This window comes from Ruegeria sp. HKCCD6157 (assembly GCF_013110685.1).
GTDB lineage: Bacteria > Pseudomonadota > Alphaproteobacteria > Rhodobacterales > Rhodobacteraceae > Ruegeria.
In genome coordinates this window covers 1-55441 of the sequence record NZ_WVRB01000007.1, presented here as the reverse complement: position 1 = coordinate 55441, position 55441 = coordinate 1, and the positions used below count along the sequence as shown (strand labels likewise).

Annotated in this window: 61 protein-coding genes (1 of these 61 cut by a window edge); 23 read left to right on the top strand and 38 right to left on the bottom strand. The window is 58.8% G+C overall.

The genetic code is table 11. The annotated features are described in order from the left end of the window. The 3 genes in view from GS612_RS17735 to lpxK are tightly spaced (each overlapping or abutting the next) and all read left to right on the top strand, a layout consistent with a single transcriptional unit that may run on beyond the window. Positions 1–386, top strand: partial view of a 3'(2'),5'-bisphosphate nucleotidase CysQ gene (locus GS612_RS17735; protein WP_152459276.1) — the end only. It extends 415 nt beyond the left edge of the window; the window shows 386 of its 801 coding nt (coding positions 416–801); its start codon lies off the left edge, out of view; the stop codon is at positions 384–386. Further along, entirely contained in the window at positions 383–1621 is a 1239-nt protein-coding gene (locus GS612_RS17730; protein WP_171642131.1) for a 3-deoxy-D-manno-octulosonic acid transferase, read from the top strand. The genes GS612_RS17735 and GS612_RS17730 overlap by 4 nt, the downstream gene beginning before the upstream one ends. After that, entirely contained in the window at positions 1608–2612 is a 1005-nt protein-coding gene (lpxK, locus tag GS612_RS17725) for a tetraacyldisaccharide 4'-kinase (RefSeq protein WP_171642129.1), read from the top strand. Before GS612_RS17730 ends, lpxK begins: the two co-directional genes overlap by 14 nt. A gap of 39 nt (positions 2613–2651) precedes the next feature. Here lpxK and GS612_RS17720 read toward each other — a convergent pair whose 3' ends face one another. Together GS612_RS17720 and GS612_RS17715 are read right to left on the bottom strand one after the other, a co-directional pair. Continuing rightward, the gene (locus tag GS612_RS17720) at positions 2652–3314 is read right to left on the bottom strand and encodes a DsbA family protein (protein ID WP_171119927.1); all 663 of its coding nucleotides are present in this window, start codon (positions 3312–3314) and stop codon (positions 2652–2654) included. 13 nt (positions 3315–3327) lie between these two features. Next, positions 3328–3834 carry a DUF721 domain-containing protein gene (locus GS612_RS17715; protein ID WP_171230586.1) on the bottom strand — a complete coding sequence of 169 codons (507 nt, stop codon included), beginning with the start codon at positions 3832–3834 and terminating at the stop codon, positions 3328–3330. An 81-nt stretch (positions 3835–3915) separates the two neighbouring features. On the opposite strand from GS612_RS17715, the gene mutY reads away from it, so the two are divergent. Together mutY and GS612_RS17705 are read left to right on the top strand one after the other, a co-directional pair. Next, positions 3916–4971, top strand: a complete 1056-nt coding sequence (gene mutY / locus GS612_RS17710) for an A/G-specific adenine glycosylase (protein ID WP_171642127.1) — start codon at positions 3916–3918, stop codon at positions 4969–4971. A 61-nt stretch (positions 4972–5032) separates the two neighbouring features. Continuing rightward, entirely contained in the window at positions 5033–6169 is a 1137-nt protein-coding gene (locus GS612_RS17705; protein WP_171642125.1) for an alkane 1-monooxygenase, read from the top strand. A 79-nt stretch (positions 6170–6248) separates the two neighbouring features. On the opposite strand, the gene GS612_RS17700 is transcribed toward GS612_RS17705, so the two are convergent. The 4 genes from GS612_RS17700 to GS612_RS17685 form a co-directional block, all read right to left on the bottom strand. Continuing rightward, a complete protein-coding gene (locus GS612_RS17700) occupies positions 6249–7631 on the bottom strand; it encodes an adenylate/guanylate cyclase domain-containing protein (RefSeq protein ID WP_171642123.1) in 1383 nt (460 codons plus the stop codon). A 140-nt stretch (positions 7632–7771) separates the two neighbouring features. Then, a complete protein-coding gene (locus GS612_RS17695) occupies positions 7772–8872 on the bottom strand; it encodes a site-specific DNA-methyltransferase (protein WP_152459284.1) in 1101 nt (366 codons plus the stop codon). A 107-nt stretch (positions 8873–8979) separates the two neighbouring features. Further along, complete coding sequence (locus GS612_RS17690) at positions 8980–9597, bottom strand: ribonuclease HII (protein ID WP_171642121.1); 618 nt, start codon at positions 9595–9597, stop codon at positions 8980–8982. Positions 9598–9707: 110 nt separating this feature from the next. After that, positions 9708–10166, bottom strand: a complete 459-nt coding sequence (locus GS612_RS17685) for a hypothetical protein (RefSeq protein ID WP_171642119.1) — start codon at positions 10164–10166, stop codon at positions 9708–9710. Positions 10167–10342: 176 nt separating this feature from the next. Here GS612_RS17685 and GS612_RS17680 point away from each other — a divergent pair, with 176 nt between their 5' ends. The 3 genes from GS612_RS17680 to GS612_RS17670 all read left to right on the top strand — a co-directional run bounded on the left by GS612_RS17680 (position 10343) and on the right by GS612_RS17670 (position 12984). Next, positions 10343–10630: a hypothetical protein gene (locus tag GS612_RS17680; RefSeq protein ID WP_152459287.1), complete on the top strand. Its 288-nt coding sequence runs from the start codon at positions 10343–10345 to the stop codon at positions 10628–10630. Further along, entirely contained in the window at positions 10602–11303 is a 702-nt protein-coding gene (locus tag GS612_RS17675) for a helix-turn-helix domain-containing protein (protein ID WP_152459288.1), read from the top strand. Before GS612_RS17680 ends, GS612_RS17675 begins: the two co-directional genes overlap by 29 nt. A gap of 106 nt (positions 11304–11409) precedes the next feature. Further along, complete coding sequence (locus GS612_RS17670; protein WP_171642117.1) at positions 11410–12984, top strand: DUF427 domain-containing protein; 1575 nt, start codon at positions 11410–11412, stop codon at positions 12982–12984. Between the two features lie 100 nt (positions 12985–13084). Here the strand turns inward: GS612_RS17670 and GS612_RS17665 are convergent, their stop codons facing one another. The 6 genes from GS612_RS17665 to GS612_RS17640 form a co-directional block, all read right to left on the bottom strand. Further along, positions 13085–13879, bottom strand: a complete 795-nt coding sequence (locus GS612_RS17665; protein WP_171642116.1) for a DUF1217 domain-containing protein — start codon at positions 13877–13879, stop codon at positions 13085–13087. Next, positions 13876–14277 (bottom strand): flagellar biosynthesis repressor FlbT, encoded by a 402-nt coding sequence (flbT, locus tag GS612_RS17660; protein WP_152459291.1) that lies wholly within the window; start codon positions 14275–14277, stop codon positions 13876–13878. The genes GS612_RS17665 and flbT overlap by 4 nt, the downstream gene beginning before the upstream one ends. Continuing rightward, positions 14277–14651, bottom strand: coding sequence for a flagellar biosynthesis regulator FlaF (flaF, locus tag GS612_RS17655; RefSeq protein ID WP_170345565.1), 375 nt, complete (start codon positions 14649–14651; stop codon positions 14277–14279). The genes flbT and flaF overlap by 1 nt, the downstream gene beginning before the upstream one ends. A 77-nt stretch (positions 14652–14728) precedes the next feature. After that, positions 14729–15940 carry a flagellin gene (locus tag GS612_RS17650; protein ID WP_171119936.1) on the bottom strand — a complete coding sequence of 404 codons (1212 nt, stop codon included), beginning with the start codon at positions 15938–15940 and terminating at the stop codon, positions 14729–14731. 209 nt (positions 15941–16149) lie between these two features. Then, complete coding sequence (locus GS612_RS17645; RefSeq protein ID WP_171642115.1) at positions 16150–16509, bottom strand: flagellar biosynthesis protein FlgN; 360 nt, start codon at positions 16507–16509, stop codon at positions 16150–16152. After that, positions 16499–16774 carry a rod-binding protein gene (locus GS612_RS17640; protein WP_171642114.1) on the bottom strand — a complete coding sequence of 92 codons (276 nt, stop codon included), beginning with the start codon at positions 16772–16774 and terminating at the stop codon, positions 16499–16501. Before GS612_RS17640 ends, GS612_RS17645 begins: the two co-directional genes overlap by 11 nt. 110 nt (positions 16775–16884) lie before the next feature. Here GS612_RS17640 and GS612_RS17635 point away from each other — a divergent pair, with 110 nt between their 5' ends. From GS612_RS17635 to GS612_RS17625, 3 genes are read left to right on the top strand one after another with little or no spacing between them, the layout of a single operon-like run. Continuing rightward, positions 16885–18108: a flagellar hook-length control protein FliK gene (locus GS612_RS17635; protein ID WP_171642113.1), complete on the top strand. Its 1224-nt coding sequence runs from the start codon at positions 16885–16887 to the stop codon at positions 18106–18108. Between the two features lie 3 nt (positions 18109–18111). Beyond that, the gene (locus GS612_RS17630) at positions 18112–18774 is read left to right on the top strand and encodes a flagellar hook capping FlgD N-terminal domain-containing protein (protein WP_171642112.1); all 663 of its coding nucleotides are present in this window, start codon (positions 18112–18114) and stop codon (positions 18772–18774) included. Positions 18775–18827: 53 nt separating this feature from the next. Next, positions 18828–19694: an aminoglycoside phosphotransferase family protein gene (locus tag GS612_RS17625; protein WP_171642111.1), complete on the top strand. Its 867-nt coding sequence runs from the start codon at positions 18828–18830 to the stop codon at positions 19692–19694. A 9-nt stretch (positions 19695–19703) separates the two neighbouring features. Here GS612_RS17625 and GS612_RS17620 read toward each other — a convergent pair whose 3' ends face one another. The 5 genes from GS612_RS17620 to GS612_RS17600 form a co-directional block, all read right to left on the bottom strand. Beyond that, complete coding sequence (locus GS612_RS17620) at positions 19704–21005, bottom strand: FAD-binding oxidoreductase (protein WP_171642110.1); 1302 nt, start codon at positions 21003–21005, stop codon at positions 19704–19706. Further along, positions 21002–21820: an ABC transporter permease gene (locus GS612_RS17615; RefSeq protein WP_152459300.1), complete on the bottom strand. Its 819-nt coding sequence runs from the start codon at positions 21818–21820 to the stop codon at positions 21002–21004. Before GS612_RS17615 ends, GS612_RS17620 begins: the two co-directional genes overlap by 4 nt. Beyond that, positions 21817–22707 carry an ABC transporter permease subunit gene (locus GS612_RS17610; protein ID WP_152459301.1) on the bottom strand — a complete coding sequence of 297 codons (891 nt, stop codon included), beginning with the start codon at positions 22705–22707 and terminating at the stop codon, positions 21817–21819. The genes GS612_RS17615 and GS612_RS17610 overlap by 4 nt, the downstream gene beginning before the upstream one ends. Then, on the bottom strand, positions 22707–23834 hold the full coding sequence (locus GS612_RS17605) for an ABC transporter ATP-binding protein (protein WP_171642109.1): 1128 nt from the start codon (positions 23832–23834) through the stop codon (positions 22707–22709). The genes GS612_RS17610 and GS612_RS17605 overlap by 1 nt, the downstream gene beginning before the upstream one ends. A 75-nt stretch (positions 23835–23909) precedes the next feature. Continuing rightward, entirely contained in the window at positions 23910–24995 is a 1086-nt protein-coding gene (locus GS612_RS17600) for a polyamine ABC transporter substrate-binding protein (protein WP_171642107.1), read from the bottom strand. A gap of 140 nt (positions 24996–25135) precedes the next feature. Here GS612_RS17600 and GS612_RS17595 point away from each other — a divergent pair, with 140 nt between their 5' ends. Together GS612_RS17595 and GS612_RS17590 are read left to right on the top strand one after the other, a co-directional pair. Continuing rightward, positions 25136–25819: a GntR family transcriptional regulator gene (locus GS612_RS17595; RefSeq protein ID WP_171642105.1), complete on the top strand. Its 684-nt coding sequence runs from the start codon at positions 25136–25138 to the stop codon at positions 25817–25819. 77 nt (positions 25820–25896) lie between these two features. Next, positions 25897–27294, top strand: coding sequence for an aspartate aminotransferase family protein (locus GS612_RS17590; protein WP_171642103.1), 1398 nt, complete (start codon positions 25897–25899; stop codon positions 27292–27294). 54 nt (positions 27295–27348) lie between these two features. Here GS612_RS17590 and GS612_RS17585 read toward each other — a convergent pair whose 3' ends face one another. Together GS612_RS17585 and GS612_RS17580 are read right to left on the bottom strand one after the other, a co-directional pair. Next, the gene (locus tag GS612_RS17585; protein ID WP_171642101.1) at positions 27349–28665 is read right to left on the bottom strand and encodes a lytic murein transglycosylase; all 1317 of its coding nucleotides are present in this window, start codon (positions 28663–28665) and stop codon (positions 27349–27351) included. A gap of 62 nt (positions 28666–28727) precedes the next feature. Then, positions 28728–29441 carry a YafY family protein gene (locus tag GS612_RS17580; RefSeq protein WP_171642099.1) on the bottom strand — a complete coding sequence of 238 codons (714 nt, stop codon included), beginning with the start codon at positions 29439–29441 and terminating at the stop codon, positions 28728–28730. An 85-nt stretch (positions 29442–29526) separates the two neighbouring features. Here GS612_RS17580 and GS612_RS17575 point away from each other — a divergent pair, with 85 nt between their 5' ends. Both GS612_RS17575 and GS612_RS17570 read left to right on the top strand, forming a co-directional pair. Then, the gene (locus GS612_RS17575) at positions 29527–30225 is read left to right on the top strand and encodes a glutathione S-transferase family protein (protein WP_171642097.1); all 699 of its coding nucleotides are present in this window, start codon (positions 29527–29529) and stop codon (positions 30223–30225) included. Then, on the top strand, positions 30222–30608 hold the full coding sequence (locus tag GS612_RS17570; protein ID WP_171642095.1) for a DUF1801 domain-containing protein: 387 nt from the start codon (positions 30222–30224) through the stop codon (positions 30606–30608). Before GS612_RS17575 ends, GS612_RS17570 begins: the two co-directional genes overlap by 4 nt. Here GS612_RS17570 and rnr read toward each other — a convergent pair. From rnr to dapE, 3 genes are read right to left on the bottom strand one after another with little or no spacing between them, the layout of a single operon-like run. Next, positions 30599–32857, bottom strand: a complete 2259-nt coding sequence (gene rnr, locus GS612_RS17565; RefSeq protein WP_171642094.1) for a ribonuclease R — start codon at positions 32855–32857, stop codon at positions 30599–30601. The genes GS612_RS17570 and rnr overlap by 10 nt on opposite strands. 47 nt (positions 32858–32904) lie before the next feature. Beyond that, positions 32905–33480, bottom strand: coding sequence for a TIGR04282 family arsenosugar biosynthesis glycosyltransferase (locus tag GS612_RS17560; protein WP_171642092.1), 576 nt, complete (start codon positions 33478–33480; stop codon positions 32905–32907). A 3-nt stretch (positions 33481–33483) separates the two neighbouring features. Next, on the bottom strand, positions 33484–34623 hold the full coding sequence (gene dapE / locus GS612_RS17555; protein ID WP_171642090.1) for a succinyl-diaminopimelate desuccinylase: 1140 nt from the start codon (positions 34621–34623) through the stop codon (positions 33484–33486). Positions 34624–34833: 210 nt separating this feature from the next. Here dapE and GS612_RS17550 point away from each other — a divergent pair, with 210 nt between their 5' ends. Further along, the gene (locus tag GS612_RS17550; protein ID WP_171230558.1) at positions 34834–35892 is read left to right on the top strand and encodes a transporter substrate-binding domain-containing protein; all 1059 of its coding nucleotides are present in this window, start codon (positions 34834–34836) and stop codon (positions 35890–35892) included. Here the strand turns inward: GS612_RS17550 and GS612_RS17545 are convergent. Beyond that, positions 35889–36233, bottom strand: coding sequence for a hypothetical protein (locus GS612_RS17545; protein WP_171119954.1), 345 nt, complete (start codon positions 36231–36233; stop codon positions 35889–35891). The genes GS612_RS17550 and GS612_RS17545 overlap by 4 nt on opposite strands. Before the next feature lie 337 nt (positions 36234–36570). Here GS612_RS17545 and GS612_RS17540 point away from each other — a divergent pair, with 337 nt between their 5' ends. Beyond that, a complete protein-coding gene (locus GS612_RS17540) occupies positions 36571–37056 on the top strand; it encodes a hypothetical protein (RefSeq protein ID WP_171642088.1) in 486 nt (161 codons plus the stop codon). A gap of 139 nt (positions 37057–37195) precedes the next feature. Here GS612_RS17540 and dapD read toward each other — a convergent pair whose 3' ends face one another. The 3 genes from dapD to GS612_RS17525 all read right to left on the bottom strand — a co-directional run bounded on the left by dapD (position 37196) and on the right by GS612_RS17525 (position 39687). Further along, complete coding sequence (dapD, locus tag GS612_RS17535) at positions 37196–38023, bottom strand: 2,3,4,5-tetrahydropyridine-2,6-dicarboxylate N-succinyltransferase (RefSeq protein ID WP_171642086.1); 828 nt, start codon at positions 38021–38023, stop codon at positions 37196–37198. 108 nt (positions 38024–38131) lie between these two features. Further along, positions 38132–38731 (bottom strand): GntR family transcriptional regulator, encoded by a 600-nt coding sequence (locus GS612_RS17530; protein ID WP_171119956.1) that lies wholly within the window; start codon positions 38729–38731, stop codon positions 38132–38134. Between the two features lie 44 nt (positions 38732–38775). Next, the gene (locus GS612_RS17525; protein WP_171642084.1) at positions 38776–39687 is read right to left on the bottom strand and encodes a threonine/serine dehydratase; all 912 of its coding nucleotides are present in this window, start codon (positions 39685–39687) and stop codon (positions 38776–38778) included. 79 nt (positions 39688–39766) lie between these two features. Here GS612_RS17525 and GS612_RS17520 point away from each other — a divergent pair, with 79 nt between their 5' ends. Continuing rightward, positions 39767–40609, top strand: a complete 843-nt coding sequence (locus tag GS612_RS17520; protein WP_152459318.1) for a TIGR00730 family Rossman fold protein — start codon at positions 39767–39769, stop codon at positions 40607–40609. Between the two features lie 3 nt (positions 40610–40612). Next, on the top strand, positions 40613–41710 hold the full coding sequence (locus GS612_RS17515) for a cystathionine gamma-lyase (protein ID WP_171642081.1): 1098 nt from the start codon (positions 40613–40615) through the stop codon (positions 41708–41710). Here the strand turns inward: GS612_RS17515 and GS612_RS17510 are convergent, their stop codons facing one another. Continuing rightward, positions 41711–42094 carry a hypothetical protein gene (locus GS612_RS17510; protein ID WP_171642079.1) on the bottom strand — a complete coding sequence of 128 codons (384 nt, stop codon included), beginning with the start codon at positions 42092–42094 and terminating at the stop codon, positions 41711–41713. It abuts the gene before it with no gap. A gap of 160 nt (positions 42095–42254) precedes the next feature. On the opposite strand from GS612_RS17510, the gene GS612_RS17505 reads away from it, so the two are divergent. From GS612_RS17505 to GS612_RS17495, 3 genes are all read left to right on the top strand, one after another. Continuing rightward, complete coding sequence (locus tag GS612_RS17505) at positions 42255–43175, top strand: DnaJ C-terminal domain-containing protein (protein WP_171642077.1); 921 nt, start codon at positions 42255–42257, stop codon at positions 43173–43175. Then, the gene (locus GS612_RS17500; protein ID WP_171642075.1) at positions 43172–43510 is read left to right on the top strand and encodes a hypothetical protein; all 339 of its coding nucleotides are present in this window, start codon (positions 43172–43174) and stop codon (positions 43508–43510) included. The genes GS612_RS17505 and GS612_RS17500 overlap by 4 nt, the downstream gene beginning before the upstream one ends. Positions 43511–43573: 63 nt before the next feature. Beyond that, on the top strand, positions 43574–45235 hold the full coding sequence (locus tag GS612_RS17495; protein ID WP_171642073.1) for a U32 family peptidase: 1662 nt from the start codon (positions 43574–43576) through the stop codon (positions 45233–45235). Between the two features lie 6 nt (positions 45236–45241). On the opposite strand, the gene GS612_RS17490 is transcribed toward GS612_RS17495, so the two are convergent. The 4 genes from GS612_RS17490 to GS612_RS17475 all read right to left on the bottom strand — a co-directional run bounded on the left by GS612_RS17490 (position 45242) and on the right by GS612_RS17475 (position 48299). Continuing rightward, positions 45242–45859 (bottom strand): cytochrome P460 family protein, encoded by a 618-nt coding sequence (locus GS612_RS17490; RefSeq protein WP_171642070.1) that lies wholly within the window; start codon positions 45857–45859, stop codon positions 45242–45244. Positions 45860–46144: 285 nt separating this feature from the next. Beyond that, a complete protein-coding gene (gene rlmN / locus GS612_RS17485) occupies positions 46145–47332 on the bottom strand; it encodes a 23S rRNA (adenine(2503)-C(2))-methyltransferase RlmN (protein WP_171642068.1) in 1188 nt (395 codons plus the stop codon). Between the two features lie 117 nt (positions 47333–47449). Continuing rightward, a complete protein-coding gene (locus GS612_RS17480) occupies positions 47450–47620 on the bottom strand; it encodes a hypothetical protein (protein WP_171119963.1) in 171 nt (56 codons plus the stop codon). Between the two features lie 142 nt (positions 47621–47762). Then, positions 47763–48299 (bottom strand): invasion associated locus B family protein, encoded by a 537-nt coding sequence (locus GS612_RS17475; protein WP_171119964.1) that lies wholly within the window; start codon positions 48297–48299, stop codon positions 47763–47765. 179 nt (positions 48300–48478) lie between these two features. Here GS612_RS17475 and GS612_RS17470 point away from each other — a divergent pair, with 179 nt between their 5' ends. Further along, a complete protein-coding gene (locus tag GS612_RS17470) occupies positions 48479–49477 on the top strand; it encodes an asparaginase (protein WP_171642066.1) in 999 nt (332 codons plus the stop codon). A gap of 5 nt (positions 49478–49482) precedes the next feature. Here the strand turns inward: GS612_RS17470 and GS612_RS17465 are convergent, their stop codons facing one another. The 7 genes from GS612_RS17465 to GS612_RS17435 all read right to left on the bottom strand — a co-directional run bounded on the left by GS612_RS17465 (position 49483) and on the right by GS612_RS17435 (position 55191). Next, positions 49483–49803, bottom strand: a complete 321-nt coding sequence (locus tag GS612_RS17465) for a YciI family protein (RefSeq protein WP_171642064.1) — start codon at positions 49801–49803, stop codon at positions 49483–49485. A gap of 22 nt (positions 49804–49825) precedes the next feature. After that, a complete protein-coding gene (locus GS612_RS17460) occupies positions 49826–50254 on the bottom strand; it encodes an SRPBCC domain-containing protein (protein WP_171230546.1) in 429 nt (142 codons plus the stop codon). After that, a complete protein-coding gene (locus tag GS612_RS17455) occupies positions 50242–50571 on the bottom strand; it encodes a helix-turn-helix transcriptional regulator (RefSeq protein ID WP_152459330.1) in 330 nt (109 codons plus the stop codon). The genes GS612_RS17460 and GS612_RS17455 overlap by 13 nt, the downstream gene beginning before the upstream one ends. A gap of 42 nt (positions 50572–50613) precedes the next feature. Next, on the bottom strand, positions 50614–51492 hold the full coding sequence (serB, locus tag GS612_RS17450; RefSeq protein WP_171642062.1) for a phosphoserine phosphatase SerB: 879 nt from the start codon (positions 51490–51492) through the stop codon (positions 50614–50616). A gap of 36 nt (positions 51493–51528) precedes the next feature. Further along, positions 51529–52257, bottom strand: a complete 729-nt coding sequence (locus tag GS612_RS17445) for a metallophosphoesterase family protein (RefSeq protein ID WP_171642060.1) — start codon at positions 52255–52257, stop codon at positions 51529–51531. A 119-nt stretch (positions 52258–52376) separates the two neighbouring features. Continuing rightward, a complete protein-coding gene (gene serA, locus GS612_RS17440; RefSeq protein ID WP_171642058.1) occupies positions 52377–53972 on the bottom strand; it encodes a phosphoglycerate dehydrogenase in 1596 nt (531 codons plus the stop codon). Between the two features lie 64 nt (positions 53973–54036). Continuing rightward, positions 54037–55191 carry a phosphoserine transaminase gene (locus GS612_RS17435; protein ID WP_171642056.1) on the bottom strand — a complete coding sequence of 385 codons (1155 nt, stop codon included), beginning with the start codon at positions 55189–55191 and terminating at the stop codon, positions 54037–54039. Positions 55192–55441: the final 250 nt, after the last annotated feature.

Genomic DNA, 55441 nt, shown 5'->3' with positions numbered 1-55441 from the left:
AGACGATCACGACCTCGGACACCGCAGAGCTTTTGCAATCAGAAATTCTGGCCGCCAAGCCAAATCTTGACGCTCGGCACTGGCGCGACGCGCAGGCGCCAGATTTCGAACGCGCGTATCGCCCGTCACTTGCCTATCGCATGGCTTTGGTCGCGCAGGGTCGGTTCGATGGCATGCTGACCCTGCGCCCCAGTTGGGAATGGGACATTGCCGCCGGCGACCTGATCATCCGAGAAGCCGGCGGCGTCTGTTCCGACCGTACGGGTCAACGGCTGATCTTCAACAATATGCATCCCAGGTTGAACGGCGTGATCGCCGCCAGCGCCTCGATTCATCAGCAACTGTCGGCACTGCTGGATCCGGCCGGGCCGGGAATCGGAACATGAGCAAACCGCGCTCACTCAGCCTGGCCGCCTACAGGGTGTTGTCATGGGGGTTGCGCAACGGGGTTGCGCCGCAATCCAACCTGCCGCGCCCCGAAGGTGAGTTGCTATGGATCCATGTTGCCACCCCGGATCGGCTGCGGGCTGTGACCGACTTCTGCCGTCGGCTGTCGCAGGTCAGGGCCAAGCTGAATTTCCTGCTGACAGCCCCCCCGGATGAGGATCTGTCCAACTGGCCGGACAGCAGGTTCCCTTTGATCAACCTGCCACAGGAACAGAGTGGCGCCGCCCGCGAGTTTATCGAATACTGGCGTCCGAACATGGGGTTGTGGGTCGGTGGCGATCTGATGCCCAACATTGTCACGCGCGCTGACGAACAGGCGATCCCGCTGGTCCTGTTCGACGCCCAATTCAGCGTCACTCTGTCCCGGAACGCCCGTTGGCTGCCGGACATCACGCGGGTGACCTTTGACTGTTTCCGCAAGATTCTCACGCCATCCGCCGAGACAGCTCGGCAGATCCGCCGCCTCGGGATCCAATCCGGAAAAGTTGCGGAATCACCGCCTTTGCGGATCAGCCCCAATCCCCGGCCCTGGCCTGAAGACGAGCTTATCGAGACCACACATACACTTGCCGGGCGCCCGGTTTGGTTGGCGGCATGGGTTCAGGACAAGGAGTTCATCTCGGTTCTGACAGCCCACCGTCAGGCGCTGCGGATGCTGCATCGGCTGGTTCTGGTGTTGCACGTGGCAAACGAGCCGGAAGTCTCGCCGCTGAGACGGCGGCTGGAATCGATGGACCTGCGCTGCATCAGCTGGGATGAAGGGGACATGATTGAAGACACCACTCAGGTCGTCCTGACATCGGACCCCGAAAACCTGGGCCTATGGCATCGCATGGCACCAGTGACCTTCATGGGCAGTTCACTGGAACGCGGCGCGGGCGGTCAGGACCCGTCCGAAGCAATCGCGCTGGGGTCTGCGATCATGTTCGGACCATATGTGCACCGCCATCAGGAAATCTATTCCAGCCTGCAACAGGTGAACGCCGCCAAAGAGGTTAAGACTGCAACCGAACTGGGCGACGCCGTTGTGCAGCTTCTGGCGCCGGATCAAGCTGCCGACATGGCGTTGGCTGGATGGCAGTTGTTGACCGAAGGCGCACCGCAGGCTGACGCCCTGATCGAAATGGTACAGGATATTCTGGATCAGCGGAGTGCGGATCATGCGGGCACCTGATTTCTGGAACACGACCCCGGACCAACCGGATCTGAGGGCGCGTCTGCTGGCACCGTTGGGGCGCCTATATGCAGCGGCAACCGCCCGAAGGATCGCCTCGGAATCCGGCGAAAAGCCGGGTGTACCCGTGATCTGTATCGGCAACCTCAATGCTGGTGGAACCGGTAAAACACCTACGGTGATCTGGACCCTTGAACAGCTTCGAGGCGCCTGGCACGAACCACATGTTGTCACGCGGGGGCACGGAGGCTCTTTGGACGGGCCGGTGCAGGTTGATCCGGCCCGGCACACGGCTGCCGAAGTAGGAGACGAGCCGCTGCTTCTGGCGATGTTTGCCGAAGTCTGGGTTGCCAAGGACAGGGCGGCGGGCGCACGGGCCGCCGCAGCGGCGGGCGCCACGGTAATCGTGCTGGATGACGGGTTTCAAAACCCTTCGGTGGCCAAGGATTTCTCGATCATTGTTGTCGATGCTCAACGCGGGTTCGGAAACGGTTTGTGCCTGCCTGCCGGGCCACTGCGGGAACCGGTCGACATCGGGTTGAAACGGGCCGACCTTGTGTTGTCTTTGGGCGATGAGGCCGCGCAAATGGCTTTCACTGCTCAGTGGGGCGACAAGTTGTCCGTTCCCCATGTCACCGGAGCAATCGAGCCCCTGCAAACCGGCATGGACTGGACCGGCACACGCGCTTTGGCATTTGCCGGGATCGGCCACCCCGAGAAGTTCTTCACAACCCTGCGGCAGCTGGGCGTAGACCTGGTCCGCGCCGAAGCCCTGGACGATCACCAGCCTCTGACTCAGGCACTGATGGCCCGTCTGGAAAACGAGGCGCGCCAACTGGGTGCTCAGATGATAACGACCGAGAAAGATGCCGTACGTCTGCCCCCGGCTTTTCGGAGCAAAGTGATCACTCTGCCGGTACGTCTGCGGGTCGGCGAAACTGACAAGGTCCGCGACATGCTGCTGAAGGCAGCACCACCTGCACCACAATAGGCCCGGTCGGCCCACGCAGGGCCAACCGGAAAAGGGTGTTTAGCCACCCAGTTCGTCTTCGATCAGCTTTTTGAAGTCAGCGTAGGACTGGTTGTCGACCTTCTTGCCGTTCACCACAAATGATGGCGTCGCCTGGATGCCATCTCGTTCGGCGTTTTCCTGATACCACGCAGCCAATGTCCGCGCCTTGGTACCGTCTTGCAGGCAAGCCTCAAGCTGATCGCCATCGATGCCGGCCAAACGACCGATCTTGCGCAGCTCGTCCACGATCTCGGCCGGACCACCTGCGCGTGTCCATTCTGCCTGCCCTTCATAGATCAGGTCTGTGATACCGAAGAACTTTTCGGGGCCAGCGCAGCGTGCAACCATCGATGCCCAAAGCCCGTAGCGGTCAAAATACACCTCACGATAGGTAAACTTGACCTTGCCGGTGTCGATGAAGTCTTTCTTGAGTTGTTTGAAGGCCCCCTGATGGAAACTCGCGCAATGCGGGCAGGTATAGGACGCATATTCGATGATTTCGACAGGTGCATCCTCGGCGCCCAGCACCATTTCGACGATCGTCGAAGTATCCAGGTCCGCCTCCTGCGCTTCGGCGGCACTGACCAGTGGAATGGTGACATTGGTGTTCGACCCTGTCAGCCAATAGCCGCCAGCGGCCACGGCGACGGCCGCACAGATTACGGTTGCAATACGGCTCATTTTCAGCCCTTTCTCAGCGTTTCTGTTTGGATAAAACGTTGCGCCCGAGACGTTCAAGAGCCGCGCGCAAATCTTCATCATGTACATCGCGTGACATTTTGTCGGCCTCGGCGGCAATGTCAGGCGCAATCTGGGGTTTGGCTTGCTTCGGCTTGTGGTCGAAACTGGCCTGCCCCTCGGCAAATCCGGTCGGAGCGGTCTGGGTGATACGGACACGGCTGATGGCGTTATAGCCATAGACCGCGTTTACCTTGCCGCGCAGCTGTTCCTTCTGCATTTCCAGCATCGGAGCCTGTGGCCCGGTCGTCAACACGGTCAGGGTGGCACCAAATCCGCCCTTGCCATAACCCACTTTGACCGGGCGCGCGATGGCGGCGGTTTCCTGGCCGACAATCTCGGCCCAGTGGGTCAAAAGCCGCGACACGGCAAACCCCCGGCTTTCCCCGGCGCGCCGGATCTGATCGTTCAGCAAGGATGCGGTGCGTTTGAACCCGCGGGTCGAAGAACGTCTGCGTTGCATCTGGTTTCCTGCTCCTACGCCTCTATTGTACTGGGCAGGCCACCATGTGCCAGCGAAACCCGACCGGGAGTTGAATAAAACTTGCGTGACTCTGCTGAATTCACCGTCAGTGATGCGTTGCTGGAGTGGTACGACCGCCACGCCCGCGAAATGCCATGGCGCATCGGTCCGGCGGATCGCGCCTCCGGGATGCGCCCCGATCCCTATCGGGTCTGGCTGTCCGAAGTGATGTTGCAGCAAACTACAGTTGCCGCCGTTCGCGACTATTTCCTGCGCTTCACCACCCGCTGGCCTACGGTTCAGGCTCTGGCCGCCGCACCGGACGAGCAGGTCATGGGGGAATGGGCCGGGCTTGGCTATTACGCCCGCGCCCGCAATCTTTTGAAATGCGCCCGTGCCGTCACGCAGAAATACGATGGCCGGTTTCCCGACAGCTTAGAAGCGCTGCTGAACCTACCCGGCATAGGCCCCTATACCGCCGCTGCGATCTCGGCCATCGCGTTTGATCGGCCCGAAACCGTGCTGGACGGAAACGTCGAGCGTGTCATGGCCCGGCTCCATGACATTCACGATCCGCTACCCGGGTCCAAACCCCTGCTGAAGGAAAAGGCGTCGGCCCTGACCCCGACCATACGTCCCGGCGATTACGCGCAGGCGGTCATGGATTTGGGGGCAACCATCTGCACGCCGAAGTCGCCGGCATGTGGCATTTGCCCCCTGCGTGACCCCTGTCAGAGCCGCGTCGCAGGCACCCAAGCCGACCTGCCACGAAAAACACCCAAAAAGCCCAAACCCACGCGCTATGGGCACGTGTATGTTGCGCAAAGCGCAGACGGGGCCATGGTGCTGGAACGCCGGCCTGACAAAGGTTTGCTGGGCGGAATGCTGGGCTGGCCCGGATCAGAGTGGAACGATGCCCCGGCCGAACAGCCTCCATTCCCCGCGAATTGGACGATGTTGCCGGGCGAAGTGCGCCATACGTTTACGCATTTCCACCTGATTTTGCGGATCTGGACCACAGATGCCGCCGATCACGACATACCCGAACATCTGACAGTTGTAGACAAACACAGCTTCAGGCCCGGCGACCTGCCAACCGTGATGCGCAAGGCCTATGATCTTTGGCGAGGACAATAAGTCCGCTGTGCAAGTCTTCGAGCCATGGCTAGGATATCTCCGTAAAGTCGGAGCAGAAAAGATGATCGCAACAGGCACATTGTCCCGCTGGCAATCTGCATCCCCTTTCTGGGTGTCGCTGCTGCTGATTCCGCTGGTCTGGTTTTCAGCTGCTACCGGTGGATGGTCACTGCTGCTGGTTCCTGCCGCAACCTGGTGGGCTTTTGCAGTGCTGGACCGGATCACCGGGCTCAACACTCAAAACGCCGACCCCGAGACGCCGGACACGGCGCTGCAATGGTACACACTGCTAATAAAACTCTGGGCCCCGATCCAGTTCGTCACCCTTTTTGGTCTGATCTGGTACGCAACCCACAACACCCATCTGTCAACGCTTGAGAAAATCGGCCTCTTCTTTGGCATGGGCGTCATTTCGGGCACGATTGGGATCAATTACAGCCACGAGTTGATGCACCAGAAAAGCCGCCTGGAACGCTGGCTTGGGGACATCCTTCTTGCCATGGTGCTGTATTCTCATTTTCGGTCCGAGCACCTGTTGGTCCATCACCGCCATGTTGGCACCCCGCGCGATCCGGTAACGGCGCGCTACAACGAAGGTTTCCATCGCTTCTATCCCCGCGTTCTGTGGCAATGCTGGGTTTCGGCCTTCAACGCCGAGCGCAACAAGCTGGCCCGCATCGACAGACCGTGGACAGATCGTTCAAACCCGTTCTGGCGGTACTGGGCGCTGCAAGGTGGGATGCTGGCACTGGCCGGCCTGATCGGAGGATGGTCCGGCGTGGCGCTGTTTCTGCTTCAGGCTGGTGTCGCGATCTGGCAACTCGAGCTGGTCAATTACGTCGAGCACTACGGCCTGACCCGAAAATATCTGGGCGAAGGACGGTACGAGCATGTCCTGCCACGCCATTCCTGGAATGCCTCGCAGAAAGCTTCGAACTGGTTGCTGATCAATCTTCAACGCCATTCGGACCACCATTACAAACCCAATCGCCGGTTTCCGCTGCTGCAACATCACGCGTCGGACACGGCACCGCAATTGCCCTATGGCTATCCCGTCATGACCGTGTTCGCCATGTTCCCTCCGCTGTGGCGGCGGGTCATGAACCCGCGCGTTCGCGCGTGGCGGCGCCACTTCTATCCCGAGATCACCGACTGGCACCCCTACAACAAATCTTTGAACCCCATGCCCAAAGCGTGATCGCAGCGCGCACAGGCGCGCTGCTTGGCCCAACTGTCAGCACTGCATCTGCGATGCTGTTCTGACGGGCGGGAGGCCCTCAGCTTTTCATCACCCAGACATCCATCGGCGCCTCGACCCCTCGCACGGGTTGGTCGCGACAGGCAACAAAACCGGCCATGACCTCCGGCGCCTGCGGGTTTTCTTGCTCAACCCGCAGGCGTACGGCATCGCTGACAACGATACGCGCCTTGAATTCACGCGTCAGTGCCTCAAGCTTAGCCGCCACATTGACCGCATCGCCAATCACCGCGAATTCCAACCGGTTGGCACCGATATCCCCAAGTACGACCGAGCCGTAATGCACCCCAACGCCGACATGGATTTCGGGCTCTCCCACCCTGCGACGTTCCAGATTCCAACGGTCGATCACACCCACCATCGCACGCGCGCAGTCCAGGGCATTGCTCGCGTCCAGGGGCGTTGGCACCGGAGTGCCGAAGGTCGCCATCAAACCGTCGCCCAGATACTTGTCCAAGGTCCCGTGGTGCCGGAATACCTCGGTTTCCATACGGGCATGAAACCCGCGCAGAACCTCGATCACTTCATAGGGATCCCGCCCGGCGGCGTATTTGGTGAACCCGACGATATCGATGAACAGTACCGCCACATCTTCCTTGCGGACCTGTTTCAACGGCTCATCGTTCTGGCTCAGCTCATCCACCACATTGGGCGAGAAATACCGCGACAGGTTGGCCCGTTCCCGTTCCAATCCCGCGTTGTTCATCAACAATTGATTGAGACGCCGCATCGAAATGCCCAGCGTTACCGCGACCATTATGAATACGATCACTTGCTGGATACGTTGAGGGACCATGAAACTGTTGGGGTCCAACAGTTCGGCAACATCCGGATAGTCCTGCAAGGCCTCTGCAACCTTTTCGCTGATGCCCGGAATCGGCGTTGCCACCCACGAGGCAACGATCCAACCGATCGTCCACATCAATGCCGTCCACGAACCGATGGCAATGACCGTGCGCCAGGAATAGGCCAGGGTTCCAGCCGCCAGGATGACGAAAAAGTACTGAAAGTTGTCAAACCGGTATTGCATGGCCAGAGGGCGGACATCGTCGCTGAACGGGTTGGGCACAATCATTCCAAGGGTCATGATCAGCAAATCCACGAAGATCAAAAGAAGCTCGACCCGCGATTGTCCCACCCGACCGGAACGGCGGATCAGCCAACCGTTGGCGCAGATCAGCAGCAGAATGAAGTGATACCAAAGCACCTCCCATTGCGGGTTCAGGAAAACCAGAAGAACCCCGGTCAGTGCCATCGCCACCCAGCGCGCGCGGACGGCCAGTTCCAACCCTTCACGCTTGTGCCGCTCCAACGCGGCCTCGGTGTATTTGTTGTCCAGATCGAACGTGTCAGGTTCCGTGAAAAACAGACTGCGGCGGGGCTGCGCGGTTGTCTCGGTCATGGCCGTGATCTTTCTTGCAGTGTCAGGATCAACAACATGCAATCACTGTTGATCCGAAAACAAAAGACCCCGCCGTAGGATCGGCGGGGCAAGGCGTAGTGCCTTGTGTCAGGCCACAGGCACCGGCGGTGTTCTTTGTATCAGTTCATCTCGGCCCGGATCTGCTGGCGCAGAACGTCGATCGGAACCGTTTTCCCGTCACGCTTGAAGCACCAATAGGTCCAGCCATTGCAGGACGGCGCATTTTCCAGATGGGCGCCCACCTGATGGATCGAGCCTTTGACGTTGTCACCGACCAATGTGCCATCGGCCCGGACCTTGGCCTTGTGACGCCTGTTCATTGAATAGAGTTCTTCGCCCGGGCGCAGCATCCCACGCTCGACCAGCTGGCCGAAGGGAACGCGGGGTTCGGCGCGCTTGCTGGCGCTGACTTCCAGAGCCTCACGATCGAATTTGCGGACCTTGGCAATGCGCTTCTCGGCCACCTTGCGGTAGCTTTCCTCGCGTTCGATACCAATGAACTCGCGGCCCAGCATCTTGGCGACGGCTCCGGTCGTTCCGGTGCCGAAGAACGGATCCAGCACCACGTCCCCGGGGTTGGTCGAGCCGATCAGAACACGGTGCAGCAGTGATTCCGGCTTTTGCGTCGGGTGTGCCTTGTCACCGTTTTCATCCTTCAGACGTTCATGCCCGGTGCAGATCGGCAGCACCCAGTCGCTGCGCATCTGCACGCCTTCGTTCAGGGCCTTCAGCGCCTCATAGTTGAAAGTGTACTTGGCCCCTTCGCGCTTGGATGCCCAGATCATCGTCTCATGCGCGTTGGTAAAACGTTTGCCACGGAAGTTGGGCATCGGGTTTGATTTGCGCCAGACCACATCGTTCAAAATCCAATAGCCCTCGTCCTGCAACGCCGAACCAACGCGGAAGATGTTGTGGTAAGAGCCGATCACCCAGATCGCACCATTTGGCTTGAGCAGACGGCGCGCCGCCTTCAACCACGCGCGGGTGAATTGGTCATAGGCACCAAAGCTGGAAAACTGATCCCAGTGATCATCCACCGCATCCACCTGAGAATTGTCCGGGCGATGCAGCTGGCCTTTCAACTGCAAATTATAGGGCGGATCCGCAAAAATCAGGTCAACGGATGCCTCGGGAAGACTGTTCATCACTTCGATGCAGTCCCCGGATAGAATCGTGTTTAAAGGGGGCGCGATTGCGCCCTTTTTGGTGGTTGTCGTCATATCACTGCCTCAAGTGTCCACGGCGCTTTTGCGCTCATTTGGTTGAGACAAGGATGAGTCAAAGACGAATCGGCGTCAATTTCTTTTTTGAATCAGCGACTTACGATTTACCCTTGATACAAGATATTGTGCACCGGCTTGAACGAACGTCTATGGTGTGGGGTCACGCCAAGATTTTGCAGGGCTTCCTTGTGTTGTTTTGACGGATAACCGGCGTTGGTTTCCCATCCATATCCCGGATGCTGTTGCGCCAAATCCACCATCACCTGATCACGCCAGTTTTTCGCAAGGATCGAGGCGGCTGCAATCGACACCGATCGGGCATCCCCCTTCACGACCGCCTGCGACGGGATTTTCAGGCCGCGTGGAATCATGTTCCCGTCAATCAGCAGGAAATCGGGGGCCGGTGTCAGTGCCTCGACCGCGCGCAGCATCGCCAGATGCGATGCCCTGAGGATGTTGATCTCGTCAATTTCGGCGACCGAGGCTTCGGCCACGGCAAACTCGGCGCTGCGCCGGATCTCGGCATCCAGGGCGGCCCGACGTCTGACCGTCAGCTTCTTGGAATCATTCAACCCTTCGGGGATGGCCTGTGGGTTCAGGATCACCGCTGCCGCGACGACCGGGCCGGCCAAGGGGCCGCGCCCGACCTCATCCACACCCGCGATACGGCAATGTCCCCGGTCCAGCAGCGCCTGTTCAAGTTCGAAATCTGGTTTTGTCATCCCTTTGGAAAACCGTGTTTCGCTCAGTGCCGCAAGAAAAAAAGAGAGGGCAGCCCACACCACCCTCTCTCACGCGGCGCGTCTTTGGCGCCGCTCCTGCTCAACCGGTGTTACTGGTAAACGACACGGTATCCTTTCTGGCGCAGGCACGCGGGTTCGTAGGCCCGCTTGACCTTTTGGCCATTCCAGAAACCGACTTTGCACTCTTGCGGCAGGCTATTGGCATGTTTGTAGTGCTTCTTGAGGCATTTCGGCCCAAGCAGCGGATGATCCTGTGAATACCCGTTGAATGTGCGCAGGCAGCGCTGGGGCAGATCATAGCGCGCCACGCGCGGCGGCAGAGGGCGCACCGGCTGCGGCGTGTAAGGTGCCGGTGTATAGGTCTGTTGGCGAGTCGCCCGATCCTTTTTCTTTTCCTTGTTGTAATAGTGAACCCCGGCCCCGATGAGCGCGATGGCCGCCAGCCCGCCAAGAATGTCCTTTGCGTCCGCAGCCCGTGCCTGAGTCGCAGAAACCCCGGTTATTGCAACCGCGGTCGCAACGATGAAAGCGATGAATTTCCTGTGCATGATGCGTGTCCTTCATAGTGTTTGGGCGACCGTGTGACGGAGCGCGTCCTGATTGCCCTGACACTGGGGGCGACCGGTCCAGACAAGCAATAACGGCCCGGTGTTATCGGATATCAGAGCCCGCAAACCCCTTGGGTTATTGAATATCGCGGCAACTCATGCGCAGGATGCGGCCTATGAAACAGATCCTCTCTTCTCTGACCTTTGCGGCCCTGATATCGCTTGGCTCTGCTGCGTCTGCGGCGGATTGCTATGCGGATTACAAGGCCAAGAAAGACAACCCGTTGCGTCTGCACTATGGGGTCATTCAGGTCTCGAACTGCGACAAGGGCCAGGCCCAGGCAGAAATCGCCCAGCGCCTGAGCGCGTCAGGCTGGACCTTGCTTGAAGTGCAGTCCGTTTTCGGGCCGGAAGGGTTGGATCAGAGGAAAGGCAATGCCGGAAAATTCTATCTCCGTTTCTGACGCACGCCGGTCGGGGGTCCGTCTGGTCGTGCTGGGCGTCGCAGCCATTGTCGCCATTCTGATCACCGCCGCCGTTTTCCTGTTCTGGACCCTGCCGGACGCCAACGCATTCAACGCGCGGGTCGAGCGATTGTTCATCGAGACCGATCTGACCTCGCAAACCGAAATCCGGTTGCTTGAAATTCTGGCCCAGTCCGGCACCGCCTTCGCCGACACCCTGTCCAGTTATCGGATGGTGATCTATGTGCTGCTGGTTTTTGCCTGCGCCATGATGGCCTCGGCATTGGTCTTTCTGGTGATGCTGGTACTGCTGAACCGACGCATGGCGCAAATCGAACGCACCGGCATTCAGGTGACCTCGTTGCTGATCAGCCGCGAGGAAAACACCGTCTACCTCAACAACATGGATTTCAAACTCACGCCCGCCGCCATGGAAACCCTCTCGGTTCTGGCTGAATCGCGACTGGATGATGAGGTTTTGTCCGGCGCCCAGATCGAGGCGATGATTTCCGGCCGCAATGAGGCCGATTGCGACGAAGCCGCAGGCGCGACGCGGATCAAACGGTTGCGGGATGCGCTTGGCAACCAGATGGTCAGTGAACTTCTGGTCAAGAACATCGCCAAAAAAGGGTATATGCTGTCCATCGAAAAAGACGTGATACAAATGGTCTGAGCCTTGCTGCATGACCGTATGCGTTGGCACTTTTCCCTTCTGCGCCTCTTGGAATGTGGGATGCAAAGCCCCATTCTAGAAAAAACCCAGGCAAGGGAGGTCGCATATGAACGTCCACGCCGCACCAAAAATCAATGGGTATGGAATCTCGGTTGAATCGCTGAATGGCAGAATTGCCATTTACCGCAATGATGTGCTTATGGCTGAAAGCACAGATGCCAAGGTCATGTATGAAACGCGCCTGCCGCCCACGATCTATGTTCCCCGCGCGGATGTCTGTGTTGATCTGAGCGAAGAAACAGACCTGCAAACATTCTGTCCGTTCAAAGGCACTGCCACATATCACGACATCAATCTGGGTTCCGAAAACCTGGCCAATTCTGTCTGGGCATATGAGGAGGCTCTGCCCGAAAGCGCGGCCATTCAAGGCTGTATCGGCTTTGTGCCCGGTGCCTATACGAAAATCGATCTGGGCGACAACCGCCTTCGCGAACCAGAAGACGGCAACATCAGCGGCCCCCTGATTGATTGGTTGATGCGTGGTGCTTCGACCGCGGCAACGCCCGAGAGCTTTACCAAAGCGCTGGCCGAAAAGATGCTGGAGCACGGCATCGCAATACAAAGGCTGAGCATTCTGGCCTGGTCCCTTCACCCCCTGATCGCGGGAAAACACTATATCTGGGAAAAAGATGAAGAAGAGATTCTGACTAGGGCTCCGACATACGAAATCTATGATCACCCAGCTTTCATAAACAGCCCCTTGCGGCATGTTTCGAACGGCCTGGGTGGCGTGCGGCAAAGGTTGAATGATGAAAACCCGCATAACAGCTTCCCGATCATGGAAGATCTGCGGGCGAAGGGCGCAACAGATTACGTGGCCATGCCCTTGCCGTTTTCCGACGGGCGCACCAATGTTCTGACGCTGACCTGCGATCACCCGGACGGGTTTACAACCGAAAATCTGGGCCTTGTCTTTGAATGTTCTTCGGTAATCGCCCGTTTCTACGAAGTGTTCATGCAGCGCGAAAACGCGCAGGTCCTGCTGGAAACCTATGTCGGCAAACGCACCGGCGCGCGCGTATTGGGCGGCGAAATCAGGCGGGGTGACGGGGATGAGATCGACGCCGCCATCATGTTCTGCGACCTCCGCAATTCAACGAGCCTGGAAGAGAAGCTGGGCCGGGGCGAGTATATCAATCTCCTGAACGAGTTCTTTGAAACGGTCTCGGGCATTGTTCATGACAACAACGGAGAAGTCCTGAAATTCATTGGCGACGCTGTGCTTGCCGTCTTCCCGGCAACGGACGAGGATGCCAGTACGGCCCGCACCAATGCCCAGCGCTCGGCGATCAAAATCGTCGAAACTTTGGGAGAGCTGCGCAAAGAAGGTACGGACAGGCATTGCGACTGTTCGATCGGCGTCGCCTATGGGCGTGTCACCTACGGCAATGTGGGATCTCGCGAACGGCTTGATTTCACAGTTATCGGTCAGGCCGCAAACATCGCCGCACGTTTGGGCGAGTTCGGCAAGTCGCAAGGGCACCGCATTGTCGTTTCAGAAGACATCGAACCGGCCTGTTCCAATGCTGTAACGTTGGGAGACGTCAATCTGCACAACGTGTCCCGACCCGTCAGATCATATGCTTTGCGAACCGCAGCCGATGAGATTCTGAACGGTTGAGGCCTTTCGTTGCAGTTCTGAAGAAAACCGCATTGCCTTGATCAGCGTGACGCCCTTGCGATCATGCTTCACCGACCACTTCGATCCGGAGGCGTTCTGCTCAAACGGCCCCCAACAAGATCAATGCGGTCTGCGCCGGCGAGATCGTGTTCTGAAGTTGCGCAATCTGACTTCTGGCCAAATAGGTGTCGGTCAGTTTCTCGATGGACTTTGGGTTCGAAAACTGTGCCAGATCCTCCGAGCCGGTCAGTTTGAGCAACCTGGCCTTGAACTCGACGAGTTGTTTGTCAATGTCCAGCTGCGCAAAGGATGACGGCAGTCCAAGTGCCGTTTCCATCATGCTGCGCAAAGGGGGCAGCCCCATAAGATCAAACCACTTTGTGTCTGCGCTTGAGGTCCTGTTGGCAAGATCCGAAAGCTCTCGTTGTGCATAGAGCGAAATACGCATCGTTTCATCCGACTCGCCAACGGCAATTTCAAACCGGGCCGTCAAATTGGCCTGGGCGATTTGCTCCATGTCGGACGTCAGAGCGGTTTTTCGGACAGCACCGGGACCAAACCCAAAGGCGTCAGAAAATTCCCGGTATCGCTTGTCGGCCAATCGATTGGACAACGCGTCATCCGCTTGTGTCCCATCCTCGAGGATTTTGCGTATGAAAAACCGGTTGTCCAAATCTCCTTCCAACTCGAACGCACCCAAAGCGACCTGCAACAACCTGCGATCCGAAACCAGCTCTTCGGCGGATTGGATTTTCCCAATGTTGTCCAGAAAGTACTTTGTCTCTCTTTCATTCGCAGCGGACGACGAAAAACTCTGGAGCTGACTTTCATAGGTACGTTGCAGGAACCGCCAGCCCACGATTCCGCCGCTTGGGATGACGGGTTGGAATTTCATTGCTGGTAAGCCATCAGCCGCTCTTCGCGCGGCAGAAGCGAGCGAAGCGATTTGAGGCACTTGTAATAATGCTCTGCAACCAGGGCATCCGTGGCTTCGGCCAAGACCCGACGGCTATCTGCATCCGTAAAAACCTGGCTCAGCTCTTCCACGCGGCGCAACAATTGCTGACGTGCTTGGCCAGGTTCGATGTCCCCCGACAATACAAGCTGCGCGGCATAACAGACGCGGCGCACCGGCGTATTCACCTCATCCGGATGAATCGCATCCCGCAGTCGAAGTACATTTGCCTGTGGCGTCATGATCGAAAACCGGCCGCGGCGATCGCCGTTCTCAATCACGACCCCGTTGATCAGAACCCTTTCTTTCGGGGCAAGCTTCAGGACCAGACCACTCATCAAGTTGCCCTCATCTGGCGCAATCCGCGCAATACAGCCGTGTTGATTTCCACCAACGGTTCAACGGTTGCGCCGTCTCCCAGAACGCGGCTGCTGTGTTGTTCGGTGAATTCGGCAAGGTAGAAGATCCTGGCTCTCAGGTCGTTGGGCAGGGCATTCTCGGAATCGGCAACGCCGGTGGCGAGCACCCCCCATAGCCGCCGGTTTTCGTGCACGGCCTGTACAAAGCCCGAAAAATCCGTTGCCTTTTGTGCCGTTGCTGCCTTCAAGCGCCGTGTGATCCTTGAAATCGCTTCGTATTCCGTGTCTCGAGGCGTCCGAGTCGGCGCGGCGGTTTGCGCATAGGTTTGATGGGCTAGGGTTTGCGGTGTCACTTGAAATCCTTCCAAAGGGCCGTCATCAGGCAGTCATTGATGGGGCGCGAAGACCGCGCCCCAACCGATTTCGCGAATTAGCGGAACAGCGACAGAATCGACTGCGGTGCCTGATTGGCGATCGAAAGCGACTGTGTCGCCAACTGTTGCTGAACCTGAAGCGCCTGCAACCGTGCCGAAGTCTCTTCCATGTCCGCGTCGACCAGCGACCCGATGCCTGACTTGAACGAGTCGGACAGGTTCGAGATGAACTCTTTCTGAGTTTCGATCCGGCTTTGAGAGGAACCGAAAGCAGCCGACGCGTCGATCGAAGTATCAATCAGCGACTCAACGGCGGCCAGGGCAGCGGTCGCACCCGCACCGGTCGAGACATCAATGCCGGCCAACGCGCCCAGACCACCTGCACCAGCGTTCACGAATTGAGCCGAAAACGAAATGTCCGAGCCCGTACCGTTGGTGACAGACAAGGTTCCGGCTGTACCCGAGTCATAATCGACCGTCAGACCGGTAATCCCAAGTTCTTCAATCTTCGATTTCAACCCAACGGCAACCAGATCACCGGTTGTTGTCGCGGCAGCGTCTTCGGCAGACACGGTATAGGATACGACCTGATCGTTGATCGCTACGACGACCTTGTCCCCGGCCGCAAAAACACCGCTGGATTCGTCGGTGACCAGCGCGGTTGCGGCGGTTGCGCCGTTATCGATGGTTGCGCCGACGCGATCGTTGCCTGTCGATGCGCCGGTCGAACCGTCAAAAACCTGCTTGGTGACATAACCACCGGTCGACAGGTTCTGCCCTGCAACGGTGATGGACGACGAGGTCACAGCACCTGTGTTGTCACGATCCAGCGATGCAAGGATCGAAGCGGAACCGGCAGAGCCGTCAACCAAGTTCAGACCATTGAACTGCGCCGCACTGACAACGGACGCGATCTGATCTTTCAGTGCAGTCACATCATCATTGATTTTGCCGCGGTCAACGTTGTCTTCCTGCGCCGCGACGATCTTGCCTTTCATCTGGGTCAGCAGATCAGTGACGGTTTCCGCGGCGTTCCGTGCTACGGCAACGGTCGATTCGCCAAGCGCAAGACTGTCCTTGATGGCGTTGAAACCTTTGACGTCCGACTCCATCACTTTGGAAATCGCCCAAACTGCCGAGTTGTCCTTGGCCGTCGCGACGTCCTTGCCGGTCGAGATTGCGTTCTGGGTCATCGCCAGGTTTTTGTTGACCGACTTGAGAGTTTGCAGCGCAACCATCGCGCCATTGTTTGTCAGAATGCTGGACATAGCTTTCATCCTTTTCCGTTCGGGCCATTTTGCCCATGTTCACCCCGCACTATTTGCGGGCATTGGTGTCTTTCTGACCTGTGCGACGCGCCGCGTGGCCGTTCGCGCCACCTGTTGATCTCAGGTGCAACACCACTTTTGAGCTCGATCCCCTAACGGAGTGCTAAAGCGCCCGGCCCAGAAATTTCGGATTTGAATCAAACTTCTGCCTATGCCCGCTTTTCCAGCTTTGCCGTGCTGCGCACCGCGAATTCACTTCGCTGTCCGTCTGCACCATAGGTGCTGAATTCCTGCCGAACGCGCCGCAATTCAGCCATTCGGCCGGCGACCGCCCGGATGCCTTCAGCCGCGCTGTTCAGCAGCGCCTGATTGCGCTCGGCTTTCTGTTGAACGCGAATCAGTGCCTCACTTTCCAGCACCTGAAGATCATTGATTGCCCCGATCAGCTTTTCTTTTTCAGGCACCATGCTGGACAAACGGTCCAGATCCCCCTGCACAAGCGCGGCACGTTCCAAATCCAGGATTTCTTCCAAAGACTTGATCAACGCTTTGTCGGCCTTAGACGTCATCGGTTTTCTCCATCAGTGACTTGAACAGAATTTCGGAAAGGCCCACGCCACCGGACCGGGCCAGTTGCTGCGCCTGATGTTGAACAAGCATCGAAGAAAACTGATCCTCACCGGCGCCACCGCCAAAGGACTGACGGGTCTTTCCCAACCCGGCGGATTTCAGCATTTCGGCCAGAAACGCGGCCTCAAGCTCTATGGCGGCGTTTTTCAGCCGGGTCTGGGGTGACTGTGATTGAGATACGTGAGGAAAGGTGGAAACCTTCATGGCATTCTCCGAATTTGCTTCGAACTTTCTCGATCAAAGGTGAAAGCGGTTAAAATAAACGTAACTTCCTACAGGCAGTGTTCCGACCAGTCACACGGAGCCGGAGCAAAATGCCCAACCCCATAACGCTGGCGAACGCAACGCCGACCACGCCTGAGAAAGCCGTCACATCGCGTAAGGCTCCGGGCCAAAACACTGGCTCGGAGAGCTTTCAGGATGTCCTCGGGCAAGAGGTTGGTGCCACCGGCCACCCAGAAGGCGAAAACGCTGCCATCAATGCCAAGCTGAAAATTGTCGAAGCAGAGCCCGAACCTGTGCCGGAGACAACGGCCGAGGCATCTGCAACGGCCCATCCCACCCCGATTTCAGAACACATCGGCGAACAGCAACCCCATTCTGCATTCCTGGAAACCCCGGACTTGGACAAGGTAAAGGTGGCGCCGGTTCAGATGGCGGAGGTAAATCAAGCACCCTCTGAAACACCGAATCAACCACCGGTATCGGTACCAAAAGGTTTGCCCACACAAAGCGACACGCCTTCCCCGGTTCCGGCGCTCTCGCAGAAGGTGCAGGGTCCGACGCCCCAACCTGTGCACGTGACAGCCATGACCGAAATCGGCCAGATGTTTGATCAGCTTGCAAAGCCCAAAGGCACGGTCGAACAAACGGGGGTCGTCCCCCTCCCGCTGGACCCTGAAAAGAAGCTTTTGCCCGAAGTGAACATTCTGACGCCCAAATCGTCAGCGCCTGACCGGGCGCCCTCGGTGGCGCAGCTTCAGCTGATGGCAACTGCCGTTGAAGCCGAACCCGTGGCACCCGTTGTCGAAGCTGAGGCCCCGCCGGCCGCCAGAGAGGAACCTTTGCCGCTGACCTCGCGTGAGTCCGTGCCTCAATTCGCGGCTCCGTCCACTGCCGCCCGAGCGGAAATCGCCCGGGCGATTGCTGGTCAGCTGTCGGCGGCTGTCCAGACCCGCACCGGATCAGGAGCAACGGAAATAGCGCTGAATCCGGAAGAGCTTGGGCGTGTGTCCATTGTTCTGAACGGGCGGGAGGACGGGCTGCAAATCACCATTGCGACCGAGCGCCCGGAAACCCTCGATTTAATGCGGCGTCATTTTTCCGTTCTGACAGAAGAGTTTCAGAAGCTGGGTTATGGGGATCTGAGCTTTGATCTGGGAACCTCTTGGGGTTCTGGCGCACATCAAAAGGATGCAAACGACGCTGACACACAATCCCCTTCAAATTCAGAAGCTGCGCCGCACGAACGGATCGATCACACAACTTCCCACACACAGTATCTGGCCTCGGGCCGGGGCATCGACATGAGGTTTTGACCAATGATTACGCCTGTCAACACCACGCAGCCCGTTGCGGATCAACAAAAGGCCGGGGCATCTCAGAAATCCGCGATTACGTCGGACTTTGAGACATTCTTGCTTATGCTAACGGCGCAGGCAAAGAATCAGGATCCGTTGGAGCCGATGGATTCGACCGAATATGCGTCTCAGTTGGCGCAGTTCTCGATGGTCGAGCAACAAGTCCAGACCAATGACCTCTTGTCCAACCTGGCCAACGCATTGGGCGGCACGAAACTGAACGAGCTTGCAAGCTGGGTGGGCATGGACGTCCGTTCGACGTCAGCTTTTCACTTTGACGGCCAGCCCGTGACATTGTTTGCCCAGGCCGACCCTGATGCGGACGCGACGGAATTGGTGATCCGCGACAGTGATGGCACGGTAATCGATAACGTCATCGTACCCACGACAACCGAGGAGTTTGTTTGGGCCGGAGTGGGTTCCTCAGGCAATCCATTGGCATCAGGCAACTACAGCGCAACCCTGGAAAGCTACAAAGGCGACAAGTTGCTCTCTGAAAAACCTGTCGCCGCCTACAATCGCGTTGTCGAAGCACAGGTTGGCGACGATGCTGTTTTGCTGACCTTGCAGGGCGGTCAAGTGATTCCCGCAACTCAGGTCACCGCAGTCCGAACTGGTGCTTGATCTGTCGGGCGGGACGGGCCAAACCTTGGCAAATCGACTCGCCATAAGAAGTGATGGAACCTCTGCCCGACCTGCCTGCCCCCCCTCGTGATCTGGTTGACCATCTTCACGCGCAAGGATTGGTCAACGCGCATCCTCGGTTCGAGACCTTGTACGGCGGGCGCACCAACAAGGTGTGGAAGGTCAAGGGCCGCGACAGTGACAAAGTCCTGAAACTCTACAGCACGATATTGCGCAATCCTTTGTTTCGCAATGATGCTGAGTTGGAGGCCCAATGCCTGAAGGCGCTTGGCACCACGGGTTTCGTGCCAAGGCTGCGGGCCACAGGGCAATACAAAGAAGCCCGTTGGGTGTTTTACGACCACGCCCCCGGAACCCCCTGGCGGCAGGATTCAGCACAGGTTGGCGCCTTGCTGCGCAAGCTTCATACCCTGCCCATTGCCGTCCAGGCGCCAGCCGGATGCAATGGCAGCGCAGACTTGCGCGCTCATGGAAAAAGAATTCTGCAAGGCTGTACGTCAAACGGGCGCGACAGACTCGCTGATTTGCAACCTTCAAATTCGGTCGCACCCACGCAACAGACGTGCCTGATCCATGGCGACCCCGTGGCAGGCAATATCCTTGTGGCGACCGGTGGCCTGACCTTGATCGACTGGCAATGCCCGGCCCAGGGCGATCCCTGCGAAGACCTTGCGCTGTTTTTGTCGCCTGCTATGCAGCAGCTTTACCGAGGCTCACCGCTGTCGAAGAAAGAGGAAGACCAGTTTCTTTCGGCCTACGGTAGGCCCGACATCGTCGCGCGCTATGAACAGCTCAGGCCATGGTATGCGTGGCGCATGGCGACGTATTGCCTCTGGCGTGCTGAAAATGGTGCGCCCGATTACGCGACAGGGTTGAACTTGGAAACCGAAATTCTGTAACGCCCCGCCTCATCGCAGGTCGGCCAGCGCCAGCATGGCGTAGGCTGGCGGCATGAGCACACGGCGCCAGCGACCCAAAGGAAACCGACCCGGTGTTTGCATCATCACGACCGGCAGCCTGGCGTCCTGACCCAGAACCAACCGCGCCAATGCTCGACCGCAATACGTGCCCATAGCGACGCCATTGCCGTGATATGCAAAACCGGCAAACATCCCCGGTTGATCCGGAACGGGGCCGACAAAAGGTGTCAGGGCCCGCGACAGGCACACCAAACCGGACCAGATATGAGTGACCTCGACCGTCGACCAAGCAGGAAACATATGTTTGAAATCCTGCTGAACCTTTCGCCGAATGGCTGCTTCAGCCTCGGCCGATGACCACAGGCCGCCCCGCATACCAAACAGAAAGCGCCCGTCCGGCATCAGGCGGAAATAGTGCAACAGATTGCGCGTATCATAGCACATCTGATCAGATGTCCATCCCTGTGCCATCTGTTCGGTTCGACCAAGGGGTCGCGTTACCATGACGGTCGACTGAGCAGGCATGTATCGTCCGGACATCCAGGCCGGGATATCCTCGCTGGAATAGCCGTTGGTACACACCAACACCGCCTGCGCTTTGACTGTCCCGCTCTGCGTTTGCAACACAAAGCCGGACGCCGTTTTTTCAACGCTCAGAACCGGGGAATTCCGGAACAGATGCGCGCCCATTGCTTCGGCGGTTCGGGCAATCCCGAACAGGTATTTGCGGGGATTCAACCCGAAACCAACCGGCGAAGTGTATCCACCATGAAACGCGCCACCCATGCCCTTCGCGGGCAGGTCTCTGGCTTCGTGCAGGGTTCCCGCCTCGTCGGCATTGCGGCGCAGCATGTCCATCGCCCGCCTGGAATGCGCCAGCTGGGTTTCCCCGCTGGAGTGGGTATCCGCATCGATCTGATGCTGTGCCAACAGATCGGCGACCAGTCGGACCGCTTCCTGTTCCGCTGCCGCATAGTCCAAAGCAGCATCGCGGCCAAATCGGCGCTGCATGGATGCGTGGCCAAGTTTTGAGCCGCCAAGACAGCAAAACCCGCCATTTCGGCCCGAGGCTCCCCACCCCGGTGCGCCGGCTTCGAACACCGCAACCGAAGCTTTTTCAGCCAAATGCAGAGCAGCCGAAACGCCTGTAAATCCGCCGCCAATGATGGCCACATCCACATGCATGTCACCCTGGAACTCTGGCCAATCCGGGCTGGCAACAGTTTCGTCCCACCAACAGCCGTCGCGAGGTTCGCTGCCATAGGCGTAGTCTGGAAAAATCCGCTTCATTCGGTGCGCGCTGCGGCCATTTCATCCTGCTGCTGACGTACCATCGCGCGTTTGGTCACAAGCGAGGCCGTGATTACCCCGACCGTCACCACAGCGATCATGATCGTCGACAACGCGTTGATTTCCGGGCTGACGCCAAGGCGCACGGCCGAGAATATCTTGATCGGCAATGTCGTTGCCGACGGCCCCGAAGTGAAGGATGCAATCACCAGATCATCAAGTGACAAGGTGAAGGCCAGCAACCAGCCCGAGATTACCGCAGGTGCGATGATCGGCAGGGTGACAAGACGGAAGGCTTGCGCGGGCGAACACCCAAGGTCCAGCGCAGCCTCTTCCAGCGACCGGTCAAAGGTGATGAGGCGCGAGGATACGACAACGGAAACGAAACACATCGAAAAGGTCGTATGCGCCAGAACGATGGTCAGAATACCCCGATCCAGGCCGATGCCGATAAATAGCAAAAGCAGCGACAGGCCGGTGATCACTTCGGGCATGACCAACGGTGCATAGATCATGCCGGAAAACAGTGTCCGGCCAAAGAAACGCCCGCTGCGGACCAGTACATAAGCGGCGGCCGTTCCTAGAATTGTCGCCAGCGTCGACGAAAAGACCGCGACCCGGATCGTGACCCAGGCAGCATCAAGGAACGCTTCGTTCCGCAGCAGCTCTCCGTACCATTTCGTCGAAAACCCGGCCCAGACCGTGACCAGCTTGCTTTCGTTGAAGCTGAAGACGATCAGGATGATCATCGGGATGTACAGAAACGCAAAACCCAGCGTCAGCGAAACCGTGTTGAACCAGCTCAATCTGTTCATCCCTCGGCCTCCGCCTGTTTCTGCTGGTTGCGCTGGAACAGCACGATGGGAATGACGAGGATCAGCAGCAGCACGATGGCCACCGCACTTGCCACCGGCCAGTCACGGTTCGAAAAGAACTCTTCCCACAGAACCTTGCCGATCATCAGCGTACCGGAACCACCCAGAAGGGATGGGATCACGAATTCACCGATCACGGGGATCATCACCAGGAAACACCCTGCAATGATGCCGGGTTTGGACAGCGGGATGGTCACCAGCCAGAAGGCCTGCAAACGGGAACACCCCAGATCCTCGGCCGCTTCGATCAATGATCCGTCCAACCGTTCCAACGCAGAATAGATCGGCAGGATCATGAAAGGCAGATAGGTGTAGACGATGCCGATATAGACGGCAGTTGACGTGTTCAGGATCGTCAGCGGCGTCGAGATGATCCCGGTCCACAGCAAGATCTGGTTGAGGTACCCTTCGTTCGACAGAATGCCCATCCAAGCGTAAACCCGGATCAGGAACGAAGTCCAGAAGGGCAGGATGACCAGCATCATCAGTGTCGGTCGCCATTCCTGAGGCGCGCGGGCCATGCCGTAGGCAATGGGATAGCCCACCAGCAGTGTCAGGAAGGTCGAAATCAAAGCGATCTTGACGCTGGACAGGTAGGCTTTCCAATACAGGTCGTCCTCGGTCAGCCAGACATAATTCTCCAGATCAAGCTGGCTGAAGAACTCTTTGATTCCCGCCCAACCGGCAGACAGGTCCAAAGTCGGAGTATAAGGCGGGATGGCAAGCGCGGTATCCGACAGCGAAATCTTCAGAACGATGAAGAACGGCACCAGAAACAGGGCCAACAGCCAGACGTAAGGAATGGCGATCAGAACGGCGCGGCGCATCAGTTGGCCAGCAGAACCGCAGCCGTGGCTGTCCAGGACAGCCAGACCGGGTCTTCCCAGGTGAAAGAACGGCGCGAGATGCGGCGGGTATTGGCCGTCTGCGCCTTGATGATTGTGCCGTTTGCCAATTCAACGTGATAGGTGGACAGATTGCCCAGATAGGCAATGTCGTGAACCTTGCCCTGCACGGCGTTGACCGCATCGACGGGCCGTTCGGCAGAGATCGTCACTTTCTCGGGGCGGATCGCCAGATGGCAGGGCTGACCGTCTGAGAAACCGACAGGCGAAGATGCCGTGAACGGGGCCTGACCTTCGGCCCAATCGATCTGATAGGCGTCCTCTCCGGATGGTGTCGCGCGGCCTTCGATGATGTTCACATCTCCGATGAAGTCAGCGACATAAACAGATTCAGGGTTTTCATAGATCCGATCCGGGGTGGCCACTTGCTTTAACTGGCCCTGATCCATCACCGCGACGCGGGTGGCGACTGTCATCGCCTCTTCCTGATCATGGGTGACGATGACAAAGGTGGTGCCGGTCTTTTCCTGGATATCCATCAATTCGAACTGGGTATCCTGACGCAGCTTCTTGTCCAACGCCCCCAGCGGTTCATCCAGCAGCAGAAGCTTGGGCGCTTTGGCCAACGAGCGCGCCAGCGCAACGCGCTGCCTCTGACCGCCCGAGATCTGATGCGGTTTGCGACGGGCGAACTGTTCCAGCCGGGTCAGGCGCAGCATCTCTTCGACCCGATCTTCCAGATCGTGTTTGGGCATTTTGTCTCGGCGCAGACCGAAAGCGATGTTTTCCCAGACACTCAGATGCGGGAACAGGGCATAGGACTGGAACATCATGTTCACGGCCCGCTTGTTCGGCGGGATGGGGTCGATATCCTGCCCGCCCAGCAGGATATGGCCTTCGGTTGGGGTCTCGAACCCGGCCAGCATCCGCATCATCGTTGTTTTGCCGCACCCTGAAGGGCCTAGCAGGGCAAAAAACTCACGTTCGAAGATATCCAGAGACAGGTTGTCGATCGCCGTGAACTCGCCAAAGCGCTTGGTCACGTTCTGGAACTGGATCAAGGGTTTCGCCTGTGGGTCATTCCACGGCGCAAAAACGTCAGAACTCAAAGCAGCCCCCGCATGGTCAGTTTGGACAATAGTGCGGCGGGGCGATCGCCAGACCGCCCCGCGCTTTTGACCGGATCAGGTGCCTGACTTGATCTTGGTCCAAAGACGGGTCACGACCCGCTGTGTTTTCGCGGGGTACGGAGTCGTGATGTACAGGTTCTGCATCGTGTCTTCATCCGGATAAATTGCCGGATCTCCGATCACGTCTTCCTCAAGAAACTCCTGAGACGCCTTGTTGCCGTTGGCGTAGTACACGTAGTTGGACGCAGCAGCCATGTTGTTGGCATCCAGAATGAAATTCAGGAATTTGTGCGCACCTTCCGGATTCGGCGCGTCGGCAGGAATTGCCATCTGGTCGAACCACATCAACGACCCTTCTGCGAACGGGTGGTATTCGATGTTCACACCGTTGTCGGCTTCGGCCGCGCGGTCCCGCGCCTGCAAAATATCACCGGACCACCCCACGGCTACGCAAATATCGCCATTGGCCAGCGCGTTGATGTATTCCGAACTGTGAAACTTCTGGATGTAGGGGCGAACGCTTGTCAGAACGTCTTCGACCTTCTTGATCACTTCCGGGTCATGGCTGTCGGGGTCTTCACCGATGTACTGCAAGGTCATCGGTATCATTTCGGCTGGCGCATCAAGGAAGTGAACGCCACACGAGGCCAGCTTTTCCATATTCTCCGGCTTCAGAACCAAATCCATGCTGTTCAGGGCCACGTCGTCACCTAAGACTTCCCTGACCTTGTCGACGTTCACGCCGATGCCCGTCGTTCCCCACATGTAGTTGATCGAGTAGGCATTGTTCGGATCATATCCTGCGGTACGTTCCTGAATCACGTCCCACAGATTTACCGCATTCGGCAACTTGGCCATGTCCAGTTCCTGAAATGCGCCCGCCTGAATCTGGCGTTGCAGGAATGTGCCCGACGGCACCACCACATCGTATCCCGAACCACCGGCCAGCATCTTGGTTTCCAGAACCTCGTTGCTGTCGAACACATCGTAAATCAGGGTCAGACCGGTTTCTTCCTCGAATTTGCTCAGCAATTCTTCGTCGATATAGTCGGACCAGTTGTAAACACGCACCTCTTCGGCGAATGCCGCCGAAGTCCCCAATGCGATGACCGCTGTCATGGTCAGCGTTTTGATTGTCATATTCTTCTCCCTGCAAGTGTACGGCTATTTTCCCGTTTTTTTGGATTTGATCAAGTTTTGCGTTTTTCCTCGATCCAGCGTATGGTTTCACGAGGTCTGTCACCTGACAAGTCAGGGTTAGTCGAAATGGGAAGAACCAATTGGATTTGATCAAAAATAAGGCATCTGCGTCGACAAACGACAAAGGGAAACAGCCCGCGCATGAGCAGGTTTATCAAACGCTCAGATCACAGATCCTGTTCGGCGAATTGGTTCCGGGCCAGCCTGTCACGATCCAGGGCCTGACTGATTCGCTGGGTGTTGGCATGACACCGGTGCGCGAAGCCATCCGCCGGTTGATCTCGGACGGGGCATTGGTGTTCCAGGGCAATCGGCGCGTGAGCGTGCCGCTGCTGTCCCCGGGCGATATCCAGGAAATGATCTTTGCCAGAACCTCAATAGAATCAGAGCTTTCAAGGCGCGCGACGTCGAATTTGCAAGCCGAGGACATCGATCATCTTGAGCGGCTGGATACCCATTTGGACCGTATGATCGCCGACGGGGATGTGGGCGGATATCTGCGTCTGAACCAGGCGTTCCACGAAACGCTGTACTCTCATGCAAACGCACCGATTCTCAGTGATCTCGCCGAAAGGCTTTGGTTGCGGTTCGGCCCGTCGCTGCGTGTCGTGTGTGGTCGATTCGGGACTCAAAGCCTGCCGGATCGACACAAGGATATCATTTCCGCCTTGCGCGAAGGCGACGCCGAAAAAGCGGCAAAGGCAACGGCTCAGGACATCGAACAAGGCATGGAATTGATGTCGGACGCCCTGACTTCCGATTAACTCAGCCTGATTCGATTGACAGAGATGAATTTGATCATATTGTGATCTGCAACTGCGTTCTTGTAGGAGATTCTCCGATGTCCACCATAACCAACCATATGCCGACCGCCGAATTGCAGGCGCTGGATGCGGCGCATCACATCCATCCTTTCTCGGCCAATGGTGCGCTGGGGCAGGAAGGGGCCCGCGTGATTACACGCGCCAGCGGGGTTTACCTGACCGACAGCGAAGGTGAGGAAATTCTGGACGCAATGGCAGGTCTTTGGTGCGTCAATATCGGTTATGGCCGCGATGAGCTGGCCGATGTCGCGGCGCGTCAGATGCGCGAACTGCCCTACTACAACACCTTCTTCAAGACGACCCATGTGCCGGCAATCGCACTGGCGGCCAAAATCGCCGAACTGGCACCAGGTGATCTGAACCATGTCTTTTTCGCAGCTGGCGGGTCCGAGGCAAACGACACCAATATCCGCCTCGTGCGCACATACTGGGCCGAGAAGGGGCAGCCGGACAAAAATATCATCATCAGCAGGAAAAACGCGTATCACGGGTCTTCCGTCGGGTCGGCTTCGCTGGGCGGCATGGCAGGCATGCATGCGCAGGGCGGCATTCCGATCCCGAACATTCACCACATCAACCAACCGAACTGGTGGGCGGAAGGCGGTGACATGTCACCCGAAGAGTTCGGCCTGGCGCGCGCACGCGAGCTGGAAGAGGCTATTCTGGAGCTGGGCGAAGACCGCGTCGCGGCCTTTATCGCCGAGCCGGTTCAGGGTGCAGGCGGCGTGATCGTCGCGCCCGATACCTACTGGCCGGAAATTCAGCGCATCTGTGACAAATACGATATCCTGTTGATTGCAGACGAGGTGATCTGTGGGTTCGGCCGAACCGGCAACTGGTTCGGATCGCAAACCGTGGGCATCAAACCGCATATCATGACCATCGCCAAGGGGCTCAGCTCGGGCTATGCGCCGATCGGCGGGTCCATCGTGAATGACGAGATCGCCGAAGTGATCGGCGGGACGGAATTCAACCACGGGTACACCTATTCCGGCCACCCCGTCGCCGCTGCCGTGGCGCTTGAGAACCTGCGCATTTTGGAAGAAGAGAAGATCGTCGAGCATGTGCGCGATGTTGCCGCCCCCTATCTGAAACAGAAATGGGAGGCGCTGGCCGATCACCCGCTGGTGGGTGAGGCGAAGATCGTCGGAATGATGGCCTCCATCGCTCTGACACCCGACAAAGCCAGCCGCGCCAAGTTCGCGTCCGAGCCCGGAACGGTCGGTTATATCTGCCGTGACCGTTGCTTTGCCAACAATCTGATCATGCGCCATGTGGGCGACCGCATGATCATCTCGCCGCCGCTGATCCTGACCCCGGCGGATATCGACGAGATGTTCGTGCGGATTTACAAATCGCTGGACGAAGCGCAGGCCGAAATCATCGCTCAGGGGCTGATGAAAGCCGCATCCTGAGTTCAGAAAAAGGCTTCTACAAAGGGGCGGCCCGTCTGGGTCGCCTCTTATCGTTCACCTTAGCCGCTCCAAAAGTGTCGCAGTTGGATAGCCGTCCGGCACCAAACCCTGCGCCAGTTGGTAGGCGCGAACCGCATTGATGGTGTTCGGCCCGGTGCGCCCATCGATACCCTTTGTATCGAACCCCGCATCAGTCAGGCGGGTTTGCAGCTCTTTCTTCTCGGTGAAGCTCAGCGCCCGCTCACCTCGGGGCCAGTCGGACTGAAACGGTGCGCCACCCGCAAGCCGGTCGGACAGGTGCCCGATACCGATCACGTAAGCGTCGGCCCCGTTATAGGCCTCAATCACGCTGAAATTGTCGAAAATCATCAGCGCCACACCCTGCCCCCCGGCGGGCAAAAGGATTGCGGCTTGCCCGTGATCCGGGACCGGTTTGCCGTCACGCCCCACCACGCCGCGCGCCGCCCATTCTGACGGCAGCAGGGTGTAGTCCCGTTTGGCGGTGGCATAGTCGAACCCTTCGGGCAGGCGCACCTCGACGCCCCATGGCTGCCCCTTTTTCCAACCGTGTCGCGCCAGATAGGACGCGGCCGAGGCCAGCGCATCCGTCGGATCATCCGACCAGATGTCACGCCGACCATCGCCATCGAAATCAACCGCGTGATCCAGATACGAGGTTGGCATGAACTGCGTGTGCCCCATCGCGCCTGCCCAGCTGCCCAGCATGTTGTTGGCGCTGACATCACCTGCCTGCACGATCCTCAGGGCGGCGATCAACTGCGTTTCAAAGAACTGCGCCCGCCGTGCATCAAAGGCCAGTGTCGCCAAAGAACTCAGCGTCCGGTTGCTGCCACGATAAGAGCCGAATGATGTTTCCAGCCCCCAGATCGCCGTGACCACTTCCTTTTCAACGCCATATTCCGCCTCGATTTGCTGCAACACTTGCCGATGTCGTTGCATCACGGCACGACCATTGGAAACGCGCGTGTCCGAGACGGCGGAATCCAGATACTCCCAGATCGGTTTCGAAAATTCAGCCTGATTGCGGTCTCGTTTCAGGATGTCCTCGTCAAAGATCATGTCCGAGAACACCCTGTTCAATGTTCTTTCCGATATGCCCTGCTGCTTCGCGCGCTCCTGAAACGCGCCGAGCCAGGCCTGAAACCGTGCGGTCACGGCCGCGGACACCCGCAAAGCCTCAACCGCCGGGCGCGGGACCGGACGGATCGAAACCGCCACATCCGCCGAGACCAGCTGTATCGTTTTGCCGGACACTGCACTGTCTGGCCAAGTCGTTTTTTCTGATATGTCCGCCTGCACCATGGATGCCCACAATGCGACGGTCATGACGCCGCCTACGCATTTTTGCATTCCGATTTTTCCTGATTACTGCTCGACCTCAGAGTAGCGCAAAATCGGCGAATCACAAAGTCTCAGGCACCCTCATCGCGTTCTTGCGCGTCGTGCGCTGCGCGGATTTGCGCCAAAACTTCGCGCAGCATGGGCACCCGGTTCGGTCTAAAGCTTTGATCTGTCACGGACATGTCCTGCATGCGATCCAACCGGAAGACGCGAAAATCCTGTCTCAGGTGGCACCAGCCGAGCAACACATTTGATCGATCCATATAGACGATGCTCAGCGGGTTGACCCGCCTTTGTGTGGCAACGCCTTTTGCATCCGTATACGAGAACTCGATCGCACGTTCGTCCCACGTTGCCTGCCGCAAAATGGCCACGTCGATTGTCGGCGCGGGCGGGCGATTGAACCGCGTTGCCGCCAGAACCGCGTGGCTCAGCCGATGGGACTGACGCTGTGGCAATCGCCCCTGCAACTTCCTCAGGGCGGCACTGGCTGCATCTGACAAGGCCGGATCCCCAATCACCTGAACTTCGCGCAAGCCAAGAACCAGGGCCTCAAGCTCGTCATCAGTGAAACCCAATGGCGGCAATGTGGCATCTTCGATCAGAGTGAATCCAAAGCCTGCCTCACCGTCGATAACGGCCCCCAGACCACGCAGCGCGTCAATATCCCTATGTATCGTTCTGGCAGAAACACCCAGATCCTGCGCCAGGTGTTCAGACGTTCTGGGCGACGGGCCAGAACGCAGGGCTTGCATCAGTTGAAACAATCGGGCGGTGCGGGACATGATGAACCCTAGCCTATCCCTAATGACAAAAACTGTCATCAGGCCAGATTACTCATCCGGCACGTCAAAAATACGGAGCCACGCGATGCTGACCCTTCTCACCTATCCTTCTGCCTTCGGACTGTTCAGCGCCAGTCCGTTCTGCGTCAAGACAGCCTTGATGCTTCAGCACTCCGGTCAGGTCTGGCAGCGCTCGGACATGCTTGACCCGCGCAGGATGCCGCATCAAAAACTGCCAGTGCTGCGCACGCCAGAGCGGTTGATACCGGACAGCGATCTGATCCGCGATTGGCTGGAACAGAAGGGGGCGGAGTTCGATCAGGGGCTTTCGGATGTGGAAAAAGCGCAATCCCGCGCGCTGGTACGAATGGCCGAAGAGCATCTGTATTTCCACATCGTTCTGGACCGCTGGGGAAATGACGAGGTCTGGCCGATCCTTCGCGAAACCTTTTTCACCGGAATTCCGGCCCTGATCCGAAAGCCGGTGTCCAATGCGATCCGAAAATCCGTTCTGAAAGGGATCACCTCGCAAGGGATCGGCCGGTTCTCGTTGTCCGAGCGCCTGGACCGGGTCGAACGCGATCTCGAGGCGATCTCGGCCCATCTGTGGCAATCCCGCTTCCTGCTGGCGGATCAACCGACATCAGCAGATATGAGCGTCGGCCCGATGCTCGCCGCCATGCGCGCAACGCCTGCCGATACCCCACTGACCCGCAGGATCAAACAGGATAATCTGTTGAACAGTTACGTGAACCGGATGGAACAGGCGATACCGATTGCATGAAACCTTTTGATGACCCCTCGGTCGCCTCGGCCTTTGAGGCCATGCCCCCGCACGCACGCGCGGGGGCCCTGGCGCTTCGCGATCTGATACTGAACACAGCAGAGTCTCTGCCCGCCGCCAATCCATTGCGGGAAGAGCTGCGCTGGGGCCAGCCCGCCTATCTTGCCCCCAAAGGATCAACGATCCGGCTGGGGGCTCACAAATCCGCGGATTTCGCACTGTTCGTACACTGCCAAAGCCGATTGATCGGTGATTTCACCACGGCCTTTCCGGGCGAGGATCGGATTGACGGGAACCGGGCCATTCTGTTCGATGACCCGCGCCAGATCGATGTAACCCGCCATGGCTGGCTGATTGCCCGGGCGCTGACCTATCACCTTTGACGGCGCTTGCGTTCGACCTTGCGCTTGATCTTGTCCTTCTTGCGCTTGGTGCTGGCTGCCTTGCGTCGCGTCGGCCGCTTGGCGGGCCCGCGCCCGCGCGGCAGCGCCTGATCGTCGATGGACAGCAGCTCCAGCTCCAACCCGCCGGTCACAGGTGTCGCCTCGGTCAGCCGCACCGTGACCCGCTGGCCGATGGCGATGATCAGCCCGGAATCCGAGCCCATCAGCGTTCCGGCCTCTCGATCAAAATGGAAGAATTCGCGTCCCAAAGACCGCACCGGCACCAGGCCATCCGCGCCCGTTTCGTCCATTTTCACGAAGGCCCCGAACCGGGCAATGCCACTGATCCGCCCGGTAAATTCGTTGCCCACGCGTTCGCTGAGATAGGCCGCCAGATAGCGGTCGGTCGTATCGCGCTCGGCCATCATCGAGCGGCGTTCGGTATCCGAAATATGCGTGGCCGTTTCTTCGAGCCGGGCAATTTCGTCCTCGGTCAGCCCGTCCTTGCCCCAGCCATGGGCCGAGATCAGCGCCCGGTGCACGATCAGGTCGGCATAGCGCCGGATGGGCGAGGTGAAATGCGCGTAGTTGCGCAGCGCCAGCCCGAAATGGCCGAAGTTTTCCGGGCTGTAATAGGCCTGCGCCATCGACCGCAAGGTGCTGAGATTGATCAACTCGGCATCCTCGGTGCCGGCGGCAGCATTCAACAGCGCGTTCAAGTGACGGGTCTGGAGCACCTGCCCCTTGGCCAGATTGAGACCCGCCGCCTGCGCCGTCTCGCGCAGGCTTTCCAGTTTTTCGGGCGCGGGTTCTTCGTGCACCCGGAACAGCAGCGGGCTGCGCTTGGCGATCAGCGTCTCGGCGGCGGCCACGTTGGCCAGGATCATGAATTCCTCGATCAGCCGGTGCGCGTCCAGCCGGTCACGGAAGGCCACGCTTTCGACCTCGCCCTTGTCGTTCAGAACGATCTTGCGCTCCGGCAGGTCCAACTCCAGCGGCTGGCGATCAGCACGGGCCTTTTTCAGCGCGGCATAGGCGGCATAGAGCGGCTTCAGAACGCTCTCCAGCAGCGGCCCGGTGCGGTCGTTCGGATGACCGTCGATGGCCTCCTGCACCTCGGTGTAGTTCAACGAGGCTGCCGAGCGCATCAGACCGCGCACGAACCGGTGACCGATCTTGTTGCCATCCGCGTCGATCTGCATCCGCACCGCGATACAGGCGCGCGGCACGCCTTCATGCAGCGAACACAGATCACCCGACAGACGGTCGGGCAGCATCGGCACGACGCGGTCAGGGAAATAGCTGGAATTGCCGCGCTTGCGCGCCTCGCGGTCCAGCGCGGTGCCGGGCCGCACATAGGCGGCGACATCAGCAATGGCGACCCAGATGACGTGCCCTCCGGGGTTCTTGGGATCATCGTCTGCATGGGCATAGCAGGAGTCGTCATGATCGCGCGCGTCCGAGGGATCGATCGTCAGCAATGGCATATCCCGCAGATCCTCGCGCCCTTTCAGGCCGACAGGTTTGGCCTGATCGGCCTCGGCAATCACCTTGTCGGGGAAATCATCCGGGATGCCGTGCTGATGGATCGCGATCAACGAAACGGCCTTGGGCGCAGTCGGGTCGCCCAGCCGTTCTACGATACGCGCGCGTGGCAGCCCCATGCGGTTTTTCGGCCCGGCTTGTTCAGCCTCGACCAGTTCGCCATCCCTGGCGCCCAGCGCAGCGCCTTCGGCCACCAGCCATTCGGTCGATCCGGCCTTGTCGATCGGCACGATCCGCCCGCCTTCAGCCCCTTTGCGGAAGATACCCACGATTTTCCGAGGGTTCGTCCCGATACGGCGGATCAGGCGGGCTTCGTAATTGTGGTCTTCCTCATGCACCACGGTCAGACGAGCCAGAATGCGATCACCTTCGCCCAGCGCCGGGTCGCTGGCGCGGGCAATGATCAGAACGATGGGCTCGACCCCCTCGCCATGCCATTCCAGCGGCCGCGCGAACAGGTCGCCATCGGCATTCGGCGCCTTTACCTGCAACACGCTGACCGGCGGCAGGCGGTCCGGGTCGCGGTAACTGCGCTTGCGCTTCTCAAGATGACCTTCGGCCTCAAGCTCTTTGAGGATACGTTTCAGATCAATCCGATCCGCGCCCTTGATGCCAAAGGCTTTGGCGATATCGCGTTTCGAGGTCAGGGTGGGGTTCGCCGAGATCCAGTCGAGGACCTCCTGCTTGGTAGGGATGCGAGTCATACGTCCGGCCTAGCACGCGTTTGCGACCGCGTCATGACCAAAAAGCCTCAGGGTTCAAGATCGGCAACCGTATCCACATCGCGCAGCTGATCAAGCAATGACACCCGACCGCCAGAAATCGAGGCCAGCGTGTCAGCCAATGCGTGTTCTGTCGACCAGCGCACGTTTTGGAACAGACTTGCCGGCAAAGCCGCATATCGTTGCGCGCCGATCAGCCAATAGCCACCATCCGGTGCTGGCCCAAACACCATCTGAGAACGCCCCAATGCGTCGAAAGCACGGGCAATATGGCGGCGCGAAATGCCCGGAATATCCGCACCGATCAGACAAACCGGCCCCTTGGGCATCCCGCGCAGCATCCGCCCCATGCGATCCCCCAGGTCCCCACGCCCCTGCGCGGCGCGCGGCAGGTCCGCAGGCCAAACCCGGCTGTTCAGACCCTGCTGATCGGGTGAGACGGCCAAAACGATTCGCCAACGGGGATCACGCAGCCCTCGGATCAAGGACCGGGTCTGGTGCCGAAACCACCACGCCGCCGCGACCATGCCGATTTCTCGCCCAAGCCGCGTTTTGACGCGGCCCGGTTGAGGTTCCTTCACCATGATCACCAATGTGCGCTGCATGGATCAGGCGAAATAGTCGGTCAGGATACGGGTATAAATCGATTTGAGCTGCTGGATCTGGGCCACCTCGACGCACTCGTCGACCTGATGCATCGTGCGCCCGACCAGACCGAACTCTACAACCGGGCAATGGTTCTTGATGAAACGCGCATCCGACGTACCACCGGTCGTCGAAAGCTCGGGCGTTGCGCCTGTTTCCGCCTCTACCGCCTTGGCCACCAGATCCGACAAGGGCCCCGGCGGGGTCAGAAAGCTTTCGCCCGAAATCTTGATTGCGACATCTATTTCAACGCCGAACTGAGCGGCCACCTGATCTGCTTCCGACTTCAGCCAGTCGCTCAGGCTGGCCCCGGAATGCAGATCATTGAAACGAATATTCACCGTTCCCTTGCACTGCGCCGGGATCACGTTGGTGGCCGCATTCCCGGTGTCGATTGTCACCACTGCCAATGTCGACGCATCGAAGTGGTCCGTGCCCTGATCCAGTTCGTGCCCCGCCAGCCGATCCATCAGCCGCGCCATGGCTGGCAACGGGTTTTTGGCACGATGCGGATAGGCCGAATGCCCCTGAACACCGGTGATGGTAAACCATGCGGTCATCGACCCGCGACGGCCGATCTTCATCATTTCGCCCATCTTGTTCGGGCAGGTCGGCTCACCCACCAAACAGTCTGACATATGTTCATCCGCGCCGTCCATGTAATCCAGCAAAGCGGTCGTGCCATCCAGCGCGTCGCCTTCCTCGTCGCCGGTGATCGTCAGGATGATGGCTCCGTCAGGCGGGGTGTCGCGCACGAAATCGATTGCCGCCGCCGCAAACGCCGCAACGCCGGATTTCATATCCGTTGCCCCACGCCCATACATCACACCATCCCGTATTTCGGCCCCGAAAGGCGGCATCGTCCACGCGGCCTCGTCGCCGACCGGCACAACATCAGTATGGCCGTTGAACCCGAAACTGCGCGGATGGCCTTTCTGACCCCATCGTGCGAACAGGTTGCTGACGCCACCACGGTCGACACGCGTGCATTCAAACCCCGCATCCGCCAGCACCAATCCCAGCAGAACCAGCGCGCCACCCTCGGCAGGTGTGACCGATGGGCAACGGATCAGATCGGCTGTCAATTGGACGGGGTCAGTCATGCAATGGCCTCTGGAACTGTATCTTTCGCGGGTTCGCGCACAGATTCAACGAATTGGCCGGTTTTCCAACCCCAATTCGCAAAAATATCATTTCACCCGACCGCGCAGATATCAAAGCGACACCCCAACAAATCATGGCGGTTTACCCGGCGACCATCTTGCCGCCCGCCGTACAATCGCGTTACAGGGCCGCGAAACAGGTGAATGAAAATGAAGCGCGCATTCTACGCACTGATCTGCCTGACTTTCGCCGTCCTCGCGCAGCAGAGCATGGCACAGTCTCTAACGGTTACGACGGTGACCCGCCCCCCGTTTTCCTATGTAGAGGACGGTGCGGAAACCGGCTTTTCGATGGATCTGCTCGCCGCGCTGGCAGAGGCGCTGAACTGGGACTATTCCATCAATCGGGTCGATTCATTCTCGGAAATGCTGGAGGCGGTTCAGAATGGGTCCGCCGATCTTGCGGTCGCCAATATCTCGATAACCGCGCTGCGGGAAACGCAAATGGACTTCAGCCAGCCGATCTTTGAGGCGGGCCTACAGATCATGGTGCCATCGGAAGCCGCGCGCCAGCCTTCGTTGCTGCATGCGCTGCTCTCAAAAGAGTTGTTTATCGCCATCGGCCTGGCCTTCGCCATTCTGTTGGGCGGCGGCATGTTGATGTGGAGCTTTGAACGTAGTGCTCAACCCTATTTCGATCGCAAGCTAAACGAGGCATGGTTTCCCTCGTTCTGGTGGGCGCTGAACCTCGTCGTGAACGGCGGGTTCGAAGAGAGGATGCCGCGCACGCCGTTCGGCCGGCTTCTGGGTGTCGTTCTGGTTGTTTCGTCACTGTTCATCGTGTCCGTTTTCACGGCCCGCATCACCTCGGTCATGACCGTGGATGCGATCACAGGCAGCGTGAATTCGGTGAATGACCTGTATGGCAAAAGTGTCGGGACAATCACGGACTCGACCGCGGCAAGTTTTCTGAACCGGCGTGATATTGAATTCACCGGCTATCCCGGGCTGGAGCAGATGCTGGATGCGTTCCAGTCCAAACAACTGGATGCCGTCGTATTCGACGCGCCAATCCTGTCCTACTATGCGGCCCATGAAGGCCGGCGAACGGCGTCGATGACAGGCGGTGTCTTCCTGCGCGAGAACTATGGCATCGCTTTCCCGACCGGGTCGCCTCTGGTCGAGGATGTCAACCAGGCCCTGCTGTCATTGCGCGAAGACGGAACCTATGACGAAATCTATCGCAAGTGGTTCGGTATGCGGAACTAGGCCTGCGCCTCGTCTCCGAAGAACGGTGTCATCTGCGCGACGATCACGGCGTTTTCATCCAGAGCACGCTGCATCAGAGCACGTTCGTCAGGTTCGATTTCATGTCCCTGTGCCTCACGCTCGGCCAAGGTCCCGTACCCGGTGACATCCAAAGGCGCGGTGTCGGCCTGCTTCAGAATAGCCACCGTCTCGCGCACGGCTTCGGCTTCGTCCACGCCGCTGGCATAGCAGATCAGTGCCGCCCCGGTCGCACCGTCCGGCAGCCCGTCGCCATCCTTACGGCCGATCTGGACCAGAAGGGTATAGACTTGCTGACGTGAGGGCTTCTTGCGCTTTTCCATGGGCCCTGCATTACGCGCGGCGTTTTGAAGGGTCAACTGCTTCCATCGATCCTGGCTTTAAGTATGGGATCTTACGCAGCCCCTTGCCCCGCCCATAGGCAGTGAGGACTTGCAGAAATGCGACTCAGCAAAGCCCTATTCCCGTTTTCGCCCAAAAATTGAGCAGCGTTTCAATTCCAATCCCTGAGTTGAAACGGGCACATTTTTGCCACATTTTTGCCTCAATTTTAGCCATTTCCTGCTGAGTTCGACGCGTTTCCTGCCTTTCACAACGGTGAAGAGAAGCCAACTCTAGGATGGTGCCACTGCGTAAGTCATTTTTTACAGGAGAATTAAAATGAGTGTTCTGTCCAAGTTAATGATGACAACTGCAAGTGTGATTGTGCTTTCCGGAGTACCTGCTGTCGCCGTGCTGTCTTTTGTGACGCCAAGCGCAGCTTACGCCCAAGACGGCGGCGGTGAAAGCGAAGGCGCTGGCGATAGCGAGAGCGGTGGCGACAACGAAGCCGGCGGCGACAGCGAAAGCGGTGGCGACAACGAAAGCGGCGGCGACAGCGAAAGCGGCAGCGATAACGAAAGCGGCGGCGATAACGAAAGCGGCGGCGACAACGAAAGCGGCGGCGACAACGAAGGCGGCGGCGATAACGAAAGCGGCGGCGACAACGAAAGCGGCGGCGATAACGAAAGCGGCGGCGACAACGAAGGCGGCGGTGATAACGAAGGCGGCGGCGATAACGAAAGCGGCGGCGACAGCGAAAGCGAAGGCACGGAAACCAACGCAGGAAACTCAGAAGTTGACGCTATGCAGGGTGAAAATCGCTGACCCACACAGAGCGTTCGTCCGAGCCTGGACACAATCTCAGGACCGGCTCTGACCAAGGTTCGGTCACATACGCGTAACACCCCAAAAACTGGAAAGGCCGGAGCGGGTCAGCTCCGGCCTTTCTGTACAACCGGGGCGATCAGTCCCGCAGCAATTCGTTGATGCCGGTTTTCGACCGTGTCTTTTCATCCACCCGCTTCACGATCACCGCACAATACAGGCTGATGTTGTTCTTTGACGGCATCGAACCCGCGACGACCACCGAATAGGGCGGGACTTCGCCATATGTCACTTCGCCGGTTTCCCGATCCACGATCTTGGTGGATTTGCCGATGAACACGCCCATCCCCAGAACCGAGCCTTCGCGGACAATGCAGCCCTCGACCACCTCGGAGCGCGCGCCGATAAAGCAGTTGTCCTCGATGATGGTCGGGCCGGCCTGCATCGGCTCCAGCACGCCGCCGATACCTACGCCGCCCGACAGGTGGACGTTTTTGCCGATCTGCGCGCATGAGCCGACGGTCGCCCAGGTGTCGACCATGGTGCCTTCATCCACATAGGCGCCAAGGTTGACGAAGGATGGCATCAGCACCACGCCAGGCGCGATATAGGCCGACTTGCGCACAACGCAGTTGGGAACCGCGCGGAACCCGGCCGAGCGCCATTGATCTTCACCCCAACCAGCGAACTTGCTGTCCACCTTGTCCCACCAGCCGCCGTCCTGCGGACCGCCAGTCTGAATTTCCATGTCCTTGATGCGAAAGCCCAGCAGAACCGCCTTTTTGGCCCACTGGTTCACGTGCCAGTCGCCGTTTTCCAGCTTTTCGGCGACACGCAGAGACCCGCTGTCCAGCGCGTTCAGCGTGTCTTCGATCGCTTCGCGTTGTTCACCTGTCGTGGCGGGTGTGATCGTGTCGCGTGCCTCCCAGGCGGCTTCGATGGCGGCTTCCAGTTGCGCGTTGGACATGGGGCGTCTCCCTACAGAATCTGTTCATGTTGGTTTGGCCTATACGCAAGCCGAGCCAATGGCGCAATGCGACGAACACGGGCCGTTTTGCGTCTGAAAGGCCCGCAATCAGCTGGCGCGGCGTATATGTCGGGTCAGAATACCTTTTGCCGTGCTCAGGTCCTTCCGCCTGAGCGCCTGAACAAGTGCGGCGTGATCCTTGTCAGTTTGCTGCACCCATTTCGACCGCCAGTGCGCAAACAAGTGGCGTGCGCTTGCGATATGCAGATCGTCGATGGTGTGCAACAGACGGGGCAGCCCGCAAGGTGTCAGGATGGCGCGATGGAATGCTCTGTTCAACGCTTCCCATTGGGGCATCGTCTGCGCCTCGTCACAGGCAATGCGTGCGCGATCGATCTTGTCCAATGCGACCGGAGACATGTTCTGCACCGATTGCTGCAACGCCAGTGTTTCCAGCGCCACGCGCATTTCGATGACCTCTCGCACCTCTGCCGGGTCCAGCGCCGTGACCCGCATGCCCCGGCGCGGCTCGTGCCGGGCCAATCCATGCGCCTCAAGCCGCAACAGGGCTTCCCGCACCGGAACATGGCTGGTGTCGAAGGTGCGGGCAATATGATCCTGCCGCAGCTTTTCCCCGGCGCTCAGCTCTCCGGTTATGATTTGCTGGCTGAGGTTCTGGTAAATCGTGTCCGAGATCGTAGCGGTCATAAATTATAGATAAAATCTACGACAGCTATCCTCAACCAGATAATTCACCCCGCAAGCGGGTCCGGCGCAATGTTCGCGCCGCACACCAGTACGGCCACGCGCTCGCCCGGTTCGGGCCGATACACGCCCGAGGTCAAGGCTGCCAACGCCGTGGCGCCCGCCGGTTCCACCAGAATACGATGCGCCTGCCACAACATCTTCTGAGCCGCCGCGATGGCATCATCCGACACCAGGACCGACGTCATCCCCTGTGCCAGGTCGAAACAGATCTGCCCGATCCGGCGCGCGCCCAGCGCATTTGCCGCGATGCCGGATACGGAAACATCCACCGGTTCACCGGCCTGCAACGCCGCATTCAATGCGCAGGAGGTCTGGGGTTCGACCGCCACGACCTTGCGCGCTCCGTCGAACCAGGCCAACGCCCCGGCGATCAGCCCACCCCCGCCCACGGCGACCAGAACCGTATCTGCCTGTAGCCCCTGCGCATCCCATTCCGCAAAGCAGGTCCCCTGCCCCGCCACGGTAGCCGGCGCATCATAGGCGTGAATCTGCATCGCTCCGGTTTCCGCTTCATGCGCCTGCGCCTGTGTCAGCGCATTGGCGTATTCGCCGGGCACAACGCTCAGATCCGCGCCGGTTTGCCGGATCAATGCGATCTTGGATGGCCCTGCCAGTTCGGGCACGAAAATCTTGGCCGGATACCCAAGCGCCTGCGCCGCAAAGGCCGCCGCTGCACCATGATTGCCGCCGGATGCAGCCACGACACCTGCATCGGGTACGTCGAGGCTCAGCAACGTATTGAACGCGCCGCGCGCCTTGAAACTGCCGGTGTGCTGCATGTGCTCCAGCTTCAGTTCAATGGGATGGCCCGGAATTCGACTCTCGATCACCGGCGTCACCTGCGTATGTCCGGCGATACGATCCCGCGCCGCTGATATTTCGCTCTTCCAATTCATTCTTGTCTTTCCGTGACTGGCACTCTGCCCGCGAACCCTATAGCTGTTTGGAAAACACGCAAGCAGGGATCGATCACCCATGAGAGAAGACCGCCACAATCCGTTTCGCGATGCGCAGACAGATCGCTCGACCGCGAGCGAAGTGCCGGACACGCCGCAGACGCGATCGTCCGCCTATCGCCTTGCCTTTGCCGATGATGAATTCCTGTGCCGGGACGAGCTGCGCCCGGTACGTCTGCAACTGGAACTGCTGAAACCCGAGATGATCATGAGCGAGCGCGAGATCACCTCGACCATCGTGATGTTCGGCGGCGCGCGCATCCCTGAACCATCGCAGAAACACACCGCACGAACGGAGACGCTGGCTGGTCTGTCGGCCTATTATGACGAGGCGCGCGAGTTCGCGCGGCTGATGACCGTGAAATCGAACGAGACCGGCTGCCGTGAAAACGTGATCGTCACGGGCGGCGGCCCCGGAGTGATGGAGGCAGGCAACCGTGGGGCACAGGACGCGGGCGGATGTTCTATCGGGTTGAATATCGTTCTGCCACACGAACAGGCGCCGAACCTTTATGTAACGCCGGATCTCAGCTTCAACTTCCACTATTTCGCCATCCGCAAGATGCATTTCCTGATGCGCGCCCGCGCCATCACGATTTTCCCCGGCGGTTTCGGAACCATGGACGAGCTGTTCGAATCCCTGACCCTGATTCAGACCGGCCGGATGGACCGCGTGCCCTTCCTGCTGTTTGGTCGCGAATTCTGGGAAAAGGTCATCAACTGGAAAGCGCTGGCCGATGCCGGAACCATCTCGGACGAGGATCTTGATCTGTTCCGCTTTGTGGACACGGCGCAAGAAGCGGTCGAGATCATCGAAAACTGGGAGCCCGCCCCGCCCCGCGACGAAATTCCGGGGCGCTGAACCATGGCACCCAAGACCGGAGAGATGCTGCATCTGCGTGGAAATGCCCTGAGCAAGGGCGAACCCGTAGCGCTGCCACTGACCCAAAGCAGCATGTACCACCTGCCGGGCACCCCGGACGGGCGGGCGAGTTACGGTCGGGTGGACAACCCGACCTGGGTGCATCTGGAGCATGTTCTGTCGCATTTGGAAGACGCGCCCTGCCTCAGCTTTCCCTCGGGCATGGCGGCGATTTCCGCGGCACTGTTTGCCACCGTAAAGGCCGGATCACGCCTGCTGATCCCCTCCGACGGCTATTACGTGACGCGCCTTTTGGCCGATCGTTTCCTGTCGCGGCTGGGTGTGATCGTTGAAGAACGCCCCACCATCGCCTTTGCCGAAGGCGGTTTTGACGGATTCGATGTTGTCTTTGCCGAAAGCCCCTCGAATCCGGGGCTGGACATGATCGATCTGACCGAGGTGGCGGATCGGGTACGTGCTGCCGGGGGCATAACCATTGCCGACAATACGACGATGACTCCGCTGGGTCAGCGTCCTCTTGATCTGGGCATCGATGTGGTCGTCTCGTCCGATACCAAGGCGATGGGCGGGCATTCCGACATGCTGATGGGTCATGTGGCCAGCCGCAACGGCGACATCATGGAACGGGTCGGGGATTGGCGGAAAGTCTCCGGCTCGATACCGGGGCCACATGAAGCATGGCTGCTGCATCGCGGCCTAGAAACGCTGGACGTTCGGTTCGACCGGATGTGCAGCTCGGCCGAAGTATTGGCCGAACGCCTAGCGGCACATCCCGCAGTGAAACAGGTGCGCTATCCCGGGCTGGCCAACGACCCGTCGCATAAACTGGCGCAAGAACAGACCACACGTTTCGGCTTTCTTCTGTCCCTGACGCTGAACAGCGAAGACCAGGCCGAAGCCTTCATCAACAATTGCCCGCTTCTGCGCCCGGCCACGTCATTCGGGGGCGTCCACAGCTCGGCCGAGCGGCGCGCGCGTTGGGGCGACGACGTTGATCCGGCCTTCATCCGCCTTTCCGTCGGATGCGAACCCGTGGAAGAACTGTGGCACGCTATCGAAACCAGCCTGAACGCTGTGTGATTACTTTTTGGGTTCACGCAGTTCTTTGAACACGTAGATCGGCAGTACCACGCTGGCGATCAACGCCCCCAGCCAGACCAGCAATGTTGCCGCAAGCAGGTTCGAAACCCCGCCAACGGTCAGCCCGGCAGCAATCAGGTCGGTCACGAAAAGGCCCACGAAGGTCACGATCAGGGCGATCCCACCCTTCAGGGCGGGCGCTTTCTTTTCGCCAATTTTCAGGATCAGGGGTTCAGCGACAACCTGCACGACGGTGAAGACAATCACCACCACGATGAACGAGATCGGCTTGATCGCAAATCCCGACAGTATCAGCGAGGCAAGCAACAACCCAATGGCATTCCCCGCCAGCAAGGCCAAAGCCGATTTAATTCTACGCGACATGTGACGATCTCCGTCAATCAACAATTAGAAACATGCAAATGTTAACAGACCTGCAGGATTTTACGAGGCAATTCAATCGCCTCTTCCTTTTGACCCGTTGAAATCGCATGGTAGAACACATTCATCAAGATCAGACCTGTCCCTGAGCCATGAGTGTGAGATGAGCGACGATCCCTATTCCGTTCTTGGCGTGGCCAAAGACGCCAGCGCCGCCGATATCAAGAAAGCCTATCGGCGCATCGCCAAGGAATGCCATCCGGACCTGAAGCCCGGCGATGCCGAGGCTGAGGCAAAGTTCAAAGCCGCCGCCGCCGCATACGATCTGCTGAAAGACCCGGAAACCCGTGCCCGGTATGACAATGGTGAGATCGACGCCTCGGGGCAGGAACGTCCGCAACAACAGTACTACCGTGAATATGCTGAAGCCGCTGGAAACCCCTATCGCGGACGTCAGGCAGACCCGGACGACATGTCCGACATCTTCGCCGAGTTCATGAGGGGCCGTGGCGGTTTTGGCGGCCAGCGCGGCCATGAGTTTCACGCGCCGGGGCACAACCTGAACTATTCGCTGCAGATCAGCTTTCTGGATGCCGTGTTCGGTGCCAGCCAGAAACTGACCTTGCCAGACGGCGACCGGATCGAAGTCAAAATCCCTGCAGGTATTACCGACGGCCAAACCATCCGCCTGCGGGGCAAAGGGGCCCCGGGATATGGCGAAGGCCCTCCTGGCGACGCTCTGGTAACTGTTTCGGTCGCCAGTCATCCGGTGTTTGATCGTCAGGGCGACGACATCCACATCACGCTGCCCATCAGCATTGATGAGGCGATTCTGGGCGGCAAAGTCCCCGCCCCTACGATTGATGGCGGCGTGAATGTCAGCGTACCGGCGGGCACCAGCAGTGGTAAAACCCTGCGATTGCGGGGCAAGGGTGTCAAAAAACGCGGCTCATCCGAGCGTGGGGATCAGTTGATCGAACTGACCGTCTCGATGCCCGACAAAATCGATGACGATCTGAAACAGTTCATGGAGACCTGGCGCAAAACACACAGCTACGACCCGCGGAAAGGAATGCCGTCATGACCCTGACCGAGAAGGAACTGATCGAAACCGTCGCCCGACTGACCTCGGATCGGCTGACCGAATATCTGGCGGCCGAGATTGTGATCCCCGAACAATCAGACCAAGGGCTGATCTATCACAGTATCGACGTCGCCCGTCTGGAACTTGCCTGCGAGTTGCACGAACAGTACGACATGGAGGCAGATGCACTGTCGATGATGATCTCGCTGATTGATCAGATGCATGGGCTGCGGGCCGAACTGCGCGAAGTTCTGAACGCGATCGAGACGCAACCCGAGCCTGTGCGACAGCAACTGGTCAAGGTCATCGGTACAGCGCGATTCCGTCGCAGATAACGGGGTTTTGGACTCGAAACATTTGGATTAGAAGGCCGGCTTGATCCTTTGACAGGTGGCGCCATGACCCAGTTCAGATCTGAATTGCTGATGCCTGCGGGCAATCTGCGCAAGCTGAAACTCGCTGTCCTTTACGGGGCGGATGCGGTGTATCTGGGCACGCCCGATATGTCGCTGCGCACGAAATCCGAGTTTTCGCTGGAAGAGGTGATCGAGGGTGTCGAGTTCTGCCACAGCCATGGCCGGCGCGCCTATCTGACGCTGAACCTGTTCTCGCACAACAAGGACATCCCGAAGCTGGACGAATATATCGACACGGTCCGCAAAGTGCAGCCGGACGGGTTGATCATCGCCGACCCCGGCGTGTTTCAGTACGTGCGGGACCGCGCGCCGGAACTGCCGCTGCATATCTCGACCCAGGCCAATATCTGTTCGTGGCTGTCGGTGAAGTTCTGGCAGGATCAGGGCGCGGAACTGGTGGTTCTGGCGCGCGAGGTTTCCTACCCCGAACTGGTGGAGATTCGTGAAAAATGCCCCGACATCAAGCTCGAGGCCTTCGTCCACGGTGCCATGTGCATGACCTATTCGGGCCGTTGCCTGCTGTCGAACTTCATGGCGGAACGCGGCGCGAACCAGGGCAACTGCGCCAATTCCTGCCGCTGGAACTATGCGCTGAAACTGCGCCTGAAGGACGGCACCCATCAGGAGTTGCGCATCACCGAGGAAAACGCCGACCTGTTCGAATTCTTGCTGGAAGAAGGCTGTCGCCCCGGTGATCTGATGCCGATCGAGGAAGACCACCGCGGTTCCTACATCCTCAATTCGCGCGATCTGTGCATCATGCCCAAGCTGGACGAATACCTGAAGATCGGCGTGGACAGCCTCAAGGTCGAGGGGCGCGGCAAGTCGGAATACTACGCCGCCATCGTCGCGCGCGCCTATCGCATGGCCATCGACGATTACTATGCCGACCCCCAGAACTGGGACCCGAAACCCTATATGCGCGAGTTGGAGACCGTGGGAAACCGCGGCTATACGCTGGCCTTCCACGAGGGGCGTCTGACCAACTACGCCCATGATTACGAGCACACGGCATCCATCGCGCAGTGGGAATATGCCGGGATCGTCACCGAAGTGACCGAGGATGCCTTTCTGGTCGAGGTAAAGAACAAGCTGGAACCGGGCGATGTACTGGATTTCGTCTCGCCCATCTCGCGCGAGACGGTTCTGCTGCGGGTCTATGATTTCGAACGCGCATCCGATAGTGCGCGGATGGACGTGGTGCATGGCAGCACCAAAACAGTGATCCGCCTGCCCTTCACCCTGTTCGACCACGAGGATATCGACGATCTGCGCGCCCGGTTCCCCGCCTATTCCGTTCTGCGCAAGGAACGCGCCCTGACCGACGAACACTGGAGCCGCATCCGCTTTGACAAGCTGGTGCAGGGTTTGGAAACCTCGGGCCGTGACAACCTTGGCGCCTACGCCCGCCGTCGCAACGCCCTGGTTGAAAAGATCGGCGAAGACGGCACCGAACGCCGTTTCAAAACCAACCGCATCGGCACCGAGGGTTGCTGTGGCAAAGGTTGCAACGGCTGCTTGATTTTCTGGCAGGACGACAAATACGCGCTGGCCCGTGAAGTTCTGTCAAAGCGCAAGCAGGGCGAACAACTCAGCCGCCGCGAGGCGACGGAACTGAAACTGCCAGGCGCAAAACAAGCCTAAGCCGGCTCAGTCGCGTGTTCGATACTCTTCCGGCACGTAAAACGTATAGTCCCGATCTGCCACCTGTTCGTGGCAGACATGGCAATAGGCCACGGCACCGGCGCGGTCGCCCATAGTGTCCCCAAAGACCGAGCCGTCCGGCAAGACCATGATGTAACGCCAATCCGCCGTGTCCGGGCTGGCATCTTCTGCCAGTTTCTCCATTACGAACATGGCACCGGGATGAACGTGACCTTCATCCGTCACGGTCATGCTGTCCTTGGCAAGAACCGACCCCATGGGAAGTTCTTCACCTTCCTGCAATGTCGCGTAGTTATGCGCCATGCGATTGGCATAGCTGTTCACATACCTTTGCCCGTGGGTCGCCGAAATATAGGGCGCATCGTTGAAAAGCGGCCAGCTTTGGTAGTTGAGGATCAGGTCCAGTTGCGCCACGGCGTAGCCACGCGCCATGCGGCGATTGAGGGATCGGTAGTGTTCCAAAGCCTCTTGTTTGCTCAGCTCCGCAGGGTTTTCGATTGCGATATGAGCGTTCTGGCCGTCAGCGAAGGCCAAACCTGAACCCGAGACGATAGCAAGCGCAGCGGCACCAAAACGGATGATCGAAAAAGAACTTGCATTCATAATCGTGGCCCACCTGAAATTCAGTTCACCTGAGCGCTTTCTGCACCACTTGGAACAGTCTAGCGGAATCGCAAAAACTCGCCATCTCTGACCCGGACACCTCACCGGCTTGTGCATCGAATTGAAGAGGCAAATTCAGCGATGGGCACGAGAAATATAGCAAATTATGCATGTGGTTTCAGCATCTGAAACATTAAGTTTGAACAAAACAATTGTGACGTGCAGACAGAGCCAGAAAACACTTAAGGCGCGATCCGATCAAGCCAAGCCGAGATGGACCAAACCCTATCGGCTCAGACCCGTTTCGGCCTCGATTTGTTTGCGTGATTTGCGCGCCCGCTCGGTCGCCGACTTCAACTGACCGCAAGCCGCCATGATGTCCTCACCGCGTGTCTTGCGGATGGGCGAGGCATAGCCGGCCTGATAGATGATGTTGGCGAAGGCGCGGATGCGGTTGTTCGAGCTGCGCTTGTACGGTGCGCCGGGCCATTCGTTGAACGGGATCAGGTTGATCTTGGCCGGAATGTTGTGTCGCTTGATGTGATCGATCAGACGATGCGCATCTTCGTCACTGTCATTCACACCATCCAGCATCACATATTCAAACGTGATCCGTTCAGAATTCGAAGCATTGGGATAGCTGGCCAAAGCTGTCAGCAGTTCCTCGATATTCCAACGTTTGTTGATGGGCACAAGAACGTCGCGGGTTTCATCGGTGGTGGCGTGGAACGAGATCGCCAGCAGGCACCCGATTTCCTCGGCCGTGCGCGCGATCTCGGGCACCACGCCCGAGGTCGACAGGGTAATCCGCCGGCGCGACAGAGAAATGCCCTCGGGGTCCATGGCGATTTTCATCGCGTCGCGGACGTTTTCGAAATTGTAAAGTGGCTCGCCCATGCCCATCAGAACGATGTTCGACAGCAGGCGAGTTTCGTCCTTGGGTGCGCCGGGGGTTGGCCATTCTTCAAGATCGTCGCGCGCCATCATGATCTGGCCGACGATTTCGGCGGATGTCAGGTTTCGTACAAGTTTCTGGGTTCCGGTGTGACAGAACGAACAGGTCAGCGTACAGCCCACCTGGGACGAGATGCACAGGGTTCCGCGATCTTCTTCGGGGATATAGACCACCTCGACCTCATGCCCGCCGGCGATGCGGCACAGGTACTTGCGGGTACCATCCTCGGACACCTGACGCGTCACCACTTCGGGGATTTCGATCACGAAATGCTCGGCCAGTTGTGCCCGATAGGCTTTGGCGAGATTGGTCATCTGGGCAAAATCGCGCGCACCCCATTGATAGATCCATTGCCAGATCTGGCCGGTGCGCATCTTGGCCTGTTTCTCGGGCGTGCCGTGTTCAATCAAGGTGTCGCGCAACCTGTCGCGCGTAAGACCGACAAGGTTGATCTTCCCGTCGGGCAGTTTGCGCGGGATGGTCATGACGTCTTGGGTGATCGGCGCTTTGGGCGACATTGGCGTATCTCAAAGGAATCGGGCTTGGGATGCGCCTCTATATAGGAACCTGCGCAAAGATCAAAAGGTTTCCTAAGCTGGCAGGCCCGGCACGATGCACATGCCGGGCCTTTTTGATCAGTTTACCGGCGGCGGTGTGTAGCAATCACTGGCGTCCAGGGTCTGAACCGGATCTTCCGGGCCACATTGCTCGCCCGATATCGGATAGGAATCAGCGTTCTTCTCGCAAGCGCTCAGTACGGCGACGGATGCGGCAAGAACCAGAGTGATCCAAGTTTTCTGTTTCATCACGATGTCCTCTCTAGGTGGCTGAACCACTTAGTTCACATTGCCGAGTGCGAAACTTTGATACGGATCAAAACTGGCAGATGACCAAACGTCAAAAGCCCCGCTAAGAGGCGGGGCCTTTTCAACAATCGACGCGAAAAGATCAGTTGGTGCAGCGCTTCTCAGCGTCTTCAATCGCTGCGGTAAATCCCAGCAGCGAGAAGGTGTCTTTCGTCTGCGTCCCGCGCTCGGACCGGGCGGTCAGTACCGCCTCGGTTCCGCGCTTCAGGGCGGTAATGATCTTGGCATCATCCGCATCCGATGCGGCCCAGGCCCATTCGCCTTCTGTGAACAGTTCGAACTCGGTCCCGTCCACATTCAGGTTCACCGTCGAACCCGCGGCAAACGGGTAGCCGCCAGTAAAGGTCAATTGGCCTTTCACCTCGGCATTCGGGCGATAGAACACAAACAGCAGGATATCGCTGCGCCGTACGGAAACCACACGTCCACCGCGGGTGTTTACGGTTTCCTTGGGTGCCGAGACGCTCCAGCATTCGGTGGGATCGTCTTCGACAAAAACGCTCCAATCCGTTTTTGCAGCAACCCGGTTGGTGCTTGTCGCCTGTTGGGCGATTGCAGATGTTGCGGCGATGCCTGCCACACACAGGCCCGCTATCGTGCGAACGAGCATTGATCCCATTTGTCCAGCCTCCTAGCTCGACCCTTACCTCATACCCATCGGACACGTCTGCGAACCCTGCCGGTTCGTCTATTCGTTTGCGTCTTCCGATGATTGCCGACATACACACACTAACGCAGATTTCGCCACAGGCGAAAGGGCGATTGGCAGAATTTTGCGCATAAATTTCGGAGGTCCAGATGACGCAGCCCGTACCCATGACAGAACTTTGGCGCGGCCCTCTGCTGGAAAGTCTGCATCTGGGTCATGCGGTTATTTGCGATGACACGGGCCAGATCGTGCGCAGTTGGGGCGACCCGCAATCCGTCATATACCCGCGGTCATCGGCCAAGATGATTCAAGCGCTTCCGTTGGTCACATCAGGGGCAGCGGCGAAATACGGGCTGACCAGCGAACACCTCGCGTTGGCCTGCGCTTCGCATAACGGGGCGGCAATCCACACGGATCGCGTGACGGCGTGGCTGGACCATCTGGGGTTGAACGAGCACGATCTTCGGTGCGGCCCACAGGAGCCCGCCGACACCGCCGCGCGCGACCGGCTGATTTTGGCGGACGATACGCCTTGCCAGATCCACAACAACTGTTCCGGCAAGCATTGCGGCTTTCTGACTCTGGCACAGCATATGGGCGCCGGGCCGGAATACCTTGAAATTGATCATCCGGTGCAACAAGCCTGCCTGTCTGCCGTCGAAGAAACAACGGGCGAGACCAGCCCGGCATACGGCATCGATGGCTGTTCCGCCCCGAATTTCGCCACATCTCTTTTCGGTTTGGCACGTTCGATGGCTTGGTTTGCTTCAGCCGCAGACCGGTCCGACCGTTCCAGCGATGCAGCGATGCAGCTGGTGGCCGCGATGGTGAAACACCCGGAACTTGTTGCCGGTGAGACCCGGGCATGCACCGAACTGATGCGCGCGATGAACGGACGTGTTGCCATCAAAACCGGGGCCGAGGCCGTGTTCGTGGCCATCATCCCGGAAAAACGCATGGGCGTTGCGCTGAAGATCACCGATGGCACCACCCGCGCCAGTGAATGCGCGATTGCCGCGATACTGGTAAGCCTTGGCGTGCTGGAGGCCGATCACCCTGCCACCCGCAAATTCATGAACGCCACGCAATACAGCCGTCGCGGGCTGGAATGCGGCGTGATCAAACCTGCACCGGGTTTCCCCGACTAAGGTCCTCACATCTCGATTTCGTGGATTTCGGCCACTTCGACCGAGCCTGTCCCGTTGACGACCATCGGGCAGCCCTTGGCCATCTTGGTCGCAGCGTCGATATTGTCAGCTTTGATCACCGTGAAGCCCGAGGCAGGGTTTGCGCCGCCGTTATCGACCACTGCGTTGTTGCTGACGGTGTAAGACTGCCCCACCGGGTTTCCGGGGATATCGAGGGCGTCGCCCATATCTTGAAACCAGGCGCCCCAGGCGGCCATGGTCGCCTCGATCTCGGCGGGGTCGGTCGGGGTGTGACCCCCGTGATAGACAAACAGAAACTTGGGCATATCGCTCCTCCGTGACAAAAACCTATGTGCAAAGTGCTTCGAGTTTGCGCAGCGAAGACGTCCAACCCTGAGTGTGGTTCGCAGCTGCTTCGGCATCGGCCAGTTCACGGTGGTCCAGCACAAGGCGGGCACCGTTTTCGGTTGCGGCAACGGAAAGGGTCACGTGGCTTTCGGCACCGCGTTGATCCTGATCGTCATGCCAACCCCATGTAAAACCCACCGATTTAGGCGGGTCGACATGCGTCACGTGGCCCGAGACCTTGTATTGCTGGCCCTCGCCATTCTCCATCACCGAGTACCAAGGACCGGTGCGCGAGAAATCCAGATTGTGGTCCGGCACGTGCATCCCTTCGGGCCCCCACCACTGAAGCAATCTGGTGCCGTCACTGATCCAAGCAAACAGTTCTTCGGGGCTGACGGGGAATTCCCGTTCCAGTTTCAGGTCGGCCATGAATTCTCCCTTTCGATTATTTCACTCAGACGATCCAGGCTGCCTTCCCAGAATTGCCGCTTGGAAATCGTCCAATCGGCAATCGCCCGCAATCCTTCGGATCGGATGGAATACATGCGCTGGGTTCCTTGCACGCGCTGCTGCACCAACCCGGCCTCGCGCAGCACCTTGAGGTGGCGCGAAATCGCGGCGCCGGACATGCCGCGCCCCTCGATCAGATCACCGGCAGGCAGTTCGCCCTGCTCCATCAGTTGCTCGACAATCGAGAACCGGGTGGCATCGGACAAAGCGGAAAACGTGGTCAGAAGTGTGTTCATATCCCTTATTTAACACAAATGTTAAATAAAAGATAGCCCTGATCAGCCGCCTGCGAAATCGGCGCGGCTATAGCCTTGCAGGTAAAGCAGCGCCGTCAGGTCGCCGTGGTTCACCCGCACATCACATTGTGCGGCCACCGACGGTTTGGCATGAAGGGCAACCCCGGTCCCGGCCCGGCCAAGCATTCCAAGGTCATTGGCCCCGTCACCCACGGCGATCACGTCACTTTCCGACAGGCCCAGGCGCGTTGAAATCTGCGCCAGCGCTTCGACCTTGGCCTGACGCCCCAGAATAGGACGCGCGACGTCTCCGGTCAGCTTGCCATCTTCCGCCAGCAAAGTGTTGGCACGGTTTTCATCGAACCCCAAAAGCTCTGCCACCCGCGCAGTAAAGGCCGTAAAGCCACCGGATACCAATGCTGTATAGGCCCCGTTGGCCCGCATCGTCGCCAGCAATTCCCTGCCTCCGGGCATCAGCGTGATCCGTTCCCGCAGAACTTTGCCGATGACGCTTTCATCCAGATGCTTCAGCAAACCAACCCGCTCGATCAGGGCGCCTTCGAAATCAAGCTCTCCGTTCATGGCGCGGGCCGTTATGTCCTTGACCCGGTCGCCGACGCCGGCCTCATCCGCCAGTTCATCGATACATTCCTGCTGGATCATCGTGCTGTCCATATCGGCCAGCAGCATCTGTTTGCGCCGTCCTTGCGCAGGTTGCACGATCAGGTCCACCCCCATCCCTTGCAGGTCTGCCCAAACGTCCCAGCGATTGTCGGGGATGGCGTTCAACTCGAACTCTGCCGCCTCATCCGGGTTGAGCCAGAGGATGTCCCCGCCACCCCACGCATTGCGCAATGACTCGGGCAATGCGCTGTCCAGCGAAGGCGCTGCCGGATTGGTCAGCAAAGTAGCGACATACATATTCAATCTCCAAATTTCTTGGCCGGACGATGTGATCTAGGGGGTCAAAGGCAAACGGCCCTGATCGGTCAATTCCCAGCAGGTCTGCCCTTCGAACACCGCGACACCCACCGGGCGCCCATATCCGGCACCTGTGTCCAGATTGACGCGATTTCCATAATGCGTTGCCCGGTCTACCGGAGTATGGCCATGCACGATCAGCTTGGGATGCGGGCCCCAATGAGCATGAAAATCCTGCCTGATCCAGACCAGGTCGTTGTCCCGCTGCGCGTTGAGCGGTACGCCCGGGCGAATGCCTGCGTGAACAAAGGCAAGCTCGGGCGTCTGATGCATCAGAACCAGATCTCGCAGAAAGGTCAGGTGCGATTTCGGCACCGCCGCCTGCGCCATCTGATGCAGATCTTCCAGACGAATCTGGCCTTCGAATTCCACGCCATAACTGCGCAGGGTCTCGACCCCACCCAGCCTTTCATGCAGCCAGTGATATCCTACAAGCAAATGCGGATCGTGACGCGGCGTATCCTCCATGAACCAGGCGAACATGCGATCGTGATTGCCCAGCAGAGTGATCCAGTTCAGGCCCGCATCGCGCCCGGCAATCAGCCGCTCGACCAGCCCGCGACTGTCCGGTCCGCGATCCACGTAATCCCCCAGAAACACGATCTGGGCATCCGGGCCGCCATCGCCCTGGATCAGAGACAGCGCGCGTTCCAGCTCTGCCACCTGCCCGTGCAGATCACCAACAACGTAGACTGGCTGTGTCATAGATCCTCCGACGGTAAGGTTCAGCTCGCTTGTGCCGCAGATTGCAGCCCGAGAAAACAAAGGACCCGGGCCTTCGGTCAACCGGGTCCTGAACTGTTTCTCAAACTCAACAGGCCACGTCAGGTGACATCAAATTCCAGCGGCTTGATCTGCGTGAACAGACCCGTTTCCGCCAGCTTGGCGCGTGCCTCGGCCGGAACGGGTTCGTCGACATAAAGCAACGCAATCGCTTCTCCGCCGGCCTCGGATCGACCAAGGGTAAAGTTCGCGATGTTGACGTTGTTCTCGCCCATGGTCTGCCCCAAAGCACCGATGATGCCCGGCACGTCTTCGTTGGTGGTGTAGAGCATATGGGCACCGACCTCGGCGTCGATATTGATGCCCTTGATCTGGATGAACCGCGGCTTGCCGTCGCTGAACACGGTGCCACCGATGGAACGCTCGCGCTTGTCGGTCACAACGGTGACTTTGATATAGCCTTCGAAGGCACCCGATTTGTCCTGATTGGTGGTCGAGATCTTGATCCCACGTTCCTTGGCGACAACCGGGGCCGACACCATGTTCACCTCGGGGTTGAACTTCTTCATGATCCCGGCGACCACCGAGCAGTTCAACGCCGCCAGGTTCATTTCAGCGGCAACACCATCGTACAGGATATTGATCGCCTTGACCGGCTCATCGGTCATCTGGCCGATGAAGCTGCCCAGATGGCCGGCCAGCTTGATCCACGGCCCCATCACCTTGGCTTCTTCCGCCGTCACACTGGGCATGTTCAAAGCGTTCTCGACCGCACCTGTCAGCAGATAGTTCGAGATCTGCTCGGCCACTTGCAGCGCCACGTTCTCCTGCGCTTCAGTCGTTGCTGCACCAAGATGTGGCGTGCAGACCACGTTGGGCAGATTGAACAGGGGATTGTCCTTGGCGGGTTCTTCGCTGAACACGTCAAACGCGGCTCCCGCAACGTGACCGGATTGCAGCGCCTCGGCCAAAGCCTCCTCATCCACCAGACCACCCCTAGCACAGTTGATGATGCGCACGCCTTTCTTGGTTTTGGCAAGGTTTTCACAGCTCAGAATATTGCGGGTCTGATCCGTCAGCGGCACGTGCAGGGTGATGAAGTCGGCGCGGGACAGCAACTCGTCCAGCTCTACCTTTTCCACGCCCATCTTGGCGGCTTTCTCTTCGCCCAAATAGGGATCATAGGCGATGACTTTCATCTTCAGGCCGAGCGCGCGCTCGCACACGATGCCACCGATGTTCCCCGCACCAATGACGCCGAGTGTCTTGTTCGTCAGTTCGATGCCCATGAACTTGGACTTTTCCCACTTGCCCGCATGGGTCGAAGTCGAGGCCTCGGGGATCTGTCGCGCCACGGCAAACATCATCGCAATGGCGTGTTCGGCAGTGGTGATCATGTTGCCGAATGGCGTGTTCATCACGATCACACCTTTTTTCGACGCTGCTTCCTTGTCGATATTGTCAGTGCCGATTCCGGCGCGGCCGATCACCTTCAGCTTGTCAGCTTTTTCCAGAATGGTCGGCGTGACCTTGGTGGCCGAGCGGATGGCAAGACCGTCATACTGGCCGATCACCTCGGCCAACTTGTCCTTGTCCTTGCCCAGATCGGGCATGAAATCCACGTCGATGCCGCGATCACGGAAAATCTGAACGGCGGTTTCGCTGAGTTTGTCGGAAACGAGTACTTTGGGAGCCATGTTTGTGGTCCTTGAATGTATTGAGAGGTCCGGGCCGATGCGGCCCGGTGAAGATGGGATGCGATCAGGCGGCTTCTGTTTGCGCCGCGATTTCGGCCTCGAAGGCCCAGGCCAGCCAAGGCAACATCGCTTCGATGTCCGAGGTCTCGACCGTACCGCCGCACCAGATCCGCAAGCCCGCAGGCGCGTCGCGATAGGCCCCGATATCCAGCGCGACATTCTCGGACTCCAGCCGTTTGGCCACGGCCTTGGCAAAGCTTGCGCCGTCCTGAATTCGGGCGTCGGTGAATTTCAGACAGACGGATGTGTTCGACCGCGACGCTGCGTTTTCGGCCAGGTTTTCGATCCAGTCGTTCAGGTCGCAGAACGCATGCACGGCATCGGCATTGGCGTTCGCGCGGGCAATAAGGCCCTTCAGACCGCCCACCGAGCGCGCCCAATCCAGTGCAAACAGATAATCCTCAACCGCCAGCATCGACGGCGTGTTGATCGTCGCCCCCGTGAAGATGCCTTCGATCAGCTTGCCACCCTTGGTCAGGCGGAAGATTTTCGGCAGCGGCCATGCAGGGGTGTAGCTCTCCAGACGTTCAACGGCGCGCGGCGACAGGATCAGCATCCCATGCGCGGCCTCACCGCCCAGAACTTTCTGCCAGCTGAAGGTGGTCACATCCAGCTTGTCCCAGGGCAGGTCCATCGCAAAGGCAGCCGAGGTTGCGTCGCAGATCGTCAGACCCTGACGATCATCGGCGATCCAATCGCCATTCGGCACGCGCACGCCCGAAGTCGTGCCATTCCAGGTAAATACAACGTCATTGGCAAAATCGACCGATGCCAGATCCACGATCTGTCCGTAATCGGCGGTCTTCACCTCGGCGTCGATCTTAAGCTGCTTGACCACATCGGTCACCCAACCGGACCCAAAGCTTTCCCACGCCAGCATCTCGACCTTGCGTTCGCCCAATAGCGACCAAAGAGCCATCTCAACCGCGCCCGTGTCCGAGGCGGGAACAATGCCGATCCTGTAATCCGCCGGAATGCCAAGCACCTCGCGCGTGCCTTCGATGGCCGCTTTCAGCTTGTCCTTGCCAACGGCGGCACGGTGCGAGCGTCCCAAGGCCGCATCGGCCAGTTTGGTCAGATCAAATGTGGGGGGTTTGGCGCAAGGGCCCGAGGAAAAACGCGGATTGGCCGGCCGCGTCGCCGGTTTTTGAGTGCTCATCTGTATTACCCTTCCAGATACACGCCCCTCGTTGGGGAGGGGTGTCCCACGCACAGAGCTATGGGGCCTTCGCACCCGCAGCAAGCGAAAAAGACGCTTCGCTGGGTGAAAACGACATCCCAAAAGGGCTCAAATCAGAACAGGAGTTTCCGATTGGCGAAAAAACCCCGCCGAAACTCGGCGGGGTTTTTGATGCTATTCCGCGGCGTCTTCGTATGCGTCCATTGGGGGGCATGTGCAGACGAGGTTT

Coding starts and splice junctions, on each gene's coding strand:
- GS612_RS17730 (WP_171642131.1), top strand. CDS start 383: ATGAGCAAACCGCGCTCACTCAGCCTGGCCGCCTACAGGGTGTTGTCA.
- lpxK (WP_171642129.1), top strand. CDS start 1,608: ATGCGGGCACCTGATTTCTGGAACACGACCCCGGACCAACCGGATCTG.
- GS612_RS17720 (WP_171119927.1), bottom strand. CDS start 3,314: ATGAGCCGTATTGCAACCGTAATCTGTGCGGCCGTCGCCGTGGCCGCT.
- GS612_RS17715 (WP_171230586.1), bottom strand. CDS start 3,834: ATGCAACGCAGACGTTCTTCGACCCGCGGGTTCAAACGCACCGCATCC.
- GS612_RS17705 (WP_171642125.1), top strand. CDS start 5,033: ATGATCGCAACAGGCACATTGTCCCGCTGGCAATCTGCATCCCCTTTC.
- GS612_RS17700 (WP_171642123.1), bottom strand. CDS start 7,631: ATGACCGAGACAACCGCGCAGCCCCGCCGCAGTCTGTTTTTCACGGAA.
- GS612_RS17695 (WP_152459284.1), bottom strand. CDS start 8,872: ATGACGACAACCACCAAAAAGGGCGCAATCGCGCCCCCTTTAAACACG.
- GS612_RS17690 (WP_171642121.1), bottom strand. CDS start 9,597: ATGACAAAACCAGATTTCGAACTTGAACAGGCGCTGCTGGACCGGGGA.
- GS612_RS17685 (WP_171642119.1), bottom strand. CDS start 10,166: ATGCACAGGAAATTCATCGCTTTCATCGTTGCGACCGCGGTTGCAATA.
- GS612_RS17680 (WP_152459287.1), top strand. CDS start 10,343: ATGAAACAGATCCTCTCTTCTCTGACCTTTGCGGCCCTGATATCGCTT.
- GS612_RS17675 (WP_152459288.1), top strand. CDS start 10,602: ATGCCGGAAAATTCTATCTCCGTTTCTGACGCACGCCGGTCGGGGGTC.
- GS612_RS17670 (WP_171642117.1), top strand. CDS start 11,410: ATGAACGTCCACGCCGCACCAAAAATCAATGGGTATGGAATCTCGGTT.
- GS612_RS17665 (WP_171642116.1), bottom strand. CDS start 13,879: ATGAAATTCCAACCCGTCATCCCAAGCGGCGGAATCGTGGGCTGGCGG.
- flbT (WP_152459291.1), bottom strand. CDS start 14,277: ATGAGTGGTCTGGTCCTGAAGCTTGCCCCGAAAGAAAGGGTTCTGATC.
- GS612_RS17650 (WP_171119936.1), bottom strand. CDS start 15,940: ATGTCCAGCATTCTGACAAACAATGGCGCGATGGTTGCGCTGCAAACT.
- GS612_RS17645 (WP_171642115.1), bottom strand. CDS start 16,509: ATGACGTCTAAGGCCGACAAAGCGTTGATCAAGTCTTTGGAAGAAATC.
- GS612_RS17640 (WP_171642114.1), bottom strand. CDS start 16,774: ATGAAGGTTTCCACCTTTCCTCACGTATCTCAATCACAGTCACCCCAG.
- GS612_RS17635 (WP_171642113.1), top strand. CDS start 16,885: ATGCCCAACCCCATAACGCTGGCGAACGCAACGCCGACCACGCCTGAG.
- GS612_RS17630 (WP_171642112.1), top strand. CDS start 18,112: ATGATTACGCCTGTCAACACCACGCAGCCCGTTGCGGATCAACAAAAG.
- GS612_RS17625 (WP_171642111.1), top strand. CDS start 18,828: ATGGAACCTCTGCCCGACCTGCCTGCCCCCCCTCGTGATCTGGTTGAC.
- GS612_RS17620 (WP_171642110.1), bottom strand. CDS start 21,005: ATGAAGCGGATTTTTCCAGACTACGCCTATGGCAGCGAACCTCGCGAC.
- GS612_RS17615 (WP_152459300.1), bottom strand. CDS start 21,820: ATGAACAGATTGAGCTGGTTCAACACGGTTTCGCTGACGCTGGGTTTT.
- GS612_RS17610 (WP_152459301.1), bottom strand. CDS start 22,707: ATGCGCCGCGCCGTTCTGATCGCCATTCCTTACGTCTGGCTGTTGGCC.
- GS612_RS17600 (WP_171642107.1), bottom strand. CDS start 24,995: ATGACAATCAAAACGCTGACCATGACAGCGGTCATCGCATTGGGGACT.
- GS612_RS17590 (WP_171642103.1), top strand. CDS start 25,897: ATGTCCACCATAACCAACCATATGCCGACCGCCGAATTGCAGGCGCTG.
- GS612_RS17585 (WP_171642101.1), bottom strand. CDS start 28,665: ATGCAAAAATGCGTAGGCGGCGTCATGACCGTCGCATTGTGGGCATCC.
- GS612_RS17580 (WP_171642099.1), bottom strand. CDS start 29,441: ATGTCCCGCACCGCCCGATTGTTTCAACTGATGCAAGCCCTGCGTTCT.
- GS612_RS17575 (WP_171642097.1), top strand. CDS start 29,527: ATGCTGACCCTTCTCACCTATCCTTCTGCCTTCGGACTGTTCAGCGCC.
- GS612_RS17570 (WP_171642095.1), top strand. CDS start 30,222: ATGAAACCTTTTGATGACCCCTCGGTCGCCTCGGCCTTTGAGGCCATG.
- rnr (WP_171642094.1), bottom strand. CDS start 32,857: ATGACTCGCATCCCTACCAAGCAGGAGGTCCTCGACTGGATCTCGGCG.
- GS612_RS17560 (WP_171642092.1), bottom strand. CDS start 33,480: ATGCAGCGCACATTGGTGATCATGGTGAAGGAACCTCAACCGGGCCGC.
- dapE (WP_171642090.1), bottom strand. CDS start 34,623: ATGACTGACCCCGTCCAATTGACAGCCGATCTGATCCGTTGCCCATCG.
- GS612_RS17550 (WP_171230558.1), top strand. CDS start 34,834: ATGAAGCGCGCATTCTACGCACTGATCTGCCTGACTTTCGCCGTCCTC.
- GS612_RS17545 (WP_171119954.1), bottom strand. CDS start 36,233: ATGGAAAAGCGCAAGAAGCCCTCACGTCAGCAAGTCTATACCCTTCTG.
- GS612_RS17540 (WP_171642088.1), top strand. CDS start 36,571: ATGAGTGTTCTGTCCAAGTTAATGATGACAACTGCAAGTGTGATTGTG.
- dapD (WP_171642086.1), bottom strand. CDS start 38,023: ATGTCCAACGCGCAACTGGAAGCCGCCATCGAAGCCGCCTGGGAGGCA.
- GS612_RS17530 (WP_171119956.1), bottom strand. CDS start 38,731: ATGACCGCTACGATCTCGGACACGATTTACCAGAACCTCAGCCAGCAA.
- GS612_RS17525 (WP_171642084.1), bottom strand. CDS start 39,687: ATGAATTGGAAGAGCGAAATATCAGCGGCGCGGGATCGTATCGCCGGA.
- GS612_RS17520 (WP_152459318.1), top strand. CDS start 39,767: ATGAGAGAAGACCGCCACAATCCGTTTCGCGATGCGCAGACAGATCGC.
- GS612_RS17515 (WP_171642081.1), top strand. CDS start 40,613: ATGGCACCCAAGACCGGAGAGATGCTGCATCTGCGTGGAAATGCCCTG.
- GS612_RS17510 (WP_171642079.1), bottom strand. CDS start 42,094: ATGTCGCGTAGAATTAAATCGGCTTTGGCCTTGCTGGCGGGGAATGCC.
- GS612_RS17505 (WP_171642077.1), top strand. CDS start 42,255: ATGAGCGACGATCCCTATTCCGTTCTTGGCGTGGCCAAAGACGCCAGC.
- GS612_RS17500 (WP_171642075.1), top strand. CDS start 43,172: ATGACCCTGACCGAGAAGGAACTGATCGAAACCGTCGCCCGACTGACC.
- GS612_RS17495 (WP_171642073.1), top strand. CDS start 43,574: ATGACCCAGTTCAGATCTGAATTGCTGATGCCTGCGGGCAATCTGCGC.
- GS612_RS17490 (WP_171642070.1), bottom strand. CDS start 45,859: ATGAATGCAAGTTCTTTTTCGATCATCCGTTTTGGTGCCGCTGCGCTT.
- rlmN (WP_171642068.1), bottom strand. CDS start 47,332: ATGTCGCCCAAAGCGCCGATCACCCAAGACGTCATGACCATCCCGCGC.
- GS612_RS17480 (WP_171119963.1), bottom strand. CDS start 47,620: ATGAAACAGAAAACTTGGATCACTCTGGTTCTTGCCGCATCCGTCGCC.
- GS612_RS17475 (WP_171119964.1), bottom strand. CDS start 48,299: ATGGGATCAATGCTCGTTCGCACGATAGCGGGCCTGTGTGTGGCAGGC.
- GS612_RS17470 (WP_171642066.1), top strand. CDS start 48,479: ATGACGCAGCCCGTACCCATGACAGAACTTTGGCGCGGCCCTCTGCTG.
- GS612_RS17465 (WP_171642064.1), bottom strand. CDS start 49,803: ATGCCCAAGTTTCTGTTTGTCTATCACGGGGGTCACACCCCGACCGAC.
- GS612_RS17460 (WP_171230546.1), bottom strand. CDS start 50,254: ATGGCCGACCTGAAACTGGAACGGGAATTCCCCGTCAGCCCCGAAGAA.
- GS612_RS17455 (WP_152459330.1), bottom strand. CDS start 50,571: ATGAACACACTTCTGACCACGTTTTCCGCTTTGTCCGATGCCACCCGG.
- serB (WP_171642062.1), bottom strand. CDS start 51,492: ATGTATGTCGCTACTTTGCTGACCAATCCGGCAGCGCCTTCGCTGGAC.
- GS612_RS17445 (WP_171642060.1), bottom strand. CDS start 52,257: ATGACACAGCCAGTCTACGTTGTTGGTGATCTGCACGGGCAGGTGGCA.
- serA (WP_171642058.1), bottom strand. CDS start 53,972: ATGGCTCCCAAAGTACTCGTTTCCGACAAACTCAGCGAAACCGCCGTT.
- GS612_RS17435 (WP_171642056.1), bottom strand. CDS start 55,191: ATGAGCACTCAAAAACCGGCGACGCGGCCGGCCAATCCGCGTTTTTCC.